Origin of the sequence: Pseudomonas moorei, from assembly GCF_008801475.1 — a bacterium.
GTDB classification, from domain to species: Bacteria; Pseudomonadota; Gammaproteobacteria; order Pseudomonadales; family Pseudomonadaceae; genus Aquipseudomonas; species Aquipseudomonas moorei.
On sequence record NZ_VZPP01000005.1, the window covers coordinates 228,967 to 286,637 of the forward strand.

At 61.5% G+C, this 57,671-nt stretch carries 49 protein-coding genes (2 of these 49 only partly in view); 28 read left to right on the forward strand and 21 right to left on the reverse strand.

All coding sequences use genetic code 11. The features are described 5' to 3' along the window. The 9 genes from phaC (F7R06_RS11310) to F7R06_RS11355 all read right to left on the reverse strand — a co-directional run. A protein-coding gene (gene phaC, locus F7R06_RS11310) for a class II poly(R)-hydroxyalkanoic acid synthase (RefSeq protein ID WP_090328193.1) crosses the window boundary here: on the reverse strand, positions 1-1,185 show its 5' portion. The gene continues 498 nt to the left of window position 1, outside the view; only the first 1,185 of its 1,683 coding nucleotides appear in the window; its start codon is at positions 1,183-1,185; the stop codon falls past the left edge of the window. 113 nt (positions 1,186-1,298) lie between these two features. Next, a complete protein-coding gene (gene phaZ, locus F7R06_RS11315) occupies positions 1,299-2,153 on the reverse strand; it encodes a poly(3-hydroxyalkanoate) depolymerase (protein ID WP_090328195.1) in 855 nt (284 codons plus the stop codon). Positions 2,154-2,309: 156 nt separating this feature from the next. After that, the gene (gene phaC / locus F7R06_RS11320; RefSeq protein WP_090328197.1) at positions 2,310-3,989 is read right to left on the reverse strand and encodes a class II poly(R)-hydroxyalkanoic acid synthase; all 1,680 of its coding nucleotides are present in this window, start codon (positions 3,987-3,989) and stop codon (positions 2,310-2,312) included. Between the two features lie 261 nt (positions 3,990-4,250). Then, positions 4,251-4,631 carry a gamma-butyrobetaine hydroxylase family protein gene (locus F7R06_RS11325; RefSeq protein ID WP_090328200.1) on the reverse strand — a complete coding sequence of 127 codons (381 nt, stop codon included), beginning with the start codon at positions 4,629-4,631 and terminating at the stop codon, positions 4,251-4,253. A gap of 204 nt (positions 4,632-4,835) precedes the next feature. Then, positions 4,836-6,173 carry an ATP-dependent protease ATPase subunit HslU gene (gene hslU / locus F7R06_RS11335; RefSeq protein WP_090328203.1) on the reverse strand — a complete coding sequence of 446 codons (1,338 nt, stop codon included), beginning with the start codon at positions 6,171-6,173 and terminating at the stop codon, positions 4,836-4,838. 55 nt (positions 6,174-6,228) lie between these two features. Beyond that, positions 6,229-6,759 (reverse strand): ATP-dependent protease subunit HslV, encoded by a 531-nt coding sequence (gene hslV / locus F7R06_RS11340; protein ID WP_007975582.1) that lies wholly within the window; start codon positions 6,757-6,759, stop codon positions 6,229-6,231. Positions 6,760-7,034: 275 nt separating this feature from the next. Continuing rightward, positions 7,035-7,748, reverse strand: a complete 714-nt coding sequence (locus F7R06_RS11345; protein ID WP_090328206.1) for an SPOR domain-containing protein — start codon at positions 7,746-7,748, stop codon at positions 7,035-7,037. 1 nt (position 7,749) lies between these two features. Continuing rightward, the gene (gene argS / locus F7R06_RS11350) at positions 7,750-9,486 is read right to left on the reverse strand and encodes an arginine--tRNA ligase (RefSeq protein ID WP_090328208.1); all 1,737 of its coding nucleotides are present in this window, start codon (positions 9,484-9,486) and stop codon (positions 7,750-7,752) included. A gap of 211 nt (positions 9,487-9,697) precedes the next feature. Continuing rightward, a complete protein-coding gene (locus F7R06_RS11355) occupies positions 9,698-11,917 on the reverse strand; it encodes a primosomal protein N' (protein ID WP_090328213.1) in 2,220 nt (739 codons plus the stop codon). A gap of 288 nt (positions 11,918-12,205) precedes the next feature. Here F7R06_RS11355 and rpmE point away from each other — a divergent pair, with 288 nt between their 5' ends. From rpmE to F7R06_RS11370, 3 genes are all read left to right on the forward strand, one after another. Then, positions 12,206-12,424: a 50S ribosomal protein L31 gene (gene rpmE, locus F7R06_RS11360; protein ID WP_008047849.1), complete on the forward strand. Its 219-nt coding sequence runs from the start codon at positions 12,206-12,208 to the stop codon at positions 12,422-12,424. A 35-nt stretch (positions 12,425-12,459) separates the two neighbouring features. Beyond that, positions 12,460-13,248 (forward strand): thermonuclease family protein, encoded by a 789-nt coding sequence (locus F7R06_RS11365; RefSeq protein ID WP_090328216.1) that lies wholly within the window; start codon positions 12,460-12,462, stop codon positions 13,246-13,248. A gap of 181 nt (positions 13,249-13,429) precedes the next feature. Further along, complete coding sequence (locus F7R06_RS11370) at positions 13,430-14,698, forward strand: malic enzyme-like NAD(P)-binding protein (RefSeq protein WP_090328218.1); 1,269 nt, start codon at positions 13,430-13,432, stop codon at positions 14,696-14,698. 209 nt (positions 14,699-14,907) lie between these two features. Here F7R06_RS11370 and F7R06_RS11375 read toward each other — a convergent pair whose 3' ends face one another. After that, on the reverse strand, positions 14,908-17,346 hold the full coding sequence (locus F7R06_RS11375; RefSeq protein ID WP_390959818.1) for a penicillin-binding protein 1A: 2,439 nt from the start codon (positions 17,344-17,346) through the stop codon (positions 14,908-14,910). Between the two features lie 214 nt (positions 17,347-17,560). Here F7R06_RS11375 and F7R06_RS11380 point away from each other — a divergent pair, with 214 nt between their 5' ends. From F7R06_RS11380 to gspM, 23 genes are all read left to right on the forward strand, one after another. Beyond that, complete coding sequence (locus F7R06_RS11380) at positions 17,561-18,622, forward strand: pilus assembly protein PilM (protein WP_090328223.1); 1,062 nt, start codon at positions 17,561-17,563, stop codon at positions 18,620-18,622. Beyond that, positions 18,622-19,188 (forward strand): PilN domain-containing protein, encoded by a 567-nt coding sequence (locus F7R06_RS11385; RefSeq protein ID WP_090328225.1) that lies wholly within the window; start codon positions 18,622-18,624, stop codon positions 19,186-19,188. Before F7R06_RS11380 ends, F7R06_RS11385 begins: the two co-directional genes overlap by 1 nt. Beyond that, the gene (locus F7R06_RS11390) at positions 19,185-19,808 is read left to right on the forward strand and encodes a type IV pilus inner membrane component PilO (protein WP_090328229.1); all 624 of its coding nucleotides are present in this window, start codon (positions 19,185-19,187) and stop codon (positions 19,806-19,808) included. Before F7R06_RS11385 ends, F7R06_RS11390 begins: the two co-directional genes overlap by 4 nt. Beyond that, complete coding sequence (locus F7R06_RS11395) at positions 19,805-20,332, forward strand: pilus assembly protein PilP (protein ID WP_090328233.1); 528 nt, start codon at positions 19,805-19,807, stop codon at positions 20,330-20,332. Before F7R06_RS11390 ends, F7R06_RS11395 begins: the two co-directional genes overlap by 4 nt. A 13-nt stretch (positions 20,333-20,345) precedes the next feature. Then, positions 20,346-22,418 (forward strand): type IV pilus secretin PilQ, encoded by a 2,073-nt coding sequence (locus F7R06_RS11400; protein WP_090328235.1) that lies wholly within the window; start codon positions 20,346-20,348, stop codon positions 22,416-22,418. A gap of 4 nt (positions 22,419-22,422) precedes the next feature. After that, positions 22,423-22,941: a shikimate kinase AroK gene (gene aroK, locus F7R06_RS11405; RefSeq protein WP_090328238.1), complete on the forward strand. Its 519-nt coding sequence runs from the start codon at positions 22,423-22,425 to the stop codon at positions 22,939-22,941. A 152-nt stretch (positions 22,942-23,093) separates the two neighbouring features. Beyond that, positions 23,094-24,194 carry a 3-dehydroquinate synthase gene (aroB, locus tag F7R06_RS11410; protein WP_090328241.1) on the forward strand — a complete coding sequence of 367 codons (1,101 nt, stop codon included), beginning with the start codon at positions 23,094-23,096 and terminating at the stop codon, positions 24,192-24,194. Positions 24,195-24,204: 10 nt separating this feature from the next. Beyond that, complete coding sequence (locus tag F7R06_RS11415) at positions 24,205-25,809, forward strand: AAA family ATPase (RefSeq protein ID WP_090328244.1); 1,605 nt, start codon at positions 24,205-24,207, stop codon at positions 25,807-25,809. Positions 25,810-26,158: 349 nt separating this feature from the next. Next, positions 26,159-30,604 (forward strand): glutamate synthase large subunit, encoded by a 4,446-nt coding sequence (gene gltB, locus F7R06_RS11425; protein WP_090328247.1) that lies wholly within the window; start codon positions 26,159-26,161, stop codon positions 30,602-30,604. Between the two features lie 33 nt (positions 30,605-30,637). Further along, a complete protein-coding gene (locus F7R06_RS11430) occupies positions 30,638-32,056 on the forward strand; it encodes an FAD-dependent oxidoreductase (protein ID WP_090328250.1) in 1,419 nt (472 codons plus the stop codon). A 246-nt stretch (positions 32,057-32,302) separates the two neighbouring features. Next, positions 32,303-33,370, forward strand: coding sequence for a uroporphyrinogen decarboxylase (gene hemE / locus F7R06_RS11435; protein WP_090328253.1), 1,068 nt, complete (start codon positions 32,303-32,305; stop codon positions 33,368-33,370). 295 nt (positions 33,371-33,665) lie between these two features. Further along, a complete protein-coding gene (gene gbpA, locus F7R06_RS11440) occupies positions 33,666-35,132 on the forward strand; it encodes an N-acetylglucosamine-binding protein GbpA (protein WP_090328255.1) in 1,467 nt (488 codons plus the stop codon). Positions 35,133-35,228: 96 nt separating this feature from the next. Then, positions 35,229-35,759 carry a type II secretion system protein N gene (locus tag F7R06_RS11445; RefSeq protein ID WP_090328258.1) on the forward strand — a complete coding sequence of 177 codons (531 nt, stop codon included), beginning with the start codon at positions 35,229-35,231 and terminating at the stop codon, positions 35,757-35,759. An 8-nt stretch (positions 35,760-35,767) separates the two neighbouring features. Then, positions 35,768-37,693: a type II secretion system secretin GspD gene (gene gspD / locus F7R06_RS11450; RefSeq protein WP_090328260.1), complete on the forward strand. Its 1,926-nt coding sequence runs from the start codon at positions 35,768-35,770 to the stop codon at positions 37,691-37,693. Continuing rightward, positions 37,690-39,171 (forward strand): type II secretion system ATPase GspE, encoded by a 1,482-nt coding sequence (gspE, locus tag F7R06_RS11455; RefSeq protein ID WP_090328262.1) that lies wholly within the window; start codon positions 37,690-37,692, stop codon positions 39,169-39,171. The genes gspD and gspE overlap by 4 nt, the downstream gene beginning before the upstream one ends. Positions 39,172-39,174: 3 nt before the next feature. Next, a complete protein-coding gene (gene gspF, locus F7R06_RS11460) occupies positions 39,175-40,383 on the forward strand; it encodes a type II secretion system inner membrane protein GspF (protein ID WP_090328265.1) in 1,209 nt (402 codons plus the stop codon). Positions 40,384-40,385: 2 nt separating this feature from the next. After that, positions 40,386-40,835, forward strand: coding sequence for a type II secretion system major pseudopilin GspG (gspG, locus tag F7R06_RS11465; protein WP_090328268.1), 450 nt, complete (start codon positions 40,386-40,388; stop codon positions 40,833-40,835). 3 nt (positions 40,836-40,838) lie between these two features. Then, positions 40,839-41,306: a type II secretion system minor pseudopilin GspH gene (gspH, locus tag F7R06_RS11470; protein ID WP_090328270.1), complete on the forward strand. Its 468-nt coding sequence runs from the start codon at positions 40,839-40,841 to the stop codon at positions 41,304-41,306. After that, the gene (gene gspI / locus F7R06_RS11475) at positions 41,299-41,682 is read left to right on the forward strand and encodes a type II secretion system minor pseudopilin GspI (RefSeq protein WP_090328273.1); all 384 of its coding nucleotides are present in this window, start codon (positions 41,299-41,301) and stop codon (positions 41,680-41,682) included. Before gspH ends, gspI begins: the two co-directional genes overlap by 8 nt. Next, positions 41,675-42,217 (forward strand): type II secretion system minor pseudopilin GspJ, encoded by a 543-nt coding sequence (gene gspJ, locus F7R06_RS11480; RefSeq protein ID WP_090328276.1) that lies wholly within the window; start codon positions 41,675-41,677, stop codon positions 42,215-42,217. The genes gspI and gspJ overlap by 8 nt, the downstream gene beginning before the upstream one ends. Then, positions 42,214-43,062: a type II secretion system minor pseudopilin gene (locus F7R06_RS11485; protein ID WP_090328277.1), complete on the forward strand. Its 849-nt coding sequence runs from the start codon at positions 42,214-42,216 to the stop codon at positions 43,060-43,062. The genes gspJ and F7R06_RS11485 overlap by 4 nt, the downstream gene beginning before the upstream one ends. Next, the gene (gspL, locus tag F7R06_RS11490; RefSeq protein ID WP_090328279.1) at positions 43,059-44,165 is read left to right on the forward strand and encodes a type II secretion system protein GspL; all 1,107 of its coding nucleotides are present in this window, start codon (positions 43,059-43,061) and stop codon (positions 44,163-44,165) included. The genes F7R06_RS11485 and gspL overlap by 4 nt, the downstream gene beginning before the upstream one ends. Then, positions 44,162-44,620, forward strand: coding sequence for a type II secretion system protein GspM (gene gspM / locus F7R06_RS11495; RefSeq protein ID WP_090328281.1), 459 nt, complete (start codon positions 44,162-44,164; stop codon positions 44,618-44,620). Before gspL ends, gspM begins: the two co-directional genes overlap by 4 nt. Here gspM and F7R06_RS11500 read toward each other — a convergent pair. Further along, positions 44,613-45,893 (reverse strand): MFS transporter, encoded by a 1,281-nt coding sequence (locus F7R06_RS11500; RefSeq protein WP_090328282.1) that lies wholly within the window; start codon positions 45,891-45,893, stop codon positions 44,613-44,615. The two genes, gspM and F7R06_RS11500, sit on opposite strands and share 8 nt — an antisense overlap. 119 nt (positions 45,894-46,012) lie before the next feature. Between F7R06_RS11500 and F7R06_RS11505 the strand changes: the two genes are divergently transcribed. Next, complete coding sequence (locus F7R06_RS11505; RefSeq protein WP_090328284.1) at positions 46,013-46,915, forward strand: LysR family transcriptional regulator; 903 nt, start codon at positions 46,013-46,015, stop codon at positions 46,913-46,915. Positions 46,916-47,400: 485 nt separating this feature from the next. Continuing rightward, a complete protein-coding gene (locus F7R06_RS11510; RefSeq protein WP_090328286.1) occupies positions 47,401-47,664 on the forward strand; it encodes a DUF6124 family protein in 264 nt (87 codons plus the stop codon). 129 nt (positions 47,665-47,793) lie between these two features. Here the strand turns inward: F7R06_RS11510 and F7R06_RS11515 are convergent, their stop codons facing one another. The 10 genes in view from F7R06_RS11515 to F7R06_RS11560 are tightly spaced (each overlapping or abutting the next) and all read right to left on the reverse strand, a layout consistent with a single transcriptional unit that may run on beyond the window. Continuing rightward, positions 47,794-49,020: a beta-ketoacyl-ACP synthase gene (locus F7R06_RS11515; RefSeq protein WP_090328287.1), complete on the reverse strand. Its 1,227-nt coding sequence runs from the start codon at positions 49,018-49,020 to the stop codon at positions 47,794-47,796. After that, the gene (gene fabG, locus F7R06_RS11520) at positions 49,020-49,748 is read right to left on the reverse strand and encodes a 3-oxoacyl-ACP reductase FabG (RefSeq protein ID WP_090328288.1); all 729 of its coding nucleotides are present in this window, start codon (positions 49,746-49,748) and stop codon (positions 49,020-49,022) included. Before fabG ends, F7R06_RS11515 begins: the two co-directional genes overlap by 1 nt. After that, positions 49,745-50,218, reverse strand: a complete 474-nt coding sequence (locus F7R06_RS11525; RefSeq protein ID WP_090328290.1) for a hotdog family protein — start codon at positions 50,216-50,218, stop codon at positions 49,745-49,747. Before F7R06_RS11525 ends, fabG begins: the two co-directional genes overlap by 4 nt. After that, positions 50,215-51,411: a beta-ketoacyl-[acyl-carrier-protein] synthase family protein gene (locus F7R06_RS11530; RefSeq protein ID WP_090328292.1), complete on the reverse strand. Its 1,197-nt coding sequence runs from the start codon at positions 51,409-51,411 to the stop codon at positions 50,215-50,217. The genes F7R06_RS11525 and F7R06_RS11530 overlap by 4 nt, the downstream gene beginning before the upstream one ends. Then, on the reverse strand, positions 51,408-52,007 hold the full coding sequence (locus F7R06_RS11535) for a hypothetical protein (RefSeq protein ID WP_090328293.1): 600 nt from the start codon (positions 52,005-52,007) through the stop codon (positions 51,408-51,410). The genes F7R06_RS11530 and F7R06_RS11535 overlap by 4 nt, the downstream gene beginning before the upstream one ends. Then, entirely contained in the window at positions 52,007-52,732 is a 726-nt protein-coding gene (locus F7R06_RS11540; RefSeq protein ID WP_090328295.1) for a class I SAM-dependent methyltransferase, read from the reverse strand. Before F7R06_RS11540 ends, F7R06_RS11535 begins: the two co-directional genes overlap by 1 nt. Further along, positions 52,729-53,976, reverse strand: a complete 1,248-nt coding sequence (locus F7R06_RS11545) for an NAD(P)/FAD-dependent oxidoreductase (RefSeq protein ID WP_090328297.1) — start codon at positions 53,974-53,976, stop codon at positions 52,729-52,731. Before F7R06_RS11545 ends, F7R06_RS11540 begins: the two co-directional genes overlap by 4 nt. Then, positions 53,963-55,123, reverse strand: coding sequence for a cation:proton antiporter (locus F7R06_RS11550; RefSeq protein ID WP_090328298.1), 1,161 nt, complete (start codon positions 55,121-55,123; stop codon positions 53,963-53,965). Before F7R06_RS11550 ends, F7R06_RS11545 begins: the two co-directional genes overlap by 14 nt. Then, entirely contained in the window at positions 55,120-57,471 is a 2,352-nt protein-coding gene (locus F7R06_RS11555) for an MMPL family transporter (protein ID WP_090328300.1), read from the reverse strand. Before F7R06_RS11555 ends, F7R06_RS11550 begins: the two co-directional genes overlap by 4 nt. Continuing rightward, positions 57,443-57,671, reverse strand: the 3' end of a protein-coding gene (locus F7R06_RS11560) for an outer membrane lipoprotein carrier protein LolA (protein ID WP_090328301.1). It continues 491 nt past the right edge of the window; the window shows 229 of its 720 coding nt (coding positions 492-720); its start codon lies off the right edge, out of view; its stop codon occupies positions 57,443-57,445. Before F7R06_RS11560 ends, F7R06_RS11555 begins: the two co-directional genes overlap by 29 nt.

Here is a 57,671-nt window from a genome sequence, read left to right on the forward strand (position 1 = left end):
GATGTCGAACGCCGGTGGTTCTTTGCCCAGCAGGTAGTTGTTGACGAAATAGCTCCAGATCAAGTCGTTGGGGCGCATCCAGGCGAACACCTTGGCCATGTCGCGACCGTCGAGCACGCCTTTCTGGTAGGAGCGACGCTTGGCGGCTTCCAGGGTCTGTTCATCGGCGAAGAGGGTCGCTGGCGAATCCAGCTGACTGTCGAGCAGACTCACCAGATACGTCGCGCTGGAGACCCGGCGCAGTTGCCGTTTGGCTTGCAAGTGCCCCTGCAACGCAGCGATGGTCAGCCCGCCGGCGCAGGCGCCCATCAGGTTGACCTCGCGGGCACCGGTGATGGCCCGGCACACATTCATGGCTTCTTCAACCGCCTCGACGTAGGTCGACAGTCCCCATTCGCGGTGACGCACATCCGGGTTGCGCCAGCTGATCACGAAGGTTTGCAGGCTGTTCTTGAGGGCGAACTGGACGAAGCTGTTATGCGGGCTCAGGTCGAAAATGTAGTACTTGTTGATCTGCGGCGGCACCACCAGCAGCGGCTTGGAATACTGCTTTTCGCTCATCGGTTTGTACTGGATCAGCTCCAGCAATTCGTTGCGAAAGACCACGGCGCCGGTGGTGGTGGCGACGGTCTTGCCGACTTCGAACGCCTGCTTGGTGACTTGCCGGGGAAGGCCGTCGTTGTGCAGCAAGTCATCCACCAGGTGACCGATCCCGCGCACCAGGCTATTGCCGCCGGAGTTGAAGAGTTCCTTGATCGCCAGGGGATTGAGCAGGCTGTTGGACGGTGACATGGCATCATTGAGCAAGGCGAAGGCGAAATGCGCCCGGGCGCGATCGTCCGGGGTCATGTTGCTTTCATCGATCCAGTTTTTGACCTGCTTTTGCCAAGCCAGGTACGCCTGCAAGCTGCGACGGTAAAACGGGTTGAGGCTCCATGCCGGATCGGCAAAACGACTGTCCTGCGGATTGGTCGGGTACAGGGTTTCGCCGAGCAGCACGCGGCCCAGTTGTCCGCCCAGTTTCAGGGCGTGCCGGGCGCTGTGCAGCGGGTTGCGCAGGCCATGGGCGGCCACGCTGCGCAGGGTCGACATCAGATCCCGGCCGCGCAGGCCGGTAATCGCACTCTGTGCGTTGATGAACGCGGCGGGAGTGGGCAAAGAGTCCCGCGCTGGTTTGTCACGCATGAGTCAACACTCCTTCGTCTTCAGGCCAAAAACAAACAACCGAACCAGAACACCATAGACGCTGTAACGGGTTGTTGCGCGGCGCGGCGTCCTGCCGCGCATCAATGTGCGGATTAACCGCCCAATGGCGCCGGGTGCGGATGCATCACGGCGCGTTGTCGTTCTTCTTCAAGGAATTTCATGATGATCGGCGCTACCGCCTCGGCCCGGGTGATCAGGAACAGATGGCCGTCATCGATGATATGCAACTGGGCATTGGGAATTCGCCAGGCCAGCAAACGCATGTTGATCAGCGGGATCAACGGATCGTCATCGCCCGCCAGTACCAGGGTCGGCTGATTGATCCTGTGCAGCCAGTGGATGCTGGTCCAGCCGAGGCCGGCGAACAGCTGCCAGTAGTAACCGAGCTTGCCCGCCGAACGCACTTTCGCCGCATGGCTCGCAGCCAGTGTCGGGTCGCGACGGAATGAGCCGCCGTAGATCATCGGCGCAATGCGGATGACGTGCGACGGCTGAATGTAGCGCCGGGGGCTCGCCATCATCCACAGTACTTTCGGCTTGCCCGGCACCATCACCGCACCGGCCGCCGTGGCCGCCAGCACCAGTTTCTTGCAGCGCTCCGGATAGTCATAGGCGAACTGCTGGGCGAGGGCGCCGCCCCAGGACACGCCGATCACGTTGACCTGCCCGTAATCGAGGTAGTCGAGCATGCGTGCCGTCAGTTTGGCCAGGCTTGGAAAGCGATACGGCCGTCTCGGCGTCGAAGAGCCACCGACACCGGGCACGTCGAAAGCGATGACTTCGAGGTCTGGGTCCAGTGCTGCGACGAACGGGAACACCAGCTCCAGGTTGGCGCCGATGCCGTTGAAAATCAGCAGGGGCGTCAAGTGAGGCTTGCCGGGGCGTACCGCCGTGCGGAGGGTCTGGCCATCCAGGTCGACGGTACGAAATATGAACGGTTGCGGCATGCTTCTGGCCCTGTTTATGAATTCATCCCCGCCCCCTGTAGGAGCGAGCCTGCTCGCGAAAAACGTGAGGGCAACGCGTTAATTCAGACAGTACGCGTTTTCGTTAACGTCCATCGCAAGCGAGCTCGCTCCCACAGCAAGAGCGGGGTGTGTCAGTTACCGCTCGTGTACGTAAGTACCTGGGGCAGCCTCGCCCGCCGGATAAGCCTTGTTGCCCAGTTTTGTCGGCGATTTTTTCAGTTCACCCGAACGCTGGGCCTGCCAGGCCTGCCAATGCAGCCACCAGGAGTCGGTGTGCTTGGTGGAGTTTTCTTGCCACTCCTCGGCATTGGCAGCCTTTTCGGTGCTGGTCATGTAGCGGGATTTCGGATTGCCCGGCGGGTTCAGGATGCTCTGGATATGCCCGCTGCTGGACAGCACGAACTCCACATTGCCGCCAAACAGTTGCGCCGACTTGTAGCAGGACTTCCACGGGGTGATGTGGTCGTTGGTGCCGGCCAGGGAAAAGATGTCGGCTGTGACCTGCTTCAGGTCGATTGGCGTGCCGCACACTTCCAGTGCATTGGGGCGAATCAGTGGATTGTTTTTGAACATCTCGATCAGGTCGCCATGGAATGCGGCAGGCAACCGGGTGGTGTCGTTGTTCCAGAACAGGATGTCGAAAACCGGTGGCTCGTTGCCCAGCAGGTAGTTGTTGACCCAGTAGTTCCAGATCAGGTCATTGGGACGCATCCACGCAAAGACTTTTGCCATGTCGCGGCCTTCCAGCACACCGGCCTGGTATGAGTGGCGCTTGGCGGCTTCGAGGGTCTGCTCGTTGACGAACAGGGCGACGTCGCTCTCCAGCGTGGTATCGAGCACGCTGACCAGCAGGGTGAGGGCGTTGACCTTGTTCTCGCCGATCGCGGCGTAATGGCCCAGCAGGGCGGTGCAGGTGATACCGCCGGAACAGGCACCGAGCATGTTCACGTCTTTGCTGCCGGTGATGGCGGTGACCACGTCGACCGCTTCCTTGAGCGCCTCGATGTAGGTCGACAGGCCCCACTCGCGCTGTTCCTTGGTCGGGTTGCGCCAGCTGACGATGAAGGTCTGCACGTTATTGCGCAGGCAGAACCGCGCCAGACTCTTGTCCGGGCTCAGGTCGAAAACGTAGAACTTGTTGATTTGCGGCGGCACCACCAGCAGTGGGCGCTCGTGGACTTGCTCGGTAATCGGCTTGTACTGGATCAGCTCAAGTACATCGTTGCGGAAGACCACCGCACCTTCGGTCACGCCAAGGCTCTTGCCGACCTCGAACGCGCCCATGTTGACCTGGCTCGGCATGCCGCCGTTGTGCACCAGGTCCTTGGCCAGATGCGAGAGGCCGTCGAGCAGGCTCTTGCCGCCGGTTTCGAAGAAGCGTTTGACGGCCGCCGGGTTGGCCGCCGTATTGGTCGGGGCCATGGCTTCGGTCATGAGGTTGATCACGAAGTGCCCGCGTGCCGCGTCACTGGCTGTGAGATTGCTGTCATCGATCCAGTCGTGGAGTTCCTTGCGCCACGCCAGGTAGGTTTGCAGATAGCGTTTGTAGAGTGGGTTCTGGCTCCAGGCCGGATCGGCGAAGCGACGGTCATCGCTGCTCGGTTGCAGTGCGGATTTGCCGAACAGCACATTCTTGAGTTCAAGGCCGAAATGCGCAACATGCTTGGCGCTGTGCACCGGTTGTTTGATGGCCTGCCTGAGCACCATTCGAGCAGAAGCCAGTAGATCCTTTCCACGCAGCCCAACGACAGGATTCAGTCCCAAGGTGTTTTCCGAGGCCTGATACTTCAAGTCATCGTTATTCTTGATACTCATCTACGACGCTCCATTGTCCTGAGGCGAGTACCCGGGCCCTGGTTGTGCAGTCACACAGCCAATGCCAGGTACTACTGCTCGGGTGACCGTTAATTCTGCATCGCTGCTTTTAATTTCGCAGAGAACACTGCAGGGAACTTGCCAGCTCCATTGGTTACCCGAGTTTAATTTTTTTCGCAAGCAGGCCAATGACTGACCTCGCGGCCAAGCATTCAAACAGATGAAATTAGAAAATGCCCTCTAAAGAGCAAGAGGCTCAGGCTAGAGCATCAGCTTGACGACGGATTCGTTCGGATCGCGGGTTTTTCCGGCGGCTTTGAGCTCGGCAAGGTAATCCTCCCAGAGTGCGTCATAACGTCGCCCCAGCTCATAGAGGTATTCCCAGGTGAACAGGCCGCTGTCATGGCCGTCGTCGAAGGTCAATTTCAGTGCGTACTGACCGGCCGGTTCTATCTTGCTCAGGCCTACGTTGATCTTGCCAAATTGCAGGATGGGTTTGCCGTGTCCCTGGACTTCGGCGGAAGGAGAGTGCACGCGAAGGAATTCGGCGGGCAGGGTGAATTCCTCGCCGGACGCGTATTTGAGCGTCAGGGTTTTCGAGGCTTTGTGCAGTTTGATGTCGGTGGGGAGTTGGGTTGTCATGGGGCCGGTCTTCCGTCTTATTGAGGCCCTGTGTCGGCGGGTGATCCTGTGGCGAGGAAGCTTGCTTCCGCTCGGCTGCGCAGCAGTCGTAAGTCCAGAGAGTGCGGTCTTTCTGATGGACCGCATCGCTGGCTTTGGGGCCGCTTCGCGACCCAGCGGGAGCAAGCTCCCTCGCCACAGGAGCCCGCTCACACAGAATGTGACCTACAGGATATAACGGGACAGGTCTTCGTTCTGCGCCAATTCGCCGAGGTGGCTGTTGACGTAGTCAGCGTCGATCTGGATCGCCTTGTCGTCATGGGCGCTGGCCAGGTCGCCGGCGCTGAACGACACTTCTTCAAGCAGGCGCTCAAGCAGCGTGTGCAGACGACGGGCACCGATGTTTTCGGTTTTCTCGTTAACCTGCCAGGCGATCTCCGCGATGCGTTTGATGCCGCTTGGCTGGAACTCGATGGTCAGGCCTTCGGTTTTCAGCAGCGCACAGTATTGCTCGGTGAGCGACGCGTGCGGCTCGCTGAGGATGCGTTCGAAGTCTTCCGGCGACAGCGCCTTGAGCTCAACACGAATCGGCAGACGACCTTGCAGCTCGGGCACCAGGTCGCTCGGCTTGCTCAGGTGGAAAGCCCCCGAGGCGATGAACAGGATGTGGTCGGTCTTGACCATGCCCAGTTTGGTGTTGACGGTGCAACCTTCGATCAGTGGCAACAGGTCACGTTGCACGCCTTCGCGGGACACGTCGGCGCCGCCGACATTGCCGCGCTTGGCGACCTTGTCGATTTCGTCGATGAACACGATGCCGTGCTGCTCGACCGCTTCCAGCGCCTTGGCCTTCAACTCTTCATCGTTGACCAGGCGGCTGGCTTCTTCGTCGCGCACCAGTTTCAGCGCTTCCTTGACCTTGAGCTTGCGGCTCTTGCGCTTGCCTTTGCCCATGTTGGCAAACAGGCTCTGCAATTGGTTGGTCATTTCTTCCATGCCCGGAGGCGCGGAGATATCGACGCCGGTGATTTCGGCGACTTCGATTTCGATCTCTTTATCATCCAGCTGACCTTCGCGCAGGCGCTTGCGGAACAGCTGACGGGTGTTGGAATCCTGCGTCGGGGTGTCGTCGTTGCTGAAGCCCATGCGTGGCGGCGGCAGCAGGGCGTCGAGGATGCGCTCTTCAGCAGCGTCTTCGGCGCGGTGGCGAACCTTGATGATTTCCTGCTCGCGCAGCAGCTTGATCGCCGCATCAGCCAGATCACGAATGATCGATTCGACGTCGCGGCCGACGTAGCCGACTTCCGTGAACTTGGTGGCTTCGACCTTGATGAACGGCGCGTTGGCCAGTTTGGCCAGGCGACGGGCGATCTCGGTTTTACCGACACCGGTCGGGCCGATCATCAGAATGTTTTTCGGGGTGACTTCAACGCGCAGCTCTTCGGGCAGCTGCATCCGGCGCCAGCGATTGCGCAGGGCAATGGCGACGGCGCGCTTGGCATCGTCCTGGCCGATGATATGGCGATTGAGTTCGTGGACGATTTCACGGGGAGTCATGGACATAGTATTTGGCGGACCTCAAGCAAGAATGAGCCGTGGCGCGATGGCCGGAACGGGCTTATTCGGCGCAGTCCTGCTCCTCAATGGTCTGGGTGTGGTTGGTGAATACACAGATGTCGCCGGCAATACCGAGGGCGGTCTCGACGATTTCCCGGGCCGACAGGTCGGTTTTCTTCAGCAGTGCGCTGGCGGCAGCCTGGGCGTAAGCGCCACCGGAGCCCATGGCGATCAAACCATCTTCAGGTTCAACCACGTCACCGTTGCCGGTGATGATCAGCGAGGCATCTTTGTTGGCAACCGCGAGCATGGCTTCGAGGCGGCTCAGGGAGCGGTCGGTGCGCCATTCTTTGGCAAGTTCGACGGCGGCGCGAACCAGGTGGCCCTGATGCTTTTCAAGCTGGCCTTCGAAACGTTCGAAGAGGGTAAAGGCGTCAGCGGTGGCGCCGGCAAAACCGGCGATGACCTGGCCGTGGTACAGGCGGCGAACTTTTTTCGCGTTGCCTTTCATCACGGTGTTGCCAAGGGATACCTGGCCGTCGCCGCCCATGACGACTTTGCCGTGGCGGCGAACTGAAACGATGGTGGTCAAGGGAAGAGTCTCCACGCAGCGGGGCGAAAATGCCTTATGCCCACTCATATGGGGGTGGTGGAGTGGATTTCAACTGTAGGGTGGGAGAGGGGACGAGCGGTGTATTGCGATGGTGATGGGTTGCCGCTGTAACAATTGTGGCGAGGGAGCTTGCTCCCGCCTGGCTGCGAAGCAGCCACAAACCCGGTCCATGCGGTCTGTCTGATGGACCGCCATGCTGGGTTTGGGAGCGCTTCGCACTCCAGCGGGAGCAAGCTCCCTCGCCACAGGGGGCGTTATCGGCTTTGGCGTTGTTGTAACAACAAATTGCTGAAGCCGGCGCCGGCCAGTTGTTTCTGGGCGGTGGTCAGTTGTTCGCGGTTGCTGAACGGTCCGACCAGAACCCGATACCAGGTCTCGTCTTTCACTGTGCCGGATTCAACCGCCACCGCCTGGCCGAGCAGGATGATCTGCGCGCGAACCTTGTCCGCGTCAGTTTGCTTGCGGAACGAACCCGCCTGGAGGAAGAACTTGGTCACCGGCGCGGCCTTGGTGACGGGTGGCGCCGGTGGTGGCGTGATTCCCGACAGCGCCGCCTGAGCGCGGGCGGTGTCAATTTTTGCCGCTTCCGCTGGCGTAACCGGCGTTGTCGGAATCGCCGGCACTTGTGGCGTCGGCAGGGTTTTTTCCGGCACGGCATCCGGCGGCACGATGACTTCCGATTCCGGCAGCAAGGTGTAGAAGTCGTACTTCGGCTTCACCGGTTGCGTCGGGCTCGGCGGGGTCTTGTTGGCCTCGGCGATCTTGGTGGCTTTCTGCTGCTGTTGCTCCACCTTCTCGCGTTTGACCGTATCGCTGCCCTTGCCCGGCTCCAGCTTCATCAGGAATACGATGAATGCACCGACCGTCAGGCCGATGGCCATCCACAACCAGCCCGGAATCGGCTGCTTCGCTGGAGCTTGGTAACGGCTGGCGCCACGCTTGGGTGCAGGTTTTTTCTTGGCGGCCAACTTACATACGCTCCAGAGTTTCCAGGCCCAAGAGTTCCAGGCCTTGCTTGAGGGTGCGTCCGGTCAGCGCGGCGAGGCGCAGGCGGCTCTGCATTTGCGCCGGGGTATCGGCCGCAAGGATCGGGCAGTTCTCGTAGAAGCTGGAGAACAGGCCGGCGACGTCGTACAGGTAAGTGCAAAGAATGTGCGGCGTGCCTTTTTCGGACACGTTGTTCAGCACTTCACCGAATTGTGCAAGTTTTGCCGCCAGCTCGTGTTCGTGGGGCGCTTCGAGCACGATCTGGCCGTCGACTTCGCTGAAGTCCTTGCCGAGTTTGCGGAACACGCCGGCCACACGGGTGTAGGCGTACAGCAGGTACGGCGCGGTGTTGCCTTCGAAGTTCAGCATCAGGTCGAAGTTGAAGCTGTAGTCGCTGGTGCGGTGCTTGGACAGGTCGGCGTACTTCACCGCGCCGATGCCCACGACCTTGGCGATGTTGCGAAGCTCGGCTTCGGCCAGTTCCGGGTTCTTGTCCTTGACCAGGGTATAGGCGCGCTCCTGGGCTTCGGTCAGCAGGTCGATCAGCTTCACGGTGCCGCCATCGCGGGTCTTGAACGGACGGCCATCAGCGCCGTTCATGGTGCCGAAGCCCATGTGTTCCATCTCCATCGGATGGGTCACGAAGCCGGCCTTGCGTGCCACGGCGAACACTTGCTGGAAATGCAGGGCCTGACGCTGGTCAACGAAGTACAGGGCGCGATCGGCCTTGAGCTTGCCGCTGCGATAACGCACGGCCGCCAGGTCGGTGGTGGCGTAGAGGTAGCCACCATCGGCCTTGACGATGATCACCGGCAGCGGATCGCCATCGGCGTTCTTGAATTCATCGAGGAACACGCACTGGGCGCCGTTGCTTTCGACCAGCATGCCGGCGGCCTTGAGGTCGTTGACCACGTTGATCAGGTCGTCGTTGTAGGCGCTTTCGCCCATCACGTCAGCCATGGTCAGCTTGACGTTCAACAGTTCGTAGATCTTCTGGCAGTGGGACAGCGAGATGTCCTTGAACTTGGTCCACAGCGCCAGGCAGTCCGGATCGCCGGCCTGCAACTTGACCACCAGGCCACGGGCGCGGTCGGCGAACTCTTCGGATTCGTCGAAGCGTTGCTTGGCGGCGCGGTAGAAGTTTTCCAGGTCCGACAGCTCGTCGCTGGTGATCGGGTTTTCCTGCAGATAGGCCATCAACATGCCGAACTGGGTGCCCCAGTCGCCGACATGGTTCTGACGGATCACGTCGTCGCCGAGGAACTCAAGCACTCGAGCCACGCCGTCGCCGATGATGGTCGAGCGCAAGTGGCCGACGTGCATTTCCTTGGCCAGGTTCGGAGCCGACAGGTCAACCACCGTGCGTTGCACCGGGCCGGCCTTGCGTACGCCGATGTGCTCATCGGCCAGGGCGGCGTCCAGGCGGGTCGCCAGGGCCTGGGTGTTCTGGAAGAAGTTGAGGAAGCCGGGGCCGGCGATTTCGGCCTTGGAGACATTTTCGTCAGCCGGCAGCGCGGCGATGATTTTCTCGGCCAGGTCACGCGGCTTCATGCCCGCAGGCTTGGCCAGCATCATGGCGATGTTGCTGGCGAAGTCGCCGTTCTTCTTGTCGCGAGAGTTTTCCACCTGGATCGCCGGCGTCAGGCCTTCAGGCAACACACCTTCGTTGACGAGTTGGGTGATGGCTTGTTGGATCAGCTGGCGAATGGTGTCTTTCATGGTCTTCTCTTTCGACCGCTGGCGCGGCGGCGCATCGTGCGCTGGTGGAAAAACTGGGCATTATCCGTGGCGAAGACGGGCTTGCCAACCTTAGCAGGCAGGATGTGGATGTGTGGTGACAATTCGACCAGCTTTCGCTGGCAAGCCAGCTCCTGCAATGACGCGATGTGCCCCTGTAGGGGCTGGCTTGCCAGCGAAGGCAGTCGCCCCATCAATACAAATCCACAGGGTCAACATCCAGCGACCAGCGCACCGCCCGCCCGCTTGGCATCTGCTCCAGCACCAGCAGCCAACTGGCAAGCAAGCGATGCAGCGGCGCCCGCGCGGTGGCCTGCAACAATAGTTGTGCGCGATAGCGCCCGGCGCGGCGTTCCATGGGTGCCGGTACCGGCCCCAGCAATTCGATTCCGGTCAAACCCTGTTCGGCCAGCAAGCGTTCGGCCTCGCTGCACGCCTCGTCGAGAAATCCTTCGGCCTGTCCAGGCTTGTGCGCTTCGGCCCGCAGCAGTGCCAGGTGCGCAAACGGCGGCAGGCCAGCCGCGCGGCGTTCACTCAAGGCTTGCTCGGCAAAGGCGAAATAACCTTGTTCGGTCAATTGCACCAGCAACGGGTGATCGGCCAAATGCGTCTGGATGATCACCTTGCCCGGCTCTTCGGCACGTCCCGCACGCCCGGCGACCTGGACAATCAGCTGGGCCATGCGCTCGCTGGCACGGAAGTCACCGGAAAACAGCCCGCCGTCGGCGTCGAGAATCGACACCAGGGTCACCCGTGGAAAGTGGTGCCCTTTGGCAAGCATTTGCGTGCCCACCAGGATGCAGGGCTGGCCTTTCTGGATGGTCGCGAATAACTGATTCATTGCGTCTTTGCGCGAAGTGCTGTCGCGGTCGACCCGCAAAACCGGGTAGTCGGGGAACAGAATCCCCAAGCGCTCTTCGGCCCGCTCAGTGCCCGCCCCCACCGGACGCAAATCGACCTTGTTGCATTTCGGGCACTGGCGCGGCACCCGCTCGACGTAGCCGCAATGGTGGCAGCGCAACTCGCCGTGGCGCTGGTGCACGGTCATCCGCGCATCGCAGCGCTGGCATTCGGACATCCAGCCGCAGTCGTGACAGAGCAGGGTCGGTGCGAAGCCGCGGCGATTGAGGAACACCAATACTTGCTGGCCCGCAGCCAGCGTCTGGCCTATGGCTTGTTGCATCGGCCCGGAAATGCCGCTGTCCAGTGGACGACTTTTCACGTCAAGGCGCAGGAAACGTGGCTGCTTGGCGCCACCGGCGCGCTCATTCAGGCGCAGCAGACCATAGCGTCCGGTGTAGGCGTTGTGCAGGCTTTCCAGCGAAGGTGTGGCGGAGCCGAGCACGATCGGGATGTTTTCCTGCCGGGCGCGCACCAGCGCCAGGTCGCGGGCGTGGTAACGCAGGCCTTCCTGCTGTTTATAGGAGCCGTCGTGTTCTTCGTCGATGATGATCAGGCCGGGATTCTTCATCGGTGTGAACAGCGCCGAGCGCGTGCCGATAATGATGTCGGCCTCGCCGTCACGGGCGGCGAGCCAGGCGTCGAGGCGTTCACGATCGTTGACTGCCGAGTGGATCAGGGCGATACGCGCGTTGAAGCGCTGTTCGAAGCGCGCCAGGGTCTGCGGGCCGAGGTTGATTTCCGGGATCAGCACCAGCGCCTGTTTACCGGCCTCCAGGGTTTCGCGGATCAGTTGCAAATAGACTTCGGTCTTGCCACTGCCGGTGACGCCGGCCAGCAGGAACGCGTGATAACTGTCGAACCCGGCGCGAATGGCTTCATAAGCGGCACGTTGTTCCGGATTGAGCGGCAGTTCGGGCTGCGCCAGCCAGTGTTCGTGGCGTGCGCCGGGGGCATGCTTGCGGATCTCGACCTGCACCAGGTCCTTGGCCAGCAACAGATCGAGGCTGTCTTTGCTCAGCATCAGCTTGCTCAGCAACTGATGGGCGACGCCGTGGGGGTGCTGAGCCAGCGTCGCCAGTGCTTCACGCTGGCGCGGGGCGCGGGCGATCCGCGGGTCATCAAGGCTGGCACCGGGGGCGGCGGACCAGAAACGCTCCTGGCGCGCCTCGGCCAGTTCGCCCTGACGCAGCAGCACCGGCAGCGCCCAGCTCAAGGTGTCGCCGAGACTGTGCTGGTAATACTGGGAAGTCCACAGGCATAGCTTGAACAGGGCGGGTGGCAGCGGCGGCGTGGCATCGAGCAACGCCAGCGCGGGCTTGAGTTTTTCCGCCGGGACTTCGCTGGTGTCGGTGACCTCCACCAGAATCCCGATCATCTCCCGCCGGCCGAACGGCACCCGCAGGCGCATGCCGGGATGCAACTCGGCGCGCAGGACTCCGGCCGGAGCGCGGTAGTCGAACAGGCGGCGCAGCGGCGAGGGCAAAGCGAGGCGCAGTATGGCGTCGGGCACGCGGGGGGATCTCGATAAACAGGCAACAAAGGGCTAGGCGCATAACGTGTGGGAGCGAGCCTGCTCGCGATGACGGCGTGTCAGTCAACATTCATCGCGACTGGAACACCGCTATCGCGAGCAGGCTCGCTCCCACCGGGGATCGCGTATTGGCTCGGGAGCCTAGCAGACGGTCGGTCTCAGGGACAGCTTGCGTGATTGGCATTGTCTGGTAGAATCCGCGGCCTAATTACGTGCGGTATTCAACAATAGTGTTGGGTGGCGGCACGCTAGCCTGAGGAAGACACCATGAAAGCTGATATCCATCCAGAATACCCAGCAGTTGCTGTTACCTGCAGCTGCGGCAACAAGTTCGAAACCCGTTCGACCTTCGGCAAAGCCCTGGCGATCGACGTTTGCAACGAATGCCACCCGTTCTACACCGGTAAGCAAAAGACTCTGGACACTGGCGGCCGCGTTCAGCGTTTCGCAGACCGTTTCGGTGCTTTCGGCGCGAAAAAGGCCTAAGGCCGATCAACTTGGGAAGCCGTTTCGGTTTTTCCATGCTGATGAAAAAGGCGTCCCTTGCGGGCGCCTTTTTTGTGTCCGCGATTTGGCTGTCCGGCGCCCAGGCTTTCTGCCCGGCGCCGAGTGGTCTGGCCTCGGTGGCGGTACAGCGGGTTGTGGATGGTGACACGCTGCGCCTGACGGATGGTCGCAGCGTGCGCATGATCGGCTTGAATACGCCGGAGCTGGGCAAGAAAGGCCGTTCCGACGAACCGTTCGCCGTGGCGGCGCGTAAGCGCCTTGAAGCCTTGGTGGCCGCGAGCGACGGACGGGTTGGATTGCTCCCCGGGAAGGAAGGCAAAGACCATTACGGCCGTACCCTGGCCCACGTCTATGGCACCGATGGCGCCAACCTCGAAGCGCAAATGCTCGCCGAAGGCCTCGGCTTTCAAGTGGCGGTCGCGCCGAATGTCGATCTGGTCGACTGTCAGCAAGCGGCAGAACGCAGCGCCCGACAGGCCGGCCTTGGCGTGTGGCGCCAGTCACCTGTACTGAAAGCGGATCAGATCAGTGCCTCCGGTTTTGCCGTGCTCAGCGGTCGTGTGAGCAAGGTCCAGCGCAATCGCGGCGGGGTTTGGATCGAGTTGCAGGACTCGGTTGTACTGCGCGTTGCACCCAATTTGCTGGACAGATTCCCGGCTGCCACCCTTGACGGCCTCAAAGGCAAGCAAGTCGAGGCTCGCGGCTGGGTGCTGGATCGTTCACGCAAGGGTGGACTCAAAGAGGGGCAGGCGCGCTGGATGTTGCCTTTGACCGATCCAGCGATGCTTCAAGTCGCGCACTGATAAAAATTGTAGACATTTTTTATGTCGATTGTGAACAGTCTATCCCTTGTGTTCTGCGGCTCTTGGCCCAAAGTCGTAGGGCAGGGCGCTTGACAGGGGTGACCGGTCAGTCTTGTGGGGATTTTGCGAGGCGCGTATCCTCGCTGACCAGTCTGTCCAACAGTAAAAGCGGAATGCCCCCATGTCTGATTTGAAAACTGCCGCTCTCGAATATCATGCCAATCCTCGTCCAGGGAAGCTGAGCGTCGAGCTCACCAAGGCCACCGCTACCGCTCGCGACCTGTCGCTGGCCTACAGCCCCGGCGTAGCCGAACCAGTACGCGAAATCGCTCGCGACCCTGAACTGGCCTACAAATACACCGGCAAAGGCAACCTGGTTGCAGTCATTTCCGATGGCACCGCGATTCTTGGTCTGGGTAACCTTGGCCCATTGGCCTCCAAGCCAGTCATGGAAGGTAAAGGCGTGCTGTTCAAGCGCTTTGCCGGCATCGACGTTTTCGACATCGAAGTCGATTCCGAAAGCCCGCAAGCCTTCATCGACACCGTCAAGCGCATCTCCATCACCTTCGGTGGCATCAACCTGGAAGACATCAAGGCACCTGAGTGCTTTGAGATCGAACGTGCCCTGATCGAGCAGTGCGACATCCCGGTATTCCACGATGACCAGCACGGCACCGCTATCGTGACCGCCGCTGGCATGATCAACGCCCTGGAAATCGCCGGCAAAACCCTGGCGGAAGCCAAGATCGTCTGCCTGGGCGCCGGCGCTGCCGCGATCTCCTGCATGAAGCTGCTGGTCAGCATGGGCGCGAAGATCGAAAACATCTTCATGGTTGACCGTACCGGTGTGATCCACTCCGGCCGTGACGACCTGAACCAGTACAAAGCCGTGTTCGCCCACGCGACCGACAAGCGCACCCTGGCTGATGCCCTGCAAGGCGCTGACGTGTTCGTCGGCCTGTCCGGCCCGAACCTGCTGAGCGCTGAAGGCCTGCTGTCGATGGCGCCTAACCCGATCGTCTTCGCCTGCTCGAACCCTGATCCGGAAATCTCCCCGGAGCTGGCGCACGCCACTCGTAACGACGTGATCATGGCTACCGGCCGTTCGGACTACCCGAACCAGGTCAACAACGTACTGGGCTTCCCGTTCATCTTCCGTGGTGCCCTGGACGTTCGCGCCAAGCGCATCAACGAAGAAATGAAAGTGGCTGCGGCCAACGCCCTGCGCGAACTGGCCAAGCTGCCAGTACCTCAGGAAGTGTGCGACGCCTACGGCGGCATCAAACTGGAATTCGGCCGTGAGTACATCATTCCGAAACCAATGGATGCCCGTCTGATCACCCTGATCTCCGATGCCGTGGCCAAGGCTGCGATCGAGACCGGCGTGGCCACCCTGCCGTATCCGAAGAACTACCCGCTCAAAAGCGTGGATGACGTGTTCAACGGCTAAGTCGTTGTAGCGCTTCAACAGAAAGCCCCGGCTCGTGAGAGTCGGGGCTTTTTTGTTGTCTGGAGGGTCGATGGCGCAGTTGTGTACGCTGGCAAACCCTGTAGGAGCGAGCTTGCTCGCGATGCTCGTCAACGATGACGCGGGCGGTCTGAATACCCGCGTTGTCTGAACATTTTTCGCGAGCAGGCTCGCTCCTGCAGGCTGCTTCTCTAGAACAAATCGATTGGCGCCTGTTCATCCGCTGGCAACGGGCTACCCGGTGCAGTGCCATTACCGATTTCATTCACCGACGGTGGCGTGTCTTCGGCCTTGAACAGCTCGAAATAGGCTCCAGGCGTGCTTGGGCTTGCCGCACGGCCGCTGACCGGGTCGATGCGCAGGCTCAGGATGCCATCCGGCTCTGGTTGGGTGTGTGGTGGCAGGCCTTTGAGTGCGGCGCCCATGTAGTTCATCCAGATCGGTAGCGCGACGGTGCCGCCGAATTCCTTGCGACCCAGGCTTTCCGGCTGGTCGAAACCGGTCCAGACGGTGGTCACGTAATCGGCGTTGTAACCGGAGAACCAGGCGTCCTTGGATTCGTTGGTGGTACCGGTCTTGCCGGCGATGTCAGGACGACCCAGCGCCAGTGCGCGGCGGCCGGTACCCAGCTTGATGACGTCCTCCAGCATGCTGTTGAGGATGTAGGTGGTACGGCCATCGACGATGCGTTCAGCCACGGCCGGTGCCTGTGGTGCCGATTGGGTCGTCGGCGCTTCGCCCGGCGTAGCGTTGACCGTGAAGGCCTGGGCGGACGGGGCGGCGATGCCATCGCTGGCGGCGCCGCCTTTCGGCACGCTCGGCGGGTTGGCGACAAACAGCGTATCGCCATTGCGGCTTTCGATCTTGTCGATGATGTACGGGGTGATCTTGTAGCCGCCGTTGGCGAAGGTGCTCCAGCCCGTGGCGATTTCCATTGGCGTCAGGGTCGCGGTGCCCAGGGCCAGGGACAGGTTGGGCGGCAGATCCTGCTTATTGAAGCCAAAGCGGGTGATGTAGTCGATGGTTTTGCCAACGCCCATCGCTTGCAGCAGGCGGATCGACACCAGGTTACGCGACTTGTACAGCGCTTCGCGCAAGCGGATCGGGCCGAGGAAGGTGTTGGTGTCGTTCTTCGGGCGCCAGACCTTGTCCAGGTATTCGTCGACGAACACGATCGGTGCGTCGTTCACCAGGCTGGCGGCGGTGTAGCCGTTATCCAGCGCAGCGGCGTAGACGAATGGCTTGAAGCTCGAACCCGGCTGGCGCTTGGCCTGCAAGGCGCGGTTGTAATTGCTCTGCTCGAAGGCGAAGCCGCCGACCAGCGCGCGGATCGCGCCGTTTTGCGGGTCCAGGGATACCAGCGCGCCCTGGGCTTGCGGGATCTGGCTGAACTTAAGCGAATTGTCCGCCTGACGCTGCACACGAATCAGGTCGCCGACCTGGGCCACATCGGACGGTTGCTTCGGATTGGCGCCCATGCTGTTGGTGTTCAGGAACGGACGCGCCCATTTCATGCTGTCCCAGCTGACGTGCTCGTTGCCGGTGCGGGTCAGCACCTGCAGGCCGTTTTTCTCGACCTGAGTGACAATGGCCGGCTCAAGGCTGCTGATGGTGCGCTGCTTGGTCAGCTCGGTCGCCCAGGCTTCGCGGGTCTTGCCCGGCAGGCGCGATTCAGGGCCGCGATAGCCGTGGCGCTGGTCGTAGGTCATCAGGCCTTCATGGACCGCGGTGTTGGCCATTTCCTGCAGATTGCTCGGCACCGTGGTTGTCACGCGGAAGCCTTCGGTATAGGCGTCGCTGCCGTAGCGGCCGACCATTTCGGCGCGGGCCATCTCGGCAATATATGGCGCATTCACTTCCGGGGTCGGGACGTGATAGCTGGCATTCAGCGGCTCGTTGATCGCGGCGGTGTAGTCGGCCTCGCTGATTTTGCCGAGCTTGTACATGCGCCCCAGGATCCAGTCGCGACGCTCTTTACTGCGGGCCGGGTTGGCCAGCGGGTTGAAGCGCGACGGGGCTTTGGGCAGGCCGGCGATCATCGCCATCTGCGCCAGGCTGACGTCACGAATCGACTTGCCGTAATAGACCTGCGCCGCCGCCTCGATGCCGTAGGCGCGGTTACCCAGATAGATCTTGTTGACGTACAGCTCGAGGATCTCGTCCTTGGTCAGCTGCCGTTCGATCTGCAAGGCCAGGAGGATTTCGGTGGTTTTGCGCGAGAAGCTGCGTTCGCTGGTCAGGAAGAAGTTCTTCGCCACCTGCATGGTGATGGTGCTGCCGCCGGACTGGATGTGTCCGCTTTTTACCAGTTGGGTCGCGGCACGCATCAGGCTGCTGGGATCCACGCCGTAGTGATTGGCGAAGTTATCGTCTTCAGCACTTAGTAACGCATTAATGAAATTGGGGGGAATGTCGGCGAAACGGATCGGTGTACGGCGCATTTCGCCGAATTCTGCGATCAACTTGTTATCGCTGCTGTAGACCCGCAAAGGGATCTGCAACTGGATGCTTCGCAACGCCTCTACGGACGGCAATCCGGGGCTAAGGTAGAGAAACGCCCCGCTCAGACCCAGGAGCAGTCCGCAGAAAACCGCGACGATGGACCAACCGAAAAATTTCAGCAGACGAATCAAGGCTTTTGGATATCCAGGGCAAAGAATGAATTAGGCATCAGGGTTCAGGCTAAAGGCGAACGACCCGCGCTTGAGAAAGCGGAAAAAAACGCTGGGCATTATAAGCATTTTTCCGCCGGAAGCGTCATTTGCGCTGATGTCAAGACGGGCGGAGGGAACACAAAACACATTACAGAGTCCGTAACTCACGGATAGTCATAGGGAATTGCCAGTGCCAGGACTCTTCAACAAAAAAACCGACACCCTTTTGGGTATCGACATCAGCTCCACTTCGGTGAAGCTTCTGGCGCTGAGCCGCCAGGGCGCCTGTTATCGGGTCGAGGCCTATGCGGTCGAACCGCTGCCCGCCAACGCCGTTATCGAAAAGAATATCGCCGAGCTCGAAGCTGTGGGCCAGGCGCTCTCTCGCTTATTGATCAAGGCCAGAACCAGCCTCAAGCACGTGGCTGTGGCGGTGGCTGGCTCGGCGGTGATCACCAAGATCATTGAGATGGACGCCGGTCTTTGTGACGACGACATGGAAAACCAGTTGAAGATCGAGGCCGATCAGTACATCCCCTATCCGCTGGATGAAGTCGCCATCGATTTTGAAGTTCAAGGGGTTTCGTCGCGCAATCCAGAACGGGTCGATGTGCTGCTCGCGGCCTGTCGCAAGGAAAGCGTCGAAGTCCATGAGGCCGCGCTGGCCCTGGCCGGCCTGACCGCTCGCGTCGTTGACGTCGAGGCCCATGCCCTGGAGCGATCCTTCGCGCTGCTGGCCAATCAATCGGTGGTGCCCAAGGAACGCCTGGTGGCGGTGGTCGACATCGGTGCGACCATGACCACCCTGAGCGTGTTGCACCACGGTCGCATCATTTATACCCGTGAACAATTGTTCGGTGGCCGTCAGCTGACGGAGGACATTCAGCGCCGCTACGGCCTGACCCTCGAACAGGCGGGGCTGGCAAAGAAGCAGGGTGGTTTGCCGGATGATTACGTCAACGAAGTGTTGCAGCCGTTTCGCGAGGCGCTGGTGCAACAGGTAGCTCGCTCATTGCAGTTTTTCTTCGCTGGCGGCCAATACGATGCTGTCGATCATATCCTGCTGGTCGGCGGCACCGCCTCGATCTGCGGGCTGGATCGGTTGATCCAGGAGCATTTGGGAACACCGACTCAGGTGGCTAATCCGTTTGTCGAGATGACGTTGAGCGCCAAGGTCAACGCCGCGGCCCTGGCAAGCGATGCTCCGGCCATGATGATTGCCTGCGGGCTGGCTCTCAGGAGTTTCGATTGATGGCGCGGATCAATCTTCTACCCTGGCGCGAAGCGCTGCGCGAGGAGCGCCGAAAGCGTTTTTTACTGATTCTGGTGGGTGTGCTGGTGGGGGCGGCGGGTGCGGTGCTGGTTGCGAACCAGGCCATCAATGGCGCCATCGAACGGCAAGTCGCCCGAAATGATTACATCAATCAGCAGATTGCCGTGGTCGACGAACGGATCAAACAGATCAGCGATCTCAAGGCGCGTCGTCAGCAGTTGCTTGAGCGCATGCGCATCATCCAGGACCTGCAAGGTAATCGCCCGATCAGTGGGCGTATTTTTGAACAGTTGGCGCGGACGCTTCCCGACGGGGTGTTTTTCACCGAAGTCAAAAGGGTGGGCAAAACCTTGTCGATTTCTGGTGCCGCTGAATCGAACAATCGTGTTTCCGACCTGATGCGCAACCTGAATGCTTCGGACTGGTTCGATGCACCGAGCCTGACTGAAGTCAAAGCGACCACTGCGGGTCAGCTGGATCAGGCCAATGTCTTCCAGCTGACCGTTCGTCAGACTCAGCCGGCAGCCGTGGAAGGTGAACAATGAGTCCCTCCGGATGGCTGGAAGGGCTGCGCAGGATCGATATTCACGAACTGGACACCCACAACATGGGTTCATGGCCGCCTGCGATCAAGGTGCTGGTGGGCGTGTTGGTCATGATCCTGGTGCTGGCTCTCGGTTACAGTTTCTCCACGAGCGAGGTTCGGAGCCGGCTTGACCTCAAGCGCGAAGAAGAGACGGTTCTCAAGGAACGGTTCGCCACCAAGGCGCGCATGGCGGCGAATCTGGAACTCTATAAGCAGCAACTGAGGGAGATGGAAAACTCCTTTGGTGTACTGCTACGGCAACTGCCCAGCGATACCGAAGTGCCCGGCCTGCTGGAAGACATCACTCGCACCGGTCTGGGGAGCGGGTTGGAGTTTGAAGAGATCAAGTTGCTGCCGGAGGTGACCCAACCGTTCTATATCGAACTGCCGATCCAGATCACCGTCACCGGTGCCTATCACGATCTGGCCACCTTCGTCAGCGGTGTGGCCGGGCTACCGCGCATCGTTACCTTGCATGATTTCGACCTGGTGCCGGCCAATCCCGACGGCGGCCCGAAGCTGCGCATGAGCATCCTCGCCAAGACCTATCGCTACAACGACAGGGGTTTGGATCAATGAGCCCGATTCGTTGTTTATCGATGGCTGTGTCGTTAGTGGTCCTCTCCGGTTGTGGCAGTGGCGATGACTTCAGTGACCTGGATGCCTGGCTGAACGAAACGCGCCTGCGCGCACCGGGCAAGATTGAACCAACGCCCACGATCCGGTCTTACCCGTCATTCACTTACAACGCAGCCAACCTGCGCAGCCCGTTTTCTCCGCAGGTCAGAATCGACCTGTCCGGCCAGAAACACGGCTCACGCAACGTCAGGCCCGACCCCGACCGGGTCAAGCAATACCTCGAGGGTTTCAACATCGAGCAGTTTGAAATGGTCGGCACGATTTCCAATGCAGCGGGCTCCTTTGCATTGCTGCGCGGGGCTGGCGGGGTGCACAGGCTGAAAGTCGGTGATTACCTGGGGCGCAATGATGGGCGGATCGTCGCCATCAGCGGCTCACAAGTGGATGTGGTCGAAATCGTCCCTGACGGGGAAGGCGCCTGGCTGGAACGGCCTCGGACCATCCCTCTGAAAGAGCACTCATAGTGGAACCGGAAAAATGAACAGGACTTTCTCAGCCATCGGAATGACGCTATGGATGGCGTTGTTGTCGCCGATGGCACAAGCGGCCAGCCTCAAGGCGCTGGATGTCGTGGCGCTGCCGGGAGACAGCGTCGAGTTGAAGTTGGCATTCGATGAGCCGCCACCGGCCCCTCAGGGCTACACCACGGCGTCACCGGCGCGGATCGCGCTGGATTTGCCGGGAGTCGTCAGTCAATTGGCGAACAAAACCCGTGACTTGGGTGCTGGCAATGCCCGAAGCGCGACGGTGGTGGAGGTCAAGGATCGTACGCGGCTGATCATCAATTTGAGCCAATCGGCCCCCTACAGCACGCGAATCGAGGGCAACAACCTGTTGGTGGTGGTCGGGCAGGGCGGCAAAAACGCGACGGCCAGATCGACCGCCATTGCAGCGCCGGCTCCGGCGCGCCCCCCAGTGCCATCGGGCAAGGCTATCGGCGGTGTGGACTTCCAGCGTGGTACCCAGGGTGAAGGCAATGTGGTGATCGATCTGTCTGATCCGTCCATTGCGCCGGATATTCAGGAGCGCGACGGCAAGATCATCGTCGGGTTTGCCAGGACTCACTTGCCCGAACCCTTGCGCGTGCGTCTGGATGTGAAGGACTTCGCCACGCCGGTGCAGTTCATCAACGCCAGCGCCATCGGTGACCGGGCCATCATCACGATCGAGCCCGGCGGTGGCGCCTTCGACTACTCGACCTATCAGACCGACAACAAACTCACGGTCAGCGTCCGTCCGGTGACCACCGACGACCTGCAAAAGCGTAACGCCGACCGCTACATCTACAGTGGTGAAAAGCTTTCGCTGAACTTCCAGGACATCGACGTGCGCTCAGTGCTGCAACTGATCGCGGACTTCACCAATCTCAATCTGGTCGCCAGCGATACGGTACAGGGCGGCATTACCCTGCGCCTGCAGAACGTCCCGTGGGATCAGGCACTGGATCTGGTGCTGAAAACCAAGGGGCTGGACAAGCGCAAGATCGGTAACGTGCTACTGGTGGCGCCGGCCGACGAAATTGCCGCCCGTGAGCGTCAGGAGCTGGAGTCGCAAAAACAGATCGCCGACCTGGCGCCGCTGCGGCGGGAGCTGTTGCAGGTCAATTACGCCAAGGCGGCGGATATCGCCAAACTGTTCCAGTCGGTGACCAGTGCCGAGGCGAAAGTCGACGAGCGGGGCTCCATCACTGTCGATGAGCGTACCAACAACATCATTGCCTACCAGACACAGGAACGACTCGACGAGCTGCGACGCATCGTTGCCCAGCTGGATATTCCGGTGCGCCAGGTCATGATCGAAGCACGCATCGTCGAAGCCAACGTCGATTACGACAAAAGCCTGGGTGTGCGCTGGGGCGGTTCGATCCAGAACAAGGGCAACTGGAATACATCCGGGGTCAGCAACGGCGCCAACGGATCATCGACCATCGGCACACCGGGTAGCACCAGCACCAATTCACCGTTCGTCGATTTAGGGGCGGCGAACAACACCTCAGGGATCGGCATTGCGTTTATTACCGATAACGTCTTGCTGGACCTGGAACTGACGGCCATGGAGAAGACCGGCAACGGGGAAATCGTCTCGCAACCCAAGGTCGTCACGTCCGACAAGGAAACCGCAAAAATCCTCAAGGGCACCGAGATTCCCTATCAGGAAGCCAGCTCCAGCGGCGCTACATCGGTGTCTTTCAAAGAGGCATCGCTCTCGCTGGAAGTGACGCCGCAGATCACTCCGGACAACCGGATCATCATGGAGGTCAAGGTCACCAAGGACGAGCCGGACTACCTCAACAAGGTCCAGGATGTGCCGCCGATCAAGAAAAACGAGGTCAACGCCAAGGTCCTGGTCAACGATGGGGAGACTATCGTCATTGGCGGTGTTTTCTCAAATACTCAAAGCAAGGTTGTAGATAAGGTGCCATTTCTTGGCGATGTGCCGTATCTTGGCCGCCTTTTCCGGCGTGACGTGGTTTCGGAGAAAAAATCCGAGCTGTTGGTGTTTCTCACACCGCGTATCATGAATAACCAGGCGATTGCTGTGAGTCGTTGATTCTGTGCGAAATTTGATTCTTGTAGGACCGATGGGCGCTGGAAAAAGCACCATCGGCCGGTTGCTGGCCAAAGAGCTGCGCTTGCCATTCAAAGATTCCGATAAGGAAATTGAATTACGCACGGGCGCCAATATCCCATGGATCTTCGATAAAGAAGGCGAACCGGGCTTTCGTGACCGCGAGGAGGCAATGATTGCCGAACTGTGCGATTACGATGGCGTGGTGCTGGCGACCGGCGGCGGTGCAGTGATGCGCGAAGCCAATCGTCGGGCTCTGCGCGCCGGTGGGCGGGTGGTTTATCTGCATGCCTCTGTCGAGCAGCAGGTCGGCCGCACGTCGCGCGACCGCAATCGGCCCTTGTTGCGCACCGCCGATCCGGCCAAGACCCTTCGTGATCTGCTGGCGATCCGCGATCCGCTGTATCGGGAAATCGCTGATCTGGTGGTGGAAACCGATGAGCGACCGCCACGAATGGTCGTGCTCGATATCCTCGAACGCTTGCAGCAGCTGCCTCCCCGTTAATGCGCAGAGCGAAATGCGCTATCCTCGGCGTCCTGCCACAACCGCTCAAGGTTGTGGCGAACGGCGACCCAACGGCGTCAATAACTGCAAAGGCCGTGGACATTCGTTAACTCAAGGCGGAACGCCTGATTCCATCTTCACTGTGGGGACACATGCAGACACTCAAGGTCGATCTAGGCGAGCGCAGCTACCCGATTCATATTGGCGAAGGTTTGTTGGATCAGCCTGAGCTGCTGGCCCCGCATATTCGCGGACGGCAAGTGGCAATCATCTCCAACGAAACCGTCGCGCCGCTCTATCTCGAACGTCTGACCCGCAGCCTCGCGCAGTTCTCGGTGATTTCCGTGGTGCTGCCCGACGGCGAAGCCTTCAAAACCTGGGAAACCCTGCAACTGATCTTCGATGGCCTGCTGACCGCGCGGCACGATCGCCGCACCACGGTGATTGCCCTCGGTGGCGGTGTGATCGGTGACATGGCCGGTTTTGCTGCCGCCTGCTACCAGCGCGGCGTCGATTTCATTCAGGTTCCGACCACATTGCTGTCGCAAGTCGACTCCTCGGTGGGCGGCAAGACCGGGATCAACCACCCGCTGGGCAAGAACATGGTGGGTGCCTTCTATCAGCCGAATGTCGTGCTCATCGACACGGCCTCCCTCAAGACCCTGCCGGCCCGTGAACTGTCCGCCGGCCTGGCTGAAGTCATCAAATACGGGCTGATCTGTGATGAGCCGTTCCTGACCTGGCTCGAAGACAACGTCGATCGCCTGCGCAACCTGGATCAGCAAGCCCTGACCTACGCCATCGAGCGTTCCTGTGCAGCCAAGGCCGCCGTGGTCGGCGCCGATGAGAAAGAGACCGGCGTGCGCGCAACGTTGAACCTGGGCCACACCTTCGGCCACGCCATCGAAACTCACATGGGGTATGGTGTCTGGCTTCACGGTGAGGCCGTCGCTGCGGGCACCGTAATGGCGTTGGAAATGTCCGCACGCCTGGGCTGGATCAGCGAACAGGACCGCGACCGCGGCATTCGCCTGTTCCAGCGCGCCGGCCTGCCGGTCATCCCGCCGCAAGAGATGACTGAAGCCGATTTCCTCGAACATATGGCAATTGATAAAAAAGTGATCGACGGTCGTTTGCGCCTGGTGCTGCTGCGCCAAATGGGCGAAGCAGTGGTGACCGACGATTATCCGAAAGAGGTTTTACAGGCCACGCTGGGAGCGGATTACCGCGCCCTGGCTCAGCTTAAAGGTTAATAAGATCGCGATGACTAGTTTGCATGCGGACGAGGCTTTCCTCGGCCATTACCAGTTGAGTCATGACCCTTTTGCTCCACGGGTGCCTGGCTTCAAGTTTTTCCCGGCCCAGCGCAAACCGGTGCTGGGACAACTGCACCACCTGGCGCGTTACAGCCAGTTGCTGCTGGTCGTCACCGGTCCCCAAGGCAGTGGCAAGACCCTGTTGCGCCAGGCCCTGGTGGCCAGCACCAACAAACAGTCGGTGCAGAGCGTGGTGGTTTCCGCCCGTGGCGCCGGTGATTCGGCAGGCATCTTGCGCCAGGTCGCCCAGGCGCTGGACGTTGCCCAGGCCGAGATCGGCGCAATTCTGGCTCAGGTGGTGCAATTGGCGCTCACCGGTCAGGAAGTCTATCTGCTGGTGGATGACGCCGAGCAACTCGACGAGTCCGCGCTGGAAGCCTTGATGGCCCTGGCGGCTGGCGCGCCGGAAGGTCGCCCCCATGTGTTCCTGTTTGGCGAGTCGTCGCTGATTGCCCAGTTGGAGCAGTTGAGCCTCGAGGAAGAGCGCTTCCACGTCATCGAACTGCAGCCTTACACCGTAGAGGAAACGCGCGAATACCTGGAGCAGCGTCTCGAAGGTGCCGGCCGGGGTATCGAACTTTTTACCGCGGATCAGATCTCTGATATTCATGAAAGCGCTGACGGTTGGCCTGGCAACATCAACCAGGTCGCCCGCGATGCCATGATCGAAGCCATGATTGCCAGCCGCACAGCGGTCAAGCGTCCAAGTATGGGGTTCAATATGCCGAAGAAGCACGTATTGGCAATTTCCGCCGTCGTTGTGGTCGCGGTAGCTGCCGCCTGGTTGATGCCGGGTCGCAACAAAGCGCCGACCACGGGGGCGCCTGCCAACGAACAGGCGCAATTGCCACTTGGCCAGGGCAAGCCGCAAGCCAACGGTGGCGCGCCGGCCGTCGAATTCGCCGGCAACACGCAGCCGATGCCATTGCCGTTGGTCGGTAATTCGCAGCCGGTCATGCGCGGCCCGCTGGCCGAAGCGGCGGGTGGCATTACCGAGGGTGATGACGGTGTGCCGGTCGAAGGTTCCAGCGCCACGCCGCCGACCGTGACCACGACTGCTCCGCCTGCGGGCGTGCCTGCCGGTCCTGCGCCGACACCTGCAGCCAAGCCAACGCCGGCACCGACTCAGGTCGCTACCGCCAAGCTAGCGCCTGTTCCGGCCGCCAAGCCTGCACCTGCTCCGGCACCGGTCGCCAAAGCCGCGCCAGCGGCCAAGCCGGTTGAAAAACCGGCCGAGAAACCAGTCGCCGTGGCCAAGGCTGCAGGTGGCACCTGGTATGCAGGCCAGGCTCCGGGCAACTACGTTGTGCAGATCCTCGGCACCAGCTCCGAAGCGGCCGCGCAAAACTTCGTCAAGGAGCAGGGCGGCGAGTACCGCTACTTCAAGAAAGTCCTCAACGGCAAGCCGCTCTATGTGATCACCTACGGCAGTTTCGCCAATCGTGATGCAGCCGTTTCCGCCATCAAGGCCTTGCCAGCGAAGGTTCAGGCTGGTAAACCTTGGCCTCGCACTGTCGCCAGCGTCCAACAGGAACTGGCAACAACTCGCTGAAGATTCGGCGGCCTTACCCAGGCCGCCTCTCCAAGCACCTCAAAATTCTACAAGTGCGCGCAGTCTCTACAGACCGCGTGCCTTGTGGTGTCTGCGTCACAGTAGTCTTTGAGTCGTTGCGGTCAAAATTAAAAAAGTTTTGACTAGCACAGCAGATCGCTTTAAACCTTTCACAAATGCGACATGGATTTGCGACATTTCGTCGTCAAATTTGTGAGGCTAAGTGTCGGTGTGTACAATGACCTCCCTTTTGCCCCCGCAAAGCCGGCGCACGTTCGGCGTGGATGGTAAGTGGTTGAATTGAAAAGAAATTTGCCTCGATAAGAGGCAGCCTGGTGAGAAAGTGTCTATGAAAGCAGGTCTGTACCAACCAGATGAATTCAAGGATAACTGCGGTTTCGGCCTGATAGCCCACATGCAGGGCGAGCCCAGTCATACCCTATTGCAAACGGCCATCGAGGCCCTGACCTGCATGACCCACCGCGGTGGGATTAATGCCGACGGCAAGACCGGTGACGGTTGCGGTCTGCTGATTCAAAAGCCGGACGTGTTCCTGCGAGCCATCGCCCAGGAAACGTTCGGCGTCGACCTGCCCAAGCAATATGCCGTGGGCATGGTCTTCTTCAACCAGGACCCGGTCAAAGCCGAAGCCGCTCGCGAGAACATGAACCGCGAGATCCTGGCCGCCGGCTTGCAGCTGGTTGGCTGGCGCAAAGTGCCGATCGACACCAGCGTCCTCGGCCGCCTGGCCCTTGAGCGTCTGCCGCAGATCGAGCAGGTGTTCATCGGCGGTGAAGGCCTGAGCGACCAGGACATGGCCGTTAAGCTGTTCACCTCCCGTCGTCGCTCGTCCGTGGCCAACGCCGCCGACGTCGATCACTACGTCTGCAGCTTTTCCCACAAGACCATCATTTATAAAGGCCTGATGATGCCGGCGGACTTGACCGCCTTCTATCCGGACCTGAGCGATGAGCGCCTGCAAACCTCGATTTGCGTGTTCCACCAGCGCTTCTCCACCAACACCCTGCCGAAATGGCCGCTGGCCCAACCGTTCCGCTTCCTGGCGCACAACGGCGAGATCAACACCATCACCGGCAACCGCAACTGGGCCGTGGCCCGTCGCACCAAGTTCACCAACGATCTGATGGACCTGGAAGAACTCGGCCCGCTGGTCAACCGCGTTGGTTCCGACTCCTCCAGCATGGACAACATGCTCGAGCTGATGGTCACCGGTGGCATCGACCTGTTCCGTGGCGTGCGGATGATCATTCCGCCAGCGTGGCAGAACGTCGAGACCATGGACCCGGATCTGCGTGCGTTCTACGAATACAACTCGATGCACATGGAGCCGTGGGACGGCCCGGCCGGCGTGGTCATGACCGATGGTCGCTACGCGGTGTGCCTGCTCGACCGTAACGGTCTGCGTCCGGCGCGCTGGGTCACCACCAAGAACGGCTTCATCACCCTGGCCTCTGAAATCGGCGTCTGGAACTACCAGCCTGAAGACGTGATCGCCAAGGGCCGTGTGGGCCCAGGCCAGATCTTTGCCGTGGACACCGAAACCGGTCAGATCCTCGACACCGATGCCATCGACAACCGCCTGAAGTCTCGTCATCCGTACAAGCAATGGCTGCGCAAGAACGCCCTGCGCATCCAGGCGACCATGGAAGACAACGACCACGGTTCGGCGTTCTACGACGTCGATCAGCTCAAGCAATACATGAAGATGTACCAGGTCACGTTCGAAGAGCGCGACCAGGTGCTGCGTCCGCTCGGCGAGCAAGGCTACGAAGCCGTGGGCTCCATGGGCGACGATACGCCGATGGCCGTGCTGTCCCAGCGCGTGCGCACGCCGTACGACTATTTCCGCCAGCAGTTCGCGCAGGTGACCAACCCGCCGATCGACCCGCTGCGTGAAGCCATCGTCATGTCGCTGGAAATCTGCCTCGGTGCCGAGCGCAACATTTTCCAGGAGTCGCCGGAACACGCCTCGCGCGTGATCCTCAGCTCGCCGGTCATTTCCCCGGCCAAGTGGCGCTCGCTGATGAACCTCGATCGTCCGGGCTTCGAGCGCGCGATCATCGATCTGAACTACGACGAAAGCGTCGGCCTCGAAGCGGCGATCCGCAACGTTGCCGATCAGGCTGAAGAAGCCGTGCGCGCCGGTCGTACCCAGGTCGTGCTGAGTGACCGTCACATCGCCCCGGGCAAGCTGCCGATCCACGCTTCCCTGGCCACTGGCGCGGTGCACCATCGCCTGACCGAAAAAGGCCTGCGTTGCGACTCCAACATCCTGGTGGAAACCGCGACCGCCCGTGATCCGCATCACTTCGCCGTGTTGATCGGTTTCGGTGCCTCTGCCGTTTATCCGTTCCTGGCTTATGAAGTGCTGGGTGACTTGATCCGTACCGGTGAAGTGCTGGGCGACCTCTACGAGGTGTTCAAGAACTACCGCAAAGGCATCACCAAGGGCCTGCTCAAGATCCTGTCGAAGATGGGTATCTCGACCATCACGTCTTACCGTGGTGCGCAGTTGTTCGAAGCCATCGGCCTGTCCGAGGAAGTCTGCAACCTGAGCTTCCGTGGCGTGCCAAGCCGCATCAAGGGTGCGCGTTTCGTCGACATCGAAGCCGAGCAGAAAGCCCTGGCCACCGAAGCCTGGAGCCCGCGCAAGCCGATCCAGCAAGGCGGCCTGCTGAAGTTCGTCCACGGTGGCGAATATCACGCGTACAACCCGGACGTGGTCAACACCCTGCAAGCCGCTGTGCAGCAGGGCGACTACAGCAAGTTCAAGGAATACACATCGCTGGTGGATAACCGTCCGGTGTCGATGATCCGCGACCTGCTGAAAGTCAAAACCCTCGACAAGCCGCTGGACATCAGCGAAATCGAACCGCTGGAATCGGTGCTCAAGCGCTTCGACTCCGCGGGTATCTCGCTGGGCGCCCTGTCGCCGGAAGCTCACGAAGCCCTGGCCGAAGCCATGAACCGCCTCGGTGCGCGTTCCAACTCCGGCGAAGGCGGCGAAGACCCGGCGCGCTACGGCACCATCAAGAGCTCGAAAATCAAGCAGGTTGCCACTGGCCGTTTTGGCGTGACCCCGGAATACCTGGTCAATGCCGAAGTGCTGCAGATCAAGGTTGCCCAGGGCGCCAAGCCGGGCGAGGGCGGTCAACTGCCGGGCGGCAAGGTCAACGGTCTGATCGCCAAACTGCGTTATGCAGTGCCGGGCGTGACCCTGATTTCGCCGCCGCCGCACCACGACATCTACTCGATCGAAGACTTGTCGCAGCTGATTTTCGACCTCAAACAAGTCAACCCGAAAGCGCTGGTTTCGGTGAAGCTGGTGGCTGAAGCGGGCGTCGGCACCATCGCCGCCGGTGTGGCCAAGGCCTACGCGGACTTGATCACCATCTCCGGCTACGACGGCGGTACCGGTGCATCGCCGCTGACCTCGATCAAATACGCGGGCGCCCCGTGGGAACTCGGCCTGGCCGAAACCCACCAGACCCTGCGCGGCAACGACCTGCGCGGCAAAGTCCGGGTACAGACCGATGGCGGCCTGAAAACCGGCCTCGACGTGATCAAGGCGGCCATCCTCGGCGCTGAAAGCTTCGGCTTCGGCACCGCGCCGATGATCGCCCTGGGCTGCAAATACCTGCGCATCTGCCACCTGAACAACTGCGCCACCGGCGTTGCGACCCAGAACGAGAAGCTGCGCAAGGATCACTACATCGGCACCGTCGACATGGTGGTCAACTTCTTCACCTACGTCGCCGAAGAAACCCGTGAGTGGCTGGCCAAGCTGGGTGTGCGCTCCCTCGAAGAGCTGATCGGCCGTACCGACTTGCTGGAAATCATCGAGGGGCAGACCGCCAAGCAGCATCACCTGGACCTGACCCCGTTGCTCGGCAGCGATCACGTGCCGGCTGACAAGCCTCAGTTCTGTGGCGTTGACCGTAACCCGCCGTTCGACAAGGGCCTGCTGGCCGAGAAAATGGTCGACATGGCCACTTCGGCGATCAACGACCTGAGCGGCGCCGAGTTCGCCCTGGATATCTGCAACTGCGACCGTTCCATCGGCGCGCGGATCTCCGGTGAAATCGCCCGCAAGCACGGCAACCAGGGCATGGCCAACGCACCGATCACGTTCCGTTTCAAAGGGACTGCCGGTCAGAGCTTCGGCGTGTGGAACGCTGGAGGCCTGAACATGTACCTGGAAGGCGATGCCAACGACTACGTCGGCAAAGGCATGACCGGTGGCAAGCTGGTCATCGTTCCGCCGAAGGGCAGCGTCTACAAGACCCAGGACAGTGCCATCATCGGCAACACCTGCCTGTACGGCGCCACTGGCGGCAAGCTGTTCGCCGCCGGCACCGCGGGTGAGCGTTTCGCCGTGCGTAACTCCGGTGCCCACACCGTCGTGGAAGGCACTGGCGATCACTGCTGCGAGTACATGACCGGTGGTTTCGTCTGTGTTCTGGGCAAGACCGGTTACAACTTCGGTTCTGGCATGACCGGTGGTTTCGCCTACGTGCTCGACCAGGACAACACTTTCGTTGACCGGGTCAACCACGAACTGGTGGAAATCCAGCGGATCAGCGGCGAGGCGATGGAAGCCTACCGCAGCCACCTGCAGCGCGTGCTGAACGAGTACGTCGAGGAAACCGACAGCGAGTGGGGTCGTGAACTCGCCGAAAACCTCGACGATTACGTGCGCCGTTTCTGGTTGGTCAAGCCCAAGGCTGCCTCCCTGAAATCGTTGCTTTCCAGCACCCGTGCCAACCCGCAGTGATATGCGCCTGAAGAGTTTGATGAGGTTTTAACAATGGCTGAACGTCTGAATAATGACTTCCAGTTCATCGAGGTCGGGCGCAAGGATCCGAAGAAGAAACTGTTGCGTCAGCGCAAGAAAGAGTTCGTGGAAATCTACGAACCGTTCAAACCCCAGCAGTCGGCCGACCAGGCCCACCGCTGCCTGGGTTGCGGCAACCCGTATTGCGAATGGAAGTGCCCGGTGCACAACTTCATTCCCAACTGGCTGAAACTGGTGGCCGAGGGCAACATCCTCCAGGCCGCCGAGCTGTCACACCAGACCAACACCCTGCCGGAAGTTTGCGGCCGGGTGTGCCCGCAGGATCGTCTGTGCGAGGGTGCCTGCACCCTTAACGACGGTTTCGGCGCGGTCACCATCGGTTCGGTGGAGAAGTACATCACCGACACCGCGTTCGCCATGGGTTGGCGCCCGGACATGTCCAAGGTCAAGCCGACCGGCAAGCGTGTCGCGATCATCGGTGCGGGTCCTGCGGGCCTGGGTTGTGCCGACGTGCTGGTGCGCGGTGGCGTGACCCCGGTGGTGTTCGACAAGAACCCGGAAATCGGCGGTCTGCTGACCTTCGGCATCCCCGAGTTCAAGCTGGAAAAGACCGTGCTGAGCAATCGCCGCGAAGTCTTCACCGGCATGGGCATCCAGTTCCGCCTCAACACCGAGGTGGGCAAGGACATCACCATGGAGCAACTGCTCGAAGAATACGATGCGGTCTTCATGGGCATGGGCACCTACACCTACATGAAGGGCGGCTTTGCCGGTGAGGACCTGCCGGGCGTGTATGACGCGCTGGACTTCCTGATCGCCAACGTCAACCGCAACCTGGGCTTTGAAAAGTCGCCGGAAGATTTCGTCGACATGAAAGGCAAGAAGGTCGTGGTACTGGGCGGTGGTGACACGGCGATGGACTGCAACCGTACGTCGATCCGCCAGGGCGCCAAGTCGGTGACCTGTGCCTATCGTCGTGACGAAGCGAACATGCCGGGCTCGCGCAAAGAGGTGAAGAACGCCAAGGAAGAAGGGGTGAAATTCCTCTACAACCGCCAGCCGATCGCCATCGTCGGCGAAGACAAGGTCGAAGGCGTGAAGGTGGTCGAGACCCGTCTCGGCGAACCGGACGCCCGTGGCCGTCGCAGCCCTGAGCCGATCCCGGGCTCCGAAGAGATCATCCCGGCCGATGCCGTGGTCATCGCTTTCGGTTTCCGCCCGAGCCCGGCGCCGTGGTTCGAACAGTTCAGCATTCAGACCGACAGCCAGGGCCGCGTAGTGGCCCCTGAGCAGGGCCAGTACAAACACCAGACCAGCAACCCGAAGATCTTCGCCGGTGGTGATATGGTCCGCGGTTCCGACCTGGTGGTGACGGCGATTTTCGAAGGCCGCACGGCGGCTGAAGGGATCCTGGATTACCTGGGCGTCTAAGCTTCGTTAGACACGGCACTGCAATACCTGTGGGAGCTGGCTTGCCAGCGATAGCATCACCTCGGTCTACCTGACAAACCGAGGTGTCTGCATCGCCGGCAAGCCAGCTCCCACAGTGTTTTGTGCTGCTGCAAAGCCTGCATTTCACCGCGACAAATTGACCCGATAGACAAAAGGCTGACCTGCATCCGTGCCTTTTGCGCCCGGCTCTGAGAAAATGCCCGCACTTTTTTTCCGGATGCCGACATGACTGCCCTGAAGAACGACCGTTTCCTTCGCGCCCTGCTCAAGCAACCCGTAGACGTCACGCCCGTGTGGATGATGCGTCAGGCCGGTCGCTACCTGCCGGAGTACCGCGCCAGCCGTGCCAAGGCCGGCGATTTCATGAGCCTGTGCATGAACCCGTCGTTCGCTTGCGAAGTCACGATGCAGCCGCTCGATCGTTATCCACAACTGGATGCGGCGATCCTCTTTTCCGACATCCTGACCATCCCCGATGCCATGGGCCAAGGCCTGTACTTCGAAACCGGCGAAGGTCCGCGCTTCAAGAAAGTCGTCAGCACCCTGGCCGACATCGAAGCCCTGCCGATTCCCGATCCGCAGAAAGACCTGGGCTACGTGATGGACGCGGTCAGCACCATTCGCCGCGAACTGAACGGCCGTGTGCCGCTGATCGGTTTCTCCGGCAGTCCATGGACCCTGGCGACTTACATGGTCGAAGGCGGCTCGTCGAAAGACTTCCGCAAGACCAAAGCCATGCTCTACGACAACCCGCAAGCCATGCACCTGCTGCTGGACAAGCTGGCGCAGTCGGTCACCAGCTACCTCAACGGCCAGATCATGGCCGGTGCGCAAGCGGTGCAGATCTTCGACACCTGGGGCGGCAACCTGTCGGCGGCGGCCTATCAGGAATTCTCCCTGGCCTACATGCGCAAAATCGTCAGCGGCCTGATCCGCGAGCACGAAGGTCGCAAGGTGCCGGTGATCCTGTTCACCAAGAACGGTGGCCTGTGGCTGGAAAGCATTGCCGACGCCGGCGCCGATGCATTGGGCCTGGACTGGACCTGCGACATCGGCAACGCCCGTGAACGTGTCGGCAGCAAAGTCGCACTGCAGGGCAACATGGACCCGACCGTGCTTTACGCCAAGCCAGAAGCGATCCGCGCAGAAGTCGGGCGTATTCTCGCCAGTTATGGCAAGGGCAGTGGTCACGTGTTCAACCTCGGTCATGGCATCACGCCGGAAGTCGACCCGGAACACGCGGGGGCCTTCCTGCGCGCGGTGCATGAGTTGTCGGCGCAGTATCACGAGTAATTGATTCCGCAATGATCAGAAGCCTGTCCGGCCTGGTGCCGGACAGGCTTTTTTTATGTCTTTCAACTTTGCGTTTAGTGAGGGGGAAGTTTCTTGTAAGAGCTTTTTCATTCTTTGTCGGACAGAGGCTTATAGAGACTGATCCTGCGTTAAGCAGCGATTTTCCCTACATAGCAAACGAATTTATCCAAGTAAGGTTTCGGACCCTTGCTCAGCCCCTCGCTGAGCAATGTCGCAAAAATCGGCGCCTGTTCTGCGCGTCTTGATCTTCGATAAGTAGTCTGGAATTCATTTGATGAAAAATACGTCTTATAAGGGAAGTGCGTTGGCTGCCTGCACTTCCTCAATGATCCTGTTATCGGCAATGTTGGCGTCTCAAAGTGCCTCCGCTCACGGCTATCTGGAAGTACCGCCTTCCCGTGCACTGGCTTGCCAGAAAGGCTTGAACACCAACTGTGGCGGTGCGCAATACGAGCCACAAAGTGTTGGCGAAACCTTCAAGGGCTTCCCGGCCGGTGTCGGCGGTGCTCCTTTGCAGGGCCCCGTCGACGGCAAGATCGCAAGTGGCGGTCACTCGCTGTTCTCTGCCATGGACGCTCAGTCCGCCACGCGTTGGCACCTGACGGAAATCAAGGATCGCAACATCGATTTCCAATGGCATTACACGGCCGTACACCCGGCCACCAAGCACGAGTACTTCATTACCCGCAACAACTGGAACCCGAATGAAGCGCTGAAACGCGCCACCTTCGAAAGCACACCGTTCTGCACCATCGACGGCGGTAATCAGAAGCCGTCAAACACCGACAAGCACAATTGCAACATCCCCGCCGACAAATCCGGCCACCACGTGATTCTGGCGATCTGGACCGTCGGTGATACCGATGCGGCGTTTTACAACGCGGCGGACGTGAACATCATTGCCGAGGCCGAGTTGCCGGGCGGCTGGTCTTCCGTGGGCAGCATCGCGCCTTCGACCCCATTGCTGGCGGGTGACAAGGTCAAGGCCCGTGCCTTCTCGGCCAATGGCGAGAGCTCGAACTACAGCGTTGAAATCTCTATCGATAACGCCGAAGAAGGCTCGCCAAACAATTGGTCGTTCAAGCTGGCCGAGGCTATCAACAAGGCTCACAGACTGGTCCGGGCTGGCGTTCGCGATGAAAACGGCGCGATTGAGCCGGTCAAGGGCACGAACAGCCTGTATGCGCAGAAAGAAAGTGGCGTCATCCGCTACGAAGTGCAGCTGGACATGAGGGAAGACACTGCCGCGCGCATGTCGGTGGCGTCACAGCAGGCGGAATACGTACTGGACAAAGGCCAGGCCAAGGTCGAGTTCAGTATGATTTCCAACCGCAAGATGAACGTCGAGGCGACCCTGCACGACGAGCATAACAAGCTGGTCGGCTCCACTTCGGCACAGGTCGACAGCGGTTCGACATCGCTGACCCTGGATGTGCGCAGCAACCCTGGCAAACACACCCTGACACTGGTGGGCACCACCCTGGATGGCCGGACCACTCGCCAGGACACCCAGTCCACCCAGCTGACCGGTGAAGGCGCCGGTGCCGACTATGACTTCGTGTTCCCGGAAGGCATCAGCGGCTACACCGCTGGCACCAAAGTGCTGCAGCCAAAGACCAACGAAGTCTTTGAATGCAAGCAGTTCCCGGAGTCGGGCTACTGCAAGCAATTCAGCCCGTCCGCCAACGGCTATGAGCCGGGCGTCGGTGTGCACTGGCACATGGCGTGGAACAAGCTCTAAGTCCCGCCGCCGTACTTCAGGCGACCCCTTGAAGGTCGTCTGAAGGCTAACTCTTCCGTTGGAAAATCAAGTGAACCAGTCGTGACGTTTTCACTGATGACGGTTACCCGTTTCGGTTGGCGCCTGCGCAACGTTGGCCTATTGCTTTTGCCGGTGGGCTACGCCGTGTTTCTGGCATGGCAGGAGTGGCGCTTTCGTGAACTCTTCGCTCGGCCACCCCTGACAGTGACCACCATAACGCCAGCACCCGCCAACCTCGGTCATGCTCTCGATGCCACCGCTGTGGCCACCGTGCTCGGCTTGACGACCCAAACCGCGCTGCTCGCCAGCGCCGAACCGCTGACCCTGCAGGCCAGCTTCGTCGTCAGCAGTGGCCTGTCCCGTGCCTTGCTGGCCGATGCCCAAGGCTCGCGCATGTATCAAGTGGGCGATCGCTTGCCCGGTGGCAGTGTTCTGCGCCGCGTCGAGGCCAATCAAGTGGTGTTGTGGAACAAGGGGCGCGAGGAGCGGTTGATGCTGCAACCACCTGCCGCGCGATTGCTGCGCCCATTCGAATCGTCCGTCGATGCACAGCCTTCCGTTATTTCTACGCGTTATCTACGCCCGATTGCCGGGCCGTCAGAGTGATCAAGCCCATGAACAGCTTCACTGGCGCGCAAGCCTTGCGTTCCATGTTTCTCGTTGTCGTTTTGGCGACAGCGCCTCTTGCCGGTGCACTTCAGGCCGCGGAAGAAAAGTGGCAGTTGGCGATGAACAACGCCGAGCTGCGCGACATTGTCGAAGAAATCTCATCCATTCTCGGCACCACCGTGGTTCTGGACCCCAGGGTTTCCGGGCGTATCACGGTGATGTCCCGTCAGGCCCTCGACCGTGAGGGCGTTCGCCGGTTGTTCTACTCGGTGTTGGACGCCCACAACTTCACGGTGATCGACGAGGGCGACCGGATCCTCATTACGCCGGTGACCGAGGCCAGGACCCGCGCCAGCGGCTCGGCAAAAAATGCCACGGCTTCGCAATTCGTCACCCGGGTCATCGAGCTGAATACCAGCAGTGCCAACGACATTGCCGGCCTGGTCCGGCCCCTGGTGTCGGTCAACGGCTATGTCGGCCCTTCGGCATCGACCAATGCGCTGGTGATCACGGACACGACCGCCAATGTGCACCGAATTGTCGAAGTGGTGCGGCAACTGGATGCCGGAAAGAACAGCCTGCATGCGGTGGTTCAACTGCGTCATGCCCTGGCCAGCGACGTGGCTCCGGTCATGGAGGCCTCTCTGGGCAAGCGGACTGCCGATACGCCGATCCAGGTGCTGGCCGATAGCCGAACCAATCGCCTGATACTCATTGGACCGACAGCCGTTCGCCAACGCCTGGCCGATCTCGCCCGTCGCCTCGACATCCCGGCCACCGAGCTGCCTGACAACGCCCGGGTGATCCGCCTGCGCCACAGCGACGCCAGGCAGCTGGCAGAAATTCTGGAAACCCTGGGCCAGGGCCGCAAAGCCGCGCCGACCCTGAGCGGCAGCAAGGAAACGGCCTCCGGTGCGACATTCATGATCAAGGCTGATGAAAGCCAGAACGCGCTGGTGTTGATCGCCGAGCCGGCGCAGGTCAGGACCATCGAAAGCATCGTGCGTCAGTTGGATCAACCGCGTGCACAGGTGCTGATCCATGCGGCCATCGTCGAAATCTCCGGTGACATCGCCGAAGCCGTGGGTGTGCAGTGGGGCCTGAACACCGGTGATGCCAAAGGCTTCATCAACTTCCCCGGCACCGACATTCCCATTGTGGGTGGCCTGACGTTCGACGAGAAAAAATCAGCGCCCGAAGGTGCGCTTTTGCGTCTGGGAAGCGACCGTTTCGGCGCATTGATTTCCGCGCTGGCCAGCAACACCCGCAGCAACCTGCTGTCCACGCCGAGCCTGTTGACGCTGGACAACCAGGAAGCGGAAATCATCGTCGGCCAGAACGTGCCGTTCAAAACCGGTTCCTACGCCACCAACAGCAGCGGCGCGGATAACCCGTTCACCACGGTCGAACGCAAGGACGTGGGCATCAGCCTGAAGATCAAGCCGTACATCAATGAAGGCTCGACCTTGCGCCTGGAAGTCGAGCAGGAAGTCTCCGACATCGCGCCCTCGGTATCGGGCATCGACTCTTCGGACCTGATCACCAACAAACGAGCGCTCAAGAGCACCATCCTGGCCGACGACGGCGAAATCATCGTGATAGGCGGCCTGATCCGCGACAGCGTGCGCACACAGAAAAGCGGTGTGCCGCTGCTGCGCGACATTCCCTACCTCGGCGCACTGTTTCGGTGGAACCGGGAAACCCAGACCAAAAGCAACCTGATGGTGTTCTTGCGACCGACCATCGTGCGCAGCAAGGAAGACCTGGTTGAAGTCAGCCGGCAGCGTTACAACGCGCTGCATGACTTGAGTCAGCGTGGGGCGCAGGGCAACAACTCGTTGTTGTTGCCGGCCGATGCGCGTCAGTTGTTCGAACCGGTTTCCGACGCGCCGCTGTTCGATCTGCGCAAGCCTGCGACGAGTACGCCATGACCGGCGTGAACGATGATTGCCAGCCGCTGCCGTTCGGTTTCGCCCGGCGTTTCGGCGTCTTGCTGGAGCGCGACGGTGACGAGTGGGGGCTGGCGCTGCGTGCCGATACGCCGCTCACCGCGCTGGCCGAAGCGCGGCGGCTATGCGCTCGGGAACTGCCGCTGCGACTGTTACCACCGCCAGTATTTGCCGAACGTCTGGCGGCGGCGTACCGCGAAGGCCAGAGCGCGGCGGAACAGGTCGCCCAAGGACTGGATGACGACCTGGACTTGCTCAGCCTGGTGGATCAGGTGCCGCAAACCGCCGATTTGCTGGAGCAGCAGGGCGATGCGCCGATCATTCGTCTGATCAACGCGCTGCTCAGCGAAGCCGTACGCGAACAGGCCTCGGATGTGCACCTGGAAACCTTCGAGCGGTACCTGTCGGTGCGCATGCGCGTCGACGGGCAATTGCGCGAAATGCTCCGGCCACGGCGTGAACTGGCGACCCTGCTGGTGTCGCGGATCAAGGTCATGGCGCGGCTGGATATCGCTGAAAAGCGCGTGCCCCAGGATGGCCGCATGGCCCTGCGGCTGGCCGGGCATGAAGTGGATGTGCGGGTCTCGACCCTGCCATCGGCGCACGGTGAGCGAGTGGTACTGCGCCTGCTCGACAAACAGGCCGGGCGCCTCGAATTGCCGCGCCTGGGCATGCCGGACAGTACCCTGGCGGCCCTGCGCGAACTGCTCGGCAAACCCCATGGCATCCTGCTGGTCACCGGGCCCACCGGTTCCGGAAAAACCACCAGTCTGTACGCGGCGTTGAGCAGCCTGAACGACCAGACGCGCAACATCCTCACCGTCGAAGACCCCATCGAATATCACCTGCCGGGCGTCGGCCAGATGCCGGTCAATCCGAAGGTGGACATGACCTTCGCCCGCGGTTTACGGGCGATTCTGCGCCAGGACCCGGACGTGGTGATGGTCGGCGAAATCCGTGATCGCGAGACGGCGGAAATCGCCGTGCAGGCCTCGCTCACCGGTCATCTCGTGCTCTCGACATTGCACACCAACAGCGCGGTCGGCGCGGTCACGCGGCTGGTCGACATGGGCGTCGACGCCTACCTGCTGGCGTCTTCGCTGGTGGGCATTCTGGCCCAACGCCTGCTGCGCACCTTGTGTCCGCATTGCAAGACGCCTTACCGCGCAGATGCAGCGACCCGCCAGCGGCTGGGGCATGACGCGACGGCGCCCTTGCAGCTATTCCGGGCCGTGGGCTGTGAACAGTGCCAGCACGGCTATCGCGGGCGCATCGGCATCTACGAATTGATCAGTGTGACGCCAGCCATTTCTGCGCTGATTCATCAGGGGGGCAGCGAGCAGGCATTGCTCGGCGAGGCGCGCAAGGCGTCGCTCAGTCTGTTTCAGGACGGTCGGCAACGGGTGATCGACGGCCTGACCAGCCTCGACGAGTTACTGCGTGTGACTCGGGAGGACTAAGGCATGCCGACTTTCGATTACCGCGCCGACGACGCCCAGGGCCGCCCTTGCAAGGGGCGGCTGGAGGCTGACAGCCCTCGACATGCCCGGCAGTTGTTACGCGAGCGCGGCTTGTGGCCCCGTGATGTGAGTGAAATCCGGGTCGCTGCGGGTACGAAGTCGTCCCTTGGCAGCGGCCGCTTGAGTGCCGCTGACCTGGCATTGCTGACGCTGCAACTCTCTACGTTGGTCCAGGCGGGTCTGCCGCTGGAGGAAGCCCTCGATGCGGTGGCCAAGCAAAGTGCCAAACGTCGGGTGGCGGGGCTGTTATCGGCCGTCAGAAGTCGAGTGATGGAGGGGCACGCGCTGGCCACGGCGTTGGCGCAATTCCCCAGGGCCTTCCCCGAACTGTTCCGCGCTACGGTCGCCGCGGGTGAGCGCTCCGGTCATCTGGGCCATGTGCTGGAGCAACTGGCCGCGTACACCCAGGCCCGCCAGGCCTCGCGGCAAAAGATCCAGATGGCCTTGGTCTACCCGGCGATTCTGATGCTGGCCAGCGTGCTGATCGTCGGGTTTCTGCTCGGTTACGTGGTGCCGGACGTGGTGAAGATCTTTGTCGACAGCGGTCAGGCATTGCCGTGGCTGACCCGAGCGCTGATCAGCGCCAGTGACGGATTGCGCAGCCATGGCCTGATGTTGCTCGGCGTGATCGCGATGGTGGTTGGTCTCTGGCGTTGGAGCCTGCGTCAGCCGACCTGGCAGCTGCGTTGGCATCGCCTGATGCTGAACCTGCCGGTGATCGGCGAAGTGTTGCGGGCAATGGAAGCCGCGCGGTTCGCCAGCACCCTGGCCATCCTTGGTAAAAGCGCAGTGCCGCTGGTCGACGCCCTGGAAATCGCCGCTGCCGTCATCGGCAACCTGACCATTCGCGCACGCATGGCCGACGTGGCCCGCTCGGTCCGCGAAGGCGGGACCCTGACCCGTGGCCTGGAACTGAGCGGCGACATCCCGCCGATGATGCTGCACATGATCGCCAGTGGCGAACGGGCCGGCGAACTCGACCGCATGCTGGCCCGCGCCGCCGAACAACAGGAAAGCAGCCTGGCAGCGCGCATCGCCCTGGTGGTGAGCCTGTTCGAACCCGCCATGCTCGTGCTGATGGGCGGCGTCGTGCTGCTCATCGTGCTGGCCATCCTGCTCCCGATTCTCAGCCTCAACCAATTGGTGAATTGACCTTGAACGCCCTACATCGCAGAACCTTCCAGCGCGGTTTTACCCTGATCGAAATCATGGTGGTGGTGGTCATCATCGGCATTCTCGGGGCCATCGTGGTGCCGCAGTTCATGAGCCGCCCCGATCAAGCCAAAGTCACCGCCGCCAAAGTCGATATCCAGGCCATTGCCACCGCCCTGGAAATGTATCGCCTCGACAATTTCCACTACCCCTCGACCCAACAGGGGCTGGAAGCCTTGGTCAAGCGTCCGTCCGGGCAGCCGGCGGCGCGGAACTGGAACCCTCAGGGCTACCTGAAAAATCTGCCCGTCGATCCGTGGAGCACGCCCTATCAGTACCTCAACCCCGGTGTGAAATCGGCCAATGGCGGCTATGACCTGTACTCCCTGGGTTCCGACGGCGTGGTCGGTGGCGAAGGGCATGCGGCTGACATCGGCAACTGGGGTGAGTGAACCATGCCACGTCGCTGCCGGGGGTTTACCTTGCTGGAATTGATGATCGTGATCGTATTGATCGGCGTGCTGGTGGGCATGGTGAGTTTCGCTACCGGCATGAACCCGGCGCGCCAGGCCAGGCAGGAAGCGGACGCGCTCGCGGGCATGATTCGACAGCTACGCCAGCAGGCGGTGCTCGAAAGCCAGGAACACGGTGTGCGCCTGAGTGCCGATGGCTATCGGGCGATGCGGCTCGGCGTGCGCGGCTGGGAGCCGGTGTCGGCTTTTTATCGATGGCCCGACAATCTGCGCCTGCGCCTGAAACACGACGGTTATTCCGTGAGCCTCGGCGCCGACGAAGGTCCCCCGCAATTGCTGATGCTCAGCAGCGATGAAACCAGCACCTTCACCCTGACGTTCGAGACCAGGGGCAGGGCCTGGTTGAGCCTGTCCAGCGACGGAATCAGTGAGGTGGTGATCGATGGCTAGGCCGTCGATCATGCCCCGCATGGACGGATTCACCCTGCTGGAAATCATGGTGGCCCTGGCGATATTCGCCACCCTGGCAACGGCCGTTCTGTCGGCTGGCCAGTACGTCGTGAAGCAGGCTGCGGTGGTCGAAGAGCGCCTGTTGGCGGCCTGGGTGGCGGACAACGCTTTGGCCGAATGGCGCCTGCAATCGACGCCGGCCATTGGGCCGTTGCAACGGCTTGTGCGCATGGATGGTCGTGACTGGGTCGTCCGTCAGCGCGCTCGCGCTGGCAGCGACCCGCGTCTGCTCGAAGTCGATATCGAGGTCAGCCTTGCCGGTCGCGAGCAAGTGCTGCACCGCGCCAGTGGCTGGATACCCAATCGCCATGAATAAGCAGGCCGGGTTCACCTTGCTGGAGTTGGTGATCGCCTTGGCGATCTTCGCCCTGTTGGGGCTGGCCAGCTGGACGCTGTTCGATGGGGTAGTGCGCGTTCAGCGCAGCACCATGGCCCATGAAGCTGAATTCAGGAGCCTGCAACGCGCCATTGCAGTGATTGAGCGCGATCTGCTGCACATCACCGAACACCCGATCAGGCTTGAGCAAACGCAGCTGCAAGTGCAGCGCGGCAATTGGCGCAACCCGCTGGATCAAGCGCGCAGCGAACGACAAGCGCTGACCTATCGCCTCGAAAACACAGCGCTATGGCGCGACAGCCAAGGCGAGGGCACGCCGATCGTGCAACGGCAAAAACTGCTCGATGATGTCCGGCACTTGAGCTGGCGCCTGTTTGATCGCCAGGCCGGTTGGCGCAGCGATTGGCCGACCGGCCAGGCGGTTGATGCGCCGCTGGCGCTGGAACTGCAACTGTCGACAGGGCGCTTCGAGTCGATCCGCCGGGTGCTGTTGCTGCCGGGGGCCTGGCCATGAGGGCGAAGCAGCGTGGTGTGGCCTTGATCAGTGTCTTGCTGGTCATGAGTCTGGCCCTGTTGATCATCGGCGGGGTGCTGCGCAGTCATCGGCTGTTGCTGCAAAGCAGCGCTCAGCAGCTGCAGCAGATGCACTTGAAGCAACTCGCCCTGGCCAACGAAACCTGGACGTTGCTGCGGTTACAGGACGCCGGGCAAACCTCAGGGACCACGGTCGACCTGACTCAGGATTGGGCAACGGTCCGTGGTTACGAGATTGAAGACACCCACGTACGGGTGGCGGTCGAGGACCTGGCCGGGCGATTCAACGTCAATGCCCTGTTGATTCAGGGCCAGATTGATCAGGTCACGCTCAATCGCTGGCATCGCTTGCTGGAGATGCTCGAATTGCCTGCATTGCCATTGGAGCAAGTGGGCGCGTTGCGAGAAGTGAGTCAACTGCGCCAGCTGCCGGGTATCGACGGTGAACGGTTGCGTCGGCTGGAACCTTGGATCGCCACCTTGCCCAAAGAAGCCGCGCTGAATATCAATACGGCCCCGGAAATAGTCTTGCGCTCAATCGATGGCCTCGACGCGGCAACGGTAACCGCATTGCTGCGTCAGCGCTCGACAACGCCTTGGCCGAGCGTTCAGGCCTTCACCCAAGACCCGATGCTTGAAGGTTTGGGCTTGAGCAGCCACGGCCTGGGCATCGATAGCCGCTGGTACCGGATCACGGTCCAGGTAACCCAAGGGCAAAGCCGTTTGCGCCTGGCCACCGATGTCGAACGCGATCCCAAAACACGCCAACTGAAGATCCTGCAACGGCGTGTGCTGCCGTCGAACACCCACGAGATAAGCCCATGAAAACCTGGCTCTACCTGACGGCCGAAGGCCTGGCCGCGCCGTCGCTCGACTGGCCCTGTTGTGTCTGGTCGTCGACCGGCCAACGCCAACTCCAGCCGTTGAACCAGGCCGCGCAGGCGCTCCAGGGGCAAGCCGTCGACCTGTTGTTGCCCATGGAACTCTGCAGTTGGGTGCGCAGCGAGCCCTGGCCCGCCAGGCGTCGACCCGCCGCACAAGCCATCGCCTTCGCCGTTGAGGAGCAACTGGGGGAAACGCTGGAAAAACTGCACCTGAGCGTCGGCGCTCGCGACCCGCAAGGGCGTTATCCGGTGATGGTGATCGACCGCGAACGCTTCGCCGCCGCGCTTCAGCGGTTGAAGGAGGCGGGCATTGAAGTGCGTTCAGTCTTCGTCGATGCCGACCGGTTGCCCCAAGACCAGGCGCTCGGCGTCTGGTGGTTCGGCCGCTGGATGCTCGGTGGCGGTTTGCCCGCTCGTCTGACGTTGACGGAGGATGGGCTGACACTGCTTAAACCGGGGTTGCCCATCGATATTGAGTGGCATGACGAGCGGCTGGAGACGGTTGATGTGGATCAATGGCTGACCCTGGCGTCGCCACAGGCCATCAATCTGCTGCACGGTGATTTTGCCCGGCAGCGCAAACGTCTGCCCTGGCGTCTCGGCGGGTTGGCCATGGCACTGTTGTTGGCGCTGAACTGGGGGGCCAGTGAAGCGCGAATCCACTTTCTCGAAAGCCAGGGCCGTGAGCTCTACAGTCGTAACGAACAGCAGTTCAAGGCGCTTTATCCGCAGCAGACACGCGTCGTCGACCTGGCGGCCCAACTCGGCGCCCTGCAAAACCAGGGTACGGCGCCACAGGTCAGCCGTATCGCCGGCCTGGTCAAACTGGTCGAACACGTCATTGGCGCCAGTCCGGTCGACGTCCAGCGCATCGATTTTCGCCAGGGCGACGGCTGGAAAATCCAGCTGACCGCCAACAGCTTTGCCGAACTGGAGTTGTTGCGCGAGCGGGGGCGGCAACAAGGAACGCCCATACGGATCGACAACGCGAGCAAAGACCAAAACCGGGTGCAGGCGACCCTGACGGTGGAGCAAGAGGCATGAAACCCAGCGAGTTCAAAGCGGCGACGTTACAGCGCTGGCAGCGTCTATCCATTCGAGAGCAGCGACTGCTGGGGGGGCTGGGTGTGTTTGTCCTGGGCGTCGCGGTGTTCAGTCTGGTCTGGCAGCCGACGCAACAACGACTGATAACGGCCGAGCGTCAGTATCAACAGCAACTGACGCTGGCGGCCCGACTGCAACAGGCGCAACCGCGCAGCCATGTACCCGGCCCGGTCGATCAGCCCCTGTCGTTGCGCATCAGCGAAAGCGCGGCCACGGCGGGGCTTGAGTTGCAGCAGATGAACAGCGACAACGACCTGCTGCGCCTGACCGTCAGCGGCGACGCCATGACATTGCTGCCATGGCTGGACCGCATCGAACGTGACGGTATTGCGCTGCAATCGCTGACCCTGGAAAAGCGTGACGCGGTGCTGGAGGCGCGGCTGGTGCTCAGATAGTCGCGCCTGTGCCCGGCAACGGCGGCAACTTCGCCAGTTTCAGCGCCACCAGCAGCGCTACCACCAACAAACCGCCGATGAACAAACCGATGCCGTTCCAGCCGCCCAGGTGCCAGAACACCCCGCCCGCCGTGCCGGCAATGCTCGACCCGGCGTAGTAGCTGAACAGGTACAGCGACGATGCCTGGCCCTTGGCCAGGGTGGCGCGGCGGCCGATCCAGCTGCTCGCTACGGAGTGGGCGCCGAAGAAGCCGAAGGTGAACACCAGCATGCCGAAGATCACCAGTGGCAGCGCTGTGAACATCGTCAGGGCAAGGCCGGCGAGCATCAGCACGATGGTGCTCCAGAGCACTTTGCGGCGGCCGAGTTTGTCGGCCAGCGAGCCGATTTTCGCCGAACTGTAGATACCCGACAGGTACACCACCGACAGCAGCCCGACGAAGGCCTGCTCCATGTGGTACGGCTCGGCCAGCAGGCGATAGCCGATGTAGTTGAACAGCGTGACGAACGCGCCCATCAGCACGAAGGCTTCGAGAAACAGCAGCGGCAGGCCGGCGTCGCGAAAGTGCATGGTGAAGCCGTCAAGCAGGCTGCGCGGGTGCAACGAGCGGGCGCGGAAGTTGCGTGATTCCGGGAGGATTTTCCAGAACACCGCCGCTGCGATCAGCGCCAGGCCACCGATCACCAGCATGGCCGTGTGCCAACTGACGAAGTCGATCAACACCCCGGTAATCAGTCGCCCGCTCATCCCGCCGATGGCGTTGCCGCCGATGTACAGGCCCATCGCAAGGCCGATGTGTTGCGGGTGAATTTCTTCGCTCAGGTAGGTCATGGCCACCGCCGCCAGACCGCTCAGCGACAAGCCGATCAGCGCACGCATCAGCAGCACACCATGCCAGCTGGGCATCATCGAACTGGCGATGGTGCACAGAGCGGCGGCGAACAATGCCGCGACCATCACCGGTTTGCGCCCCACACGATCGGAGATCGGACCGGTGATCAGCAGGCCGATGGCGAGCATGCCGGTGGCCACTGACAGGATCAGGCTGCTCTGTGCGGCGTTGATCGAATATTCGTGGGACAACAGCGGCATCATCGGCTGCACGCAGTACAGCAGGGCAAAGGTCGCGAAGCCGCCGCAGAACAGCGCCAGCACCGTGCGCATGAACGCCGGCGTGCCTTTTTCGATGTAGATCTCCTTGAGTTCAGCGACGACATCGTCCTGTACGGCAGGTGGAACTTCATGGGCAAGTGGGGCGACAGCAGTTTTCACGTTGGACCTCGGAGGGGCGCAGCCGGTCAGGCAATGAAAAAAGCATATAGCTGGCTAATGATTCAATCCAATATATTGTTCGACCTGTTTGATAGCTTCTACGACCTAATGGGAATTTCATGGAATTGCGTCATCTGCGCTACTTCATCGCCGTCGCCGAAGAACTGCACTTCGGCCGCGCCGCACAGGTGCTGGGCATCTCGCAACCACCGCTGAGCCAGCAGATTCAGGCACTGGAGCAGGAGGTCGGGGCGCGATTGTTCGAACGTACCAATCGTCGGGTCGAGCTGAGCGAGGCCGGTCGGCTGTTTCTCGAAGAGGCGCGGCTGGTGCTGGCCCAGGTCGACAAAGCGGCGGATGTCGCCCGACGGGCCCAGCTCGGTGAGTTGGGTGAATTGAAGATCGGTTTCACCTCGTCGGCACCGTTCAACTCGACCATTCCCCAGGCGATTTTCTCGTTTCGCCAGCGTTTCCCGGCAGTGCACCTGAACCTGCGGGAAATGAGCAGCACCCAAGTGGCCGATGCGCTGGTGGACGAATCGATCGAGGTCGGCATCATGCGGCCATTGGGCCTGCCGGATTGCCTGAGTGTGGTAGAGCTGATGCGCGAACCGCTGGTGGCGGTGCTCAGCGCCAAGCACCCGTTGGTCAAAGACAGTGAAGAAGGCTTGTTCCTGTCGGCCCTGGCCCTCGAGCCTTTTGTATTTTTCCCTCGCAGCTACGGCAGTGGTCTGTACGCACAACTCCTCAGCCTGGCCCGCGATGCCGGCTTCAGCCCGCACTTCGCCCAGGAGGCCGGCGAGGCGATGACCATCATCGGGTTGGTGGCAGCGGGGCTCGGGGTCTCGGTGTTGCCGGCGTCCTACCAGCGGATGCGCATTGATGGGGTGGTCTATCGGCCGTTGCTCGACCCGGCGGCGGTGTCGGCGGTGTGGCTGGTGCAGCGCAAGGATCAGAAATCGCCGATGGCGAGGGCGTTTGTGGAGTTGTTGACGAGGAAGGTTGAGCCGTTGAAGCCGTGACGGTGTGAACACAATATTCCCTGTAGGAGCGAGCTTGCTCGCGATGGACTAAAGAACACCGCGTGCATCCAGGAAGCACGTGTCATCGTTAAGGACCATCGCGAGCAAGCTCGCTCCTACAGATCAGAGTTTTCGCCGCTGCCCGTGGGACATTTCTGAACTACCCAGGATAGGCTACAGCGCCTTGCGACGTTGCCTGCAACTACTCCAGAATCCGCCGGCTTGTGCGCTTCGGGGGCCATCGTTAACTTGATCCGCGTCACTGATGGTCAGTGATCGGGTTTAGTAGCCCGTACCTCGACAAAGCGCATTTGCGCTCCTGATAGGCAGGTATGTCCGTACCTGCCCTTGACGGTAGCTGTGCGCAGGGCGCCATTTGGCGCGCCGGCTTCGTCGTGGTCCGGTCTACTAACCTGCGTACAGCTGCCACCCTTTTGAAGAGTCGCGATGAGGTGTCGGCCCGATCTGCTACAGGACGCTCAATCATGACCGATTCAGAACACTCACCGGACACCGATCCGCACGCGCCACGCCGGCCGAGCAGCATCTTCCTCATCGACCCCGATATCGACAACCACACCCTGCTGGAACACGCCTGTGTGTCCCTGGCATCCGCCAACGTGATGGCCATGGATTTCGCCAGGTACCTGAAGGGGTCGCAGAGCGACACCCTGGTGGGGATCCAGCAATTGATTATGCTGGGCGAGCTGGCGGTGAACCGGGCGCTGGATAAACTCGATCCACCTTAACCATTGTAGGAGCGAGCTTGCTCCGGGCGGCGTTCCGACGATGGACGTCAACGATAACGCTTGGTGCCTGAATGACCGAGTTGTCCGGACGTTTTTCGCGAGCAGGCTCGCTCCTACAGGGGGGGCTGCTTACGCCCAGCGCTTGAAAATCAACGAAGTATTCACCCCGCCAAACGCAAAATTGTTGTTCATCACGTACCGGTTGCTCATCTGTCGAAACTCGCCGCGCAGGTAATCCAGCTTGCCGCAGTGCGGGTCGACTTCGTCCAGGTTCAGCGTGTGCACATACAGGTCGCGGTTCATCATTTCGATGCTGAACCAGGATTCCAGTGCGCCGCAGGCGCCGAGGGTGTGGCCGAGGAAGCTTTTTTGCGAGCTGATCGGCATGTGCTCGCCGAACAGGCTGCTGGTGGCAACGGTTTCGGCGATGTCGCCCTGTTCGGTGGCGGTGCCGTGGCCGTTCACGTAGCCGATGTCCGACGGCTTGAGTCCGGCGTCTTCCAGCGCCAGTTCCATGGCCCGGCGCATGGTGACTTGCTCCGGACGGGTGGTGTGCTGGCCGTCGGCGTTGCTGCCGAAGCCGACGATCTCGGCATGGATGCGCGCGCCACGGGCCAGGGCGTGCTCCAGCTCTTCGAGCACCAGCATGCCGCCGCCTTCACCGATCACCAGGCCATCGCGGGCGCTGTCATACGGCCGTGGTGAGGTCTGCGGGGCGTCGTTTTTCAGGCTGGTGGCGTAGAGCGCGTCGAAGACCATGGCTTCGGTCGGACACAGTTCTTCGGCGCCACCGGCCAGCATCAATGGCAGGCGTCCGAACTTGATCGCTTCATAGGCATAGCCGATGCCCTGGCTGCCGCTGGTGCAGGCGCTGGACGTCGGGATCAGGCGGCCGGTGAGGCCGAAGAAAATGCTGATATTGGCGGCCGTGGTGTGCGGCATCATCCGCACGTAGGAGTTGGCGTTCAGGCCCTCGGCGACCGAGTTGAGCAGCATGTTGCCGAACGCCTTGATCTCGTCGGTGCTGCCGGTCGATGAGCCGCAGGCGACGCCCATGCGTCCGTCCTTGATCGATTCATCGCCCAACAGCCCGGCGTCGGCCAGCGCCATCTCCGCCGCACCCACGGCAAGCCGCGACACCCGGCCCATGCTGCGCAGTTGTTTGCGCGTCCAGTGGCTCGGCACCATGAAGTCGTCGATGGGGCCGGCCAGACGGGTGTTGAGTTCGGTAAAGCGATCCCATTCGTCCATGCGACGGATGCCGCTGCGGTTGGCCGCGAAGTGGCCCACGATGGTTTCCCAATCGCTGCCCAGGGATGTGATGCCGGCCATGCCGGTGACGACGACGCGCTTCATCAACACAGGCCTCCGTTGACGGCCAGAACCTGCCGGGTGATGTACGAAGCTTCCGCCGACATCAGGAAATTCACCGCGCCGGCCACCTCTTCAGGGGTGCCCATGCGTTGAGCAGGAATCATTTTCATCAGTTCTTCCACCGGCACGTTTTCATCGAGCATGGCCGTGTCGATCAGGCCGGGTGCGACACAGTTGACGGTGATTTTGCGCTTGCCCAACTCGATCGCCAACGCCTTCGCCGCGCCGATCAATCCGGCTTTCGAGGCGCTGTAGTTGACCTGGCCACGGTTGCCGATCAGCCCGGACACCGAGGTGATGCAGACAATTCGCCCGGCGGCGCGACGACGGATCATCGGCATCATCACCGGGTGCAGCACGTTGTAGAAACCGTCGAGGTTGGTGCGCATCACCACATCCCAATCATCCTCGCTCAGCGCCGGAAAAGCACCGTCACGCGTCAGGCCGGCGTTGAGCACCACTCCGTAATAGGCGCCGTGGGCCTCGACGTCGGCTTCAAGGATGGCTTTGCAGTGGGCGCGGTCGGCCACATCGAATTGCAGGATACGGGCCTGGCGCCCCAAGGCTTCGATATCGGCCTTCACGGCTTCGGCGTCTGCCAGGCCGCTGCGGCAATGCAACACGATGTCGTGCCCGGCCTGGGCCAGGCGCAGGGCGATGGCGCGGCCGATGCCACGGCTGGAACCGGTGACCAGTACGGATTCAGTCATGGCTGTGTTCCTTGTGACGAGCTTTCGGGCTCGGAAAGATAGTGAGTCGGCTGGGGCGGGCGATACACGTTCAGACGGGCGGTGGCGTGAATGCCCGGTGCATTGATGTGGCATTCGAATACGCCCATGCCGTTATCGTCTTCGAGCGAGCGAATGCCGTGGATGGTCAGCTCGGTCCCGGCCGGGAAGCTTTCGACATTGCATTCGAATTTACGGCTGCCCAGCAGAAAGCCGAGCGCCACGGCATCGCCGCGCTGGCGCGCATGGCAACCGGCGAAGGCGGCGACGCTCTGGGCCATCAGTTCAATCCCGACCCAGGCCGGCAGGCTGCCGTCCGGTTGGCTGAACAGACCATCGGGCCTGACGGTGAGACGGGTGTGGATCTGCTCTTCATCGAACGCCAGGATCTGCTCGATGAAGATCATATCGCCAGCGTGGGGCAGCAGTTCGGCGAGCGGCCAGTCAATCATGGGGCGTCTCCGATAATCAGGCTGACGTTGTTACCACCGAAAGCGAAGGAATTGCTCATCAGGTAGCGGGGACCAATGGACGACAGGCGCGTGGCCGGGGTCACCCAATTCAGGGCGGGCAGTTCAGGGTCCGCCTGGCCATCCCAGACATGGGGTGGCAGGGCGTGCTCGTGATTGCCGGTGCTCAGGCTCAACCAGCAGAACGCCGCTTCCAGCGCTCCGGCCGCGCCGAGGGTGTGGCCGGTCATGGGTTTGGTCGAAGAGCAGGGCACCCCTTCAGGGAACACGGCCGCGACGGCGTGGCTTTCCATGGCGTCGTTATGTTGGGTAGCGGTGCCGTGCAGGTTCAGGTAGCTGATCTGTTGCGGTTGCAGTCCGGCGCGATTCAAGGCTTTGCGCATCGCTTCCTGTGCGCCGCGTCCGCTCGGTTCCGGTGCCGAAATGTGATGCGCATCCGAGCTGGCGCCGCTGCCCAACAGGGCAATCGGTTGGCTGTCGCCAGGCTGCTTGCTCATCAGGAACAGCGCGGCGGCTTCGCCGATGTTGATGCCGTTGCGGTTGCGCGAAAACGGGTTGCAGCGCTGCCCTGATACCGCTTCCAGTGCCGAGAAACCGTTGAGGGTCAGCTTGCAGAGGGTGTCGACGCCACCGCACAGGACCACGTCGCACACGCCCAGGTCCAGCAGGCGCTGGGCACTCATCAGGGCACGGGCGCTGGAGGTGCAGGCCGTTGAAATGACGTAGGTCGGCCCGCTCACTTGCAGCCAGTCGGCGAGAAAATTCGCCGGGGCACCGAGTTCCTGTTGCTGGTAGTCATAGTCGGCCGGGAATTGCTGCTCGCGGATGTAACAGCCCAGGCTCTCACTGGCTTCGTCTATGCCCGAAGTGCTGGTGCCCAGCACGATCCCGATGCGCTCGCGACCGTAGGTCTGGATCGCGCGATCGATGTCCGGGCGAATTTGCAGGGCGGCTTCCATCAGCAGTTGGTTGTTGCGGCTGCGCTGCCGGATCAACTCGGGTGGAATCGCCGGCAGTTCGCCTGCGACCGCGCCCACCGGCAACGACCGTTCCGGCACCCAACCGGCCTCGCTGCGCATGCCGGAGCAATCGCCGGCAAACAGGTTGCGCGCGATTTCCTGCTTGTCGCGGCCCAGGGCGCAGATCACGCCGAGGGCGTTCAGGTAGGCGGTCATGGTGCCTCCCCGCTCAGGGGCGTGACTTGATATTTCGGGCCTTTGGGCAGGTTCAATTCAAAGCTCATCGGTTGTGAATAACGAACGTCCCAGCGTTCGGGCAGGGTGCGTTGAGCGCCATGTTGCCAGGCCGCGGGATAGTTGCCGTGCAACTCGTCCCTGGGGGTCAGGGCAAACAGCAGCGCCGCGAACAGTTCCCGGGCTTCGGGGTTGGGCGGCAGCAGGCCGTCGGCATGCCAGGTTCCGTCGACCAGCTTCTGGCGTGCCTGCGGGATGCCCAGCAGGTCCATCATCGACCAGCGAATGCCCGGGCCTTCACGCTGGATCACCAGCACCCAGTCCTGACGTTGTTCGGCCCGCAGGCGCTGGATGTGCAATTGCAGCGGCAGCGACAGGTTCGGGGTTTGCTCGGGCAGCGGCGGCTGGCTGGCGCAGGCGCTGAGCAACAGGGCTGCGGCAAACAGCAAAAACCCGAGAACGATTGCGGACCCTGTGGGAGCGAGCTTGCTCGCGATGACGGCACTACAGTCGGCATCGCGGGTGGCTGACCCACCGCTTTCGCTGGCCAGCCAGCTCCTACAGGTAACGTTGAGCATCAAACTCCACCTTTCAACGGTTTGCGCGCAACCACATTGACCAGGGTTTCTTCCCGTTGGCCAAAGGGTTTTGGCTGGCGCAAGCCCAAGCGTTCCAGCAGACCTAAATCCTTGGCGCGGCTCCACCACAAGTACGGATAAGACACATTTTGCGGACCGAATTCAAAACCCTGCCGTCGGATCATCTCCAGATACTGCGCGGCACTTTTTTGCACGTGCATCGGATGCCGGAACAACCAACGAATCACCCAAGTATCAATGTATGCCTCGGTGGATTCGGCGAACAGCAGATAGCCGCCTGGCTTGAGCACACGGTAGAACTCGGCCAGTGTCTTTTCCTGCTCCACCAGATGATGGAAGGTCTGGTGACAGAACAGCAGGTCGACGCTGGCGTCCGGTACGGCAAGGGTGGCGCAGTCGCTGCCGATCAACTCCACGGCAATACCCTGATAGACCGCTTCTTCACGGCTCTGGTTCAGGCTGTGGGGATCGGCATCCACACCAATCAGACGTCCGGGCATAAAGGTTTGTTGCAGGTGCTTGAACGACTTGCCTTGACCGCAGCCGGCGTCCAGCAGCACCGGATTGCTCGGCAGCGGCTCGCTGAACAGGCTGCTCAAATCGTCGATCGCCACGCGCAGCACGCGGTACTGCCAGGTGTAGCTGCGCAGGAACCAGAGGCCGAAACGGGTTTCTTCGACGTAGTTGTCGCTCAGGTAGCTCATGTCGCATCCCGTGCGCAGAGTTGAGAAATCACTTTCAGGCGGCGCTTGGCTTCGCTGACGAACGGGTTGCGCTCGTCCCAGGCGTAGCCGGCCAGGATCGAGCTGATCATGCGGCGGATCTCCCCGGAGCTGCCCTCGTGGTAAATCACGTCCTGGAAGGTCCCGGCGTACCAGCCTTCGACGTAGCAACGAAAGGTATCGACCCCGCGCTTGAGCGGCTCGGCAAATGCCTTTTCCCAGTCGACGGTTTCGCCTTGCAACTGCCGGTGCAGGACGCCGGCGGCCATGCTCGCCGAACGCATCGCAATGGTCACGCCGGACGAAAACACCGGGTCGAGGAACTCCGCGGCATTGCCCAGCAGCGCGAAGCCTGGCCCGTGCAGGGCCTTGACGTTGGCCGAGTAGCCGCCGATGGTCCGCGCGGGCGTATCCCACACCGCATTGTTCAGCACGCCGGACAGGCTGGGCGTCTCGGCAATGAAACCGCGCAGGCAATCGTCCAGGTTATCGGTGCGGCCCTCGAAATGCTCTGCGGCGGCAACCACGCCGACCGAGCAACGGCCGTTGCTGAACGGGATGGTCCAGAACCAGACGTCGCGTTTGTCGGGATGGGTGGTGACGAGGATCTTGGTGCGGTCGAAGGTCGGGTTGGTGATGCGGTCTTCGACATGGGTAAACACGGCCTGACGCACCGGAAAGTTCGACGGCGCTTCGAGGTCGAGCAGGCGCGGCAGCACACGACCGTAACCGCTGGCGTCGAGCATGAAGTCCGCCTCGATGCGGTATTCGCTGCCGTCCTCGCGACGCACGCCAAGCTGCGGGTGCGGCAAATCGACCTCGACGCTGACGATGGCTTCGCCGTAGCGGATTTCCACGCCTTGCAGCGCGGCCTGATCGGCCAGCAGTTTGTCGAAATCGGCGCGCTGGACCTGGAAGGTCGTCGGCTTGCCCTGGGTAAAGGTGTCGCCGAAATCAAAAGCGCTGTAACGCTCGCCCCAGGCAAACGCGGCACCGGTTTTCACCTGGAATCCCGCGGCATTGACGGCGTCCAGCATGCCCGCCTCTTCGACGAAATCCAGGCAGTGAGCCAACAGGCTTTCGCCAATGGAAAACCGTGGGAAATGCTGGCGCTCGATCACCAGCACGTCATGACCCTGGCGTTTGAGCAGCGCGGCGGCGATGGCCCCCGAAGGGCCTGCACCGATGACCACGATCTGGCGACGTTCCATTTCAACGGTTGGCATGGGGGCTCCTTGCCGGGGCGGCGGGTTTCAAGGGGATTCGATGCATGCCGGCCAGTGCCGGCAGCAAGGTGGCGATCAGGCCCATCAGCATCAGCGCAAAGTACAGCGCCGGGTTGATGAGCTGTTGTTGCAACAGCAGGTTGAGAAACACGATCTCACTCAAGCCGCGAATATTCAGCAACACGCTTTCCCGCCAGCGGCTGGCGCCCTGGAACGAAGCGCCGGCCCAGCCGAGGCCAAGCCAGTTGCCGAGCATTTTGCTGGCGATCGGCAATAGCAGCAGGGCCACCAGTTGCACCCAGCCAAGACTGTCCATGGCGCTGTGCACATTGATCTGCACGATGCCGAACGTGAGGATCAGCGGGATAGCGATGTAGGTTTGCAGAAAAATCATCCAGCGCACCGGAAAGGGCAGTATCAGCGGCGCCTTCAATACGGCCATCAGCAGCAGGTAACCGATACCGAAAATCAGCGCGTTGAGCTTGTAGTGTTCGGCCACCACCAGCAGCGCGAAAAAGCATCCGCTGTACAGCCATGCCTGGCGCAGGCCGAGCAGGCGCAGCAGCAACGGCAGACAGGCGCCGGCCAAGGGCAGCAACAGGCTGCTCAAATGCAGGGTGCCTTGGGCGATGGCGAACAGGGTCCAGCAGCTGAGATCGATGAGGATCGCCGTCTGTACCAGGCGCCGGGTGGCGGCGGGCGGGTAGTCGATGTGCCGCAGGTACAGGTACAACACCGGAATCGCGGTAATGGCGAATAACAGACCGACCGCCAGCGAGCTGATCCATGGCTGCGGTGGCAACAGCCAGAACGCCGTGGCCAGGCCGCAGGCAAACGGCAGGCAGAAACTCGGCAGGGCGATTTTCAGGCTCTGTCGATCCAGCTGCAGGTCGATCACATCGCTGAGGATGTAGCCCAGCAGCAGCGCGAAACTCAGGCTGTAGAGGTTTTTCAGCCAGATCGGCGACACCAGCGCCGCGCCACTGAGTTGCCAATGGGGTTCGATCCAGAAATACATCAGCAGCGGCAGGCCGACGGTCGCCAGCAGCAACTGGCTGACAATCGGGATCAAGCCCAGATGCCGGCCCAGTCGGGTCGCCACGGCGAACAACGCCAGGGCCATCGCCCAGAACAGTGCAACCATCATTGTGCCGGCTCCTCGGCGGGTGCCGCGTGCCTGTGCTTTCCGGCCCAGGGGGCGAGCATGAAGCTGAATATCAGGCCCAGGCTGACCGACAGACCGAAGTTGCTCACCGCCGGTGTGCTCGACACCGCCAGCAGGCCGAACGACAGCCAGGTGGTCAGCGCCGCCAGCAGGGTGCCCAGCAGACTCACGGCGGCACCGCCGACCTGCTCACGCATCAGGATCGCGTAATCGACGCTGATGGCCGTCACCAGCAGCAAGCCGAACAGGCTGAACAGGGTCAACGGCTGCCCCAGCCAGCCGAGGCTGGCGAGGCTGCACAGCGCAGCCAGCAGCGGCAGGGAAACAATGCGCAGCGCGCCGCCGAGGCCGAACGGCAGGATCAGCACAAGCACGATCAGCGCGCAGGAGGCGAGCTTCAGTTCGGCGGCACTGATCTGGGTGGCGGCGAAAACGTCGTTCAGTTCGCCAAGCCGGTCGACCAACTGCACGCCTGGCAGGTCCAGCGCCTGGATGCGCAGCAGTGACGGGTTGTTCAGGCCTTGCAGGCTGACCATGGCCGCCACGCCATCATCGGTCGGCCCCAGCCACAGCGTCCGATAGGGTTCGGCCAAGGGCCCGGCCAATGCGGCGTCGATGTCTTCGACGGGCAGCGCCTGCAAGGTTTTCAGCTCCGCTTGCAGCGCCTCGGCCGGCACACCGACGTCGAGCAGCGGCTGCCAGACGTTCGGCAAGGCGTTCAACGCTTCGCGCAGGTGAAGCTGCTCGTTCGGCGGGCTCACCAGTTGATTGAGCGACAGATAGCCCTGAAGTTTTTTCAGGTTGACCAGTTGATCCAGGCGTTCGCTCAGGGCGGTCTGGCGTTCCAGCAGTTCCTGTTGATTGGCCGCGCGCACCAGGAAGAACTGGCTGGTGGGTTGATAACCGGTAATGCGGGCGATGGTCTGGGCTTCGTCGGTCAATTGTTGGGGGGCGCCGACCCACTGGCGAATGTCATTGCGGGTCCCGAGGTGCAAGAGGCCGCCGACGCAGAAAGCAATCAACAGCGCAAACAGCACGGGCGTGCGCAGGCGCTGGAGCAACGCTTCACGCACCCCCAGCAAAAACTCGCAAACCCGCAGTGGCCATTGCGCCGGGCGCAGCTCTACACCCTTGAGCAGCGCCGGCAGCAGGCACACGGCGGACAAATAGGCACCCAGCAGCCCGGCGGCGGAGAACACGGCAATCTGCGTCAGCGCGGGGAATGGCGTCCAGGCCAGGGCCAGGTAGCCGATGGCGCTGGTGATCAGGCTCAGGGTCAAACCGGGCAAGGTCAGGCGCAGGGCCGGCCAACTGTGCCAGGGTTTCAGGCTCCAGCTCTTGGACAGGTAATGCAGCGGGTAGTCGACCGCGACGCCGATCAGGCTCGACCCCAGCACCAGCGTCATCACATGCATGTGGCCGAACAGCGCCACGCACGCCACCGCGCCAAACAGCATGCCCACCAGCACCGGGACGAACGCCAGCAACACGCGCCAGCGCCGGAAGGCCAGCAACAGCAGCAACAGAATCCCCAGGGTGGCGCCGCCTCCCACCCAGGTCATCTCACGGGTGGCCTGTCGTTGACCATTGGCTGCATAGAGCAAGCCGCTGGCCGCCAACAGTTGCACGTCAGACTCGGCTGCTTGTTTACGACTGCGCTGGAGCAGGTCGGCCACTTGCAGCGGCAGTTTCATGTCGAAGGCGTTGCCGGTGGTCCGCGCGCGCAGCAGCACCCAGCTCTTGCCGTCGGCGTCGGCGATCAATGCGCCGCTGCCAATGTCCAGTTGCACCGAGCCGTGCTGCGGCTGGCTGTTCTGGATGCGCCCGGTCAGGCCTAGCCAGTCATCCTGGCTCGACACCAGGCTGAAACCGGTGAAGGGGTCGAACAGTGCTTGCACCCGTTGCTGGATAAAGGCGTCGGGGTGTTCGATCAATTGCTGGCGATCTGTTGCCGACAGCATCGCCAGTCGGCCTTGCAGCAGTTGCGTGCGCAAGGCTGGCAAATCGGCTTGCAGGTTCCACTGGACCTTCTCGAACAGCCCGCTGGCCTGCCATTGATCGCCCAGTTTGTGCGCCATGGCGATGGCTTGCTGGCGATCGGTGTGACCGACCAGCACCAGCATCTCGCGGTTCAGCGGTTCCTGCATGCGTTGTTCGGCGCGCAGTTCCAGCGCGTCCGGCGTCGTGCCGGGCACCAGTTCCATCAGGTTGGCCGACAGCGGCGCACCGTCACGCCATTGCCAGCCGGCGAGCGCCAGTACCGCCAGCAGCAGGATCAAGAACAGCCGAGGAAGTGCGCGTTCACTCGGCAAAGTCGTGTTGCTCCGCATCGCTCAACGGTTCGGTACTGACGCTGTCCTGCATGCGCAACAGGGTGCTGTCACCCTGGGTTTCCAGCAGCTCGATGCTGTGCACCAGTTCACCGCCCGTGATGTTGATCTGGGTGAACACCTGCTTGAGCAGCATCGAACGCGGCACCAGCGTCAGCCGCCAGTCCTGCGCTTCGCCGCTCAGTGACAATTCGAAATCC

Coding starts and splice junctions, on each gene's coding strand:
- F7R06_RS11515 (WP_090328287.1), bottom strand. CDS start 49,020: ATGAAGCGCGTCGTCGTCACCGGCATGGCCGGCATCACATCCCTGGGC.
- F7R06_RS11550 (WP_090328298.1), bottom strand. CDS start 55,123: ATGATGGTTGCACTGTTCTGGGCGATGGCCCTGGCGTTGTTCGCCGTG.
- gspM (WP_090328281.1), top strand. CDS start 44,162: ATGAAACCCAGCGAGTTCAAAGCGGCGACGTTACAGCGCTGGCAGCGT.
- gspD (WP_090328260.1), top strand. CDS start 35,768: ATGAACAGCTTCACTGGCGCGCAAGCCTTGCGTTCCATGTTTCTCGTT.
- F7R06_RS11325 (WP_090328200.1), bottom strand. CDS start 4,631: ATGACAACCCAACTCCCCACCGACATCAAACTGCACAAAGCCTCGAAA.
- F7R06_RS11445 (WP_090328258.1), top strand. CDS start 35,229: ATGACGGTTACCCGTTTCGGTTGGCGCCTGCGCAACGTTGGCCTATTG.
- gspL (WP_090328279.1), top strand. CDS start 43,059: ATGAAAACCTGGCTCTACCTGACGGCCGAAGGCCTGGCCGCGCCGTCG.
- F7R06_RS11545 (WP_090328297.1), bottom strand. CDS start 53,976: ATGCCAACCGTTGAAATGGAACGTCGCCAGATCGTGGTCATCGGTGCA.
- F7R06_RS11365 (WP_090328216.1), top strand. CDS start 12,460: ATGCTGATGAAAAAGGCGTCCCTTGCGGGCGCCTTTTTTGTGTCCGCG.
- phaC (WP_090328197.1), bottom strand. CDS start 3,989: ATGAGTATCAAGAATAACGATGACTTGAAGTATCAGGCCTCGGAAAAC.
- F7R06_RS11505 (WP_090328284.1), top strand. CDS start 46,013: ATGGAATTGCGTCATCTGCGCTACTTCATCGCCGTCGCCGAAGAACTG.
- F7R06_RS11430 (WP_090328250.1), top strand. CDS start 30,638: ATGGCTGAACGTCTGAATAATGACTTCCAGTTCATCGAGGTCGGGCGC.
- F7R06_RS11415 (WP_090328244.1), top strand. CDS start 24,205: ATGACTAGTTTGCATGCGGACGAGGCTTTCCTCGGCCATTACCAGTTG.
- F7R06_RS11525 (WP_090328290.1), bottom strand. CDS start 50,218: ATGATTGACTGGCCGCTCGCCGAACTGCTGCCCCACGCTGGCGATATG.
- F7R06_RS11535 (WP_090328293.1), bottom strand. CDS start 52,007: ATGCTCAACGTTACCTGTAGGAGCTGGCTGGCCAGCGAAAGCGGTGGG.
- gspI (WP_090328273.1), top strand. CDS start 41,299: ATGGCTAGGCCGTCGATCATGCCCCGCATGGACGGATTCACCCTGCTG.
- gspH (WP_090328270.1), top strand. CDS start 40,839: ATGCCACGTCGCTGCCGGGGGTTTACCTTGCTGGAATTGATGATCGTG.
- gltB (WP_090328247.1), top strand. CDS start 26,159: ATGAAAGCAGGTCTGTACCAACCAGATGAATTCAAGGATAACTGCGGT.
- phaZ (WP_090328195.1), bottom strand. CDS start 2,153: ATGCCGCAACCGTTCATATTTCGTACCGTCGACCTGGATGGCCAGACC.
- fabG (WP_090328288.1), bottom strand. CDS start 49,748: ATGACTGAATCCGTACTGGTCACCGGTTCCAGCCGTGGCATCGGCCGC.
- F7R06_RS11510 (WP_090328286.1), top strand. CDS start 47,401: ATGACCGATTCAGAACACTCACCGGACACCGATCCGCACGCGCCACGC.
- gspE (WP_090328262.1), top strand. CDS start 37,690: ATGACCGGCGTGAACGATGATTGCCAGCCGCTGCCGTTCGGTTTCGCC.
- F7R06_RS11370 (WP_090328218.1), top strand. CDS start 13,430: ATGTCTGATTTGAAAACTGCCGCTCTCGAATATCATGCCAATCCTCGT.
- F7R06_RS11390 (WP_090328229.1), top strand. CDS start 19,185: ATGAGTCCCTCCGGATGGCTGGAAGGGCTGCGCAGGATCGATATTCAC.
- argS (WP_090328208.1), bottom strand. CDS start 9,486: ATGAAAGACACCATTCGCCAGCTGATCCAACAAGCCATCACCCAACTC.
- hslU (WP_090328203.1), bottom strand. CDS start 6,173: ATGTCCATGACTCCCCGTGAAATCGTCCACGAACTCAATCGCCATATC.
- F7R06_RS11530 (WP_090328292.1), bottom strand. CDS start 51,411: ATGACCGCCTACCTGAACGCCCTCGGCGTGATCTGCGCCCTGGGCCGC.
- F7R06_RS11540 (WP_090328295.1), bottom strand. CDS start 52,732: ATGAGCTACCTGAGCGACAACTACGTCGAAGAAACCCGTTTCGGCCTC.
- F7R06_RS11395 (WP_090328233.1), top strand. CDS start 19,805: ATGAGCCCGATTCGTTGTTTATCGATGGCTGTGTCGTTAGTGGTCCTC.
- gspF (WP_090328265.1), top strand. CDS start 39,175: ATGCCGACTTTCGATTACCGCGCCGACGACGCCCAGGGCCGCCCTTGC.
- rpmE (WP_008047849.1), top strand. CDS start 12,206: ATGAAAGCTGATATCCATCCAGAATACCCAGCAGTTGCTGTTACCTGC.
- F7R06_RS11555 (WP_090328300.1), bottom strand. CDS start 57,471: ATGCGGAGCAACACGACTTTGCCGAGTGAACGCGCACTTCCTCGGCTG.
- F7R06_RS11485 (WP_090328277.1), top strand. CDS start 42,214: ATGAGGGCGAAGCAGCGTGGTGTGGCCTTGATCAGTGTCTTGCTGGTC.
- gspJ (WP_090328276.1), top strand. CDS start 41,675: ATGAATAAGCAGGCCGGGTTCACCTTGCTGGAGTTGGTGATCGCCTTG.
- aroB (WP_090328241.1), top strand. CDS start 23,094: ATGCAGACACTCAAGGTCGATCTAGGCGAGCGCAGCTACCCGATTCAT.
- F7R06_RS11400 (WP_090328235.1), top strand. CDS start 20,346: ATGAACAGGACTTTCTCAGCCATCGGAATGACGCTATGGATGGCGTTG.
- gbpA (WP_090328255.1), top strand. CDS start 33,666: ATGAAAAATACGTCTTATAAGGGAAGTGCGTTGGCTGCCTGCACTTCC.
- F7R06_RS11385 (WP_090328225.1), top strand. CDS start 18,622: ATGGCGCGGATCAATCTTCTACCCTGGCGCGAAGCGCTGCGCGAGGAG.
- hemE (WP_090328253.1), top strand. CDS start 32,303: ATGACTGCCCTGAAGAACGACCGTTTCCTTCGCGCCCTGCTCAAGCAA.